Genomic DNA, 57,671 nt, shown 5'->3' with positions numbered 1-57,671 from the left:
TCGCAGGTGTCCGGCACTTAAAAAACTGGATGCGGGTGGTATTGGCAGCCATTCTGGTGCTGGCTGTTCTGCTGGGCGTTCTTGTCTGGAAATATTATATGCCAAAAACAAACGGGCAGTCATCTTCTGCTGGCTCGGCCGCGGCGCTGGCCGCACAAAGTACGGAAGTGCTGTCAGAACCGGACGACAGCTGGGCACTGACTGTTGTTTCGCAGGACCGGAAAATCAGCAGCAGCTTTTCACCGCAGCTAGTAAGTTTTGGGAATGTGCAGGTGGACCAGCGCATTGTGCCTTCTCTGCAGAAAATGCTGGACGATGCAAAGGCAGCCGGCTATACGTTGTCCGTCAAGCAGGGATATGTTGATGCAAAGATGCAGGAAAGCCAGTATCAGGCAAAAATTAAAACGCTGATGCAGCAGGGCAAGACATGTGCCATTGCGGAAAGCGATGCCGCGGCGCTGGTGCCGCCGGGCGGGTGCAGCGAGAACCAGACCGGTATGGCTGTAACGTTTCCGTCAGACCAGACGTTCCTTTCCAGTGACGGTTATCACTGGCTTTTGAACCACTGCGTGGAGTACGGCTTTGTGCGCCACTATACCGACAGCAAAGAGGGCCGCACTGGCCTCAAGGACGACCCGAGCCATTTTCGCTATGTAGGTACCCGCAATGCCAAGAATATGCGTCGGCTGGGTTTGTGCCTGGAAGAGTACGCGGTTTATGTGGAACGCCAGAGTTCCGGCAGCTGAACAAAGCGGTTTGATCCGCATAAAAAACTTGCAATTTGCCCGTACTTGTGGTAAAATGCAGATGTTTAGGGCCTGTCTGCGCCTTTTTGGGCATCGGGCCGATGCTACAGCTTTTGCTGAAAGAGGTGACAACTCCATGAAAAAAGGTATCCATCCTCAGTATAAGGACACTACCATCACATGTGCCTGCGGCAATGTGATCCATACGCGTTCCACAAAAGAGAATATCCGCGTTGAAATTTGCTCAAAGTGCCATCCGTTCTTCACTGGCAAACAGAAGCTGGTGGACAGCAGCGGCCGTGTCGATATGTTCAAAAAGCGTTACGGCATATCCAAATGATTCGCTTTTCTCTGGAATGTAAAGACTGCTGTACAGCAGGGACCTGAAAAGGGCCTGACTTGCGGCGGCCTTTTTTCTTACTCTTTTTTACAGCAGATGAGAGGGGGCCTGTGCCTGTGAAGCAGTACTTAACGCTGCGGACGGAGGGAACGGATTCTTTTACGGAAAAGAAGTCCCGCTTTCTGGGCTGCGCTGCGCCTGTGCAGACACAACAGCAGGCGCTGGAGTTTTTTGCCGCGCAGAAGAAAAAATACTGGGACGCCAAACACCATGTTTCAGCCTATGTTCTGCAAAACGGCCAGCAGCACTGCTCGGATGATGGAGAACCACAGGGAACCGCCGGTGTGCCGGTTTTAAACGTTTTGCTGAAAAACGGTATAACGGATGCCGCTGTTGTCGTAACACGTTATTTTGGCGGGGTACTGTTGGGAGCCGGTGGGCTGGTGCGGGCTTACTCGCACGGTGCATCGCTGGGCCTTGCTGCGGCAGGACTTTTGTGTATGAAACCGTGCCTGCAAATGCAGACAGCCTGCACATACAGCCAGTACGGAAAAGTGGCGGCGCTGTTGCCGGCCAGCGGTGCCGCTGTCGACAACACTTTCTTTACGGACAAGGTCCTCATTCATTTCCATATCACCGAGGAAAAATTGCCGCCGCTGACTACTGCGCTGGCAGACGCCACCGGCGGCAGTGTCTGCCCGGAAAAGCTGGACGAAGCTTATTATCCGCTTCCGGTCCATTCCACACAGGAAGCGCTTTCTCCGTGAAAAAATCGGATTCTTTTGCTGTCTTTGCAGGAGAAACCGTTTTTTTTGCGTATATATCTTCGAGTGGTTCCTTCATATGCTCTGACCATTGAAAGAGGGGAGCTTTGCATTGAATATTCGTGAACAGACCGAAGAAATCGAACGGAATATACTTTCCAGCACAGCAACCCATGCCTGTGATACTGCCGGTCGGCAATATCCGGAGGAAGAGGACGATTTGCGCACTGCTTTTCAGCGGGACCGTGACCGCATCATTCACTGCAAATCGTTTCGCCGCCTGAAACGAAAGACACAGGTTTTCCTTTCACCGGAAGGCGACCATTACCGCACACGGCTGACACATACGCTGGAGGTGGACCAGATTGCGCGGACGATTGCGCGCTGCCTGCGTCTGAATGAAGACCTGACGGAAGCCATTTCTCTAGGGCATGACCTCGGCCACACACCCTTTGGCCATGCGGGGGAGCGTGCCCTGAACGACATTTGTCAGGAACACCCGCTGGAGGACGGCAGCACCGCTTTTCACCACTATGAGCAAAGTGTGCGCATTGTGGAACGGCTGGAAAAAGAGGGCCGGGGCCTCAATCTGACGGCAGAGGTGCGGGACGGCATTCTGCACCACACCTGCGGGGAACAGGCACATACACCGGAAGGACACATTGTGCGGATGGCGGACCGGATTGCTTATATCAATCACGATATTGACGATTCGGAGCGTGCCGGCATTTTAAAGGAAAGCGACCTGCCGCAGGAGGTTACCGCGGTGTTGGGACATACAAAAAGTCAGCGCATTGATTGTTTGGTGCGCTCGGTTGTACGCTGCAGCGGTGACGGTATCATGCGTATGGAGCCACAGGTGGAAACGGCTTTCGATAAACTGAATGATTTTATGTATCGCTCCGTGTATGTGAACCCAAGTGCCAAGAGCGAAGAACGCAAAGTACCGATGGTGCTGGAAAAACTGTACGAATATGCGCTGGACAGCCGAAACCTGCCGGAGCATCTACAAAAAATAGCGGCACAGGACGGTCCCCGACGGGCGGCCGTGGATTACATAGCCGGTATGACGGACCCGTATGCGGTTGAGCTTTTCCAGCAGGTATATGTCCCCCACGCGTGGCGGCATATGTAATCGGTGTTTTGTACAAGGGAAGGAGGAAGTCCATGCCTCTACCGCAGGAATTCATTGAAGAACTCAAAGCCCGCAGCAGTATTGAAGACGTCGTTTCAAGCTATGTCAGCCTGAAACGACGCGGCCGGACGATGGTGGGACTGTGCCCGTTCCACAGCGAAAAGACGCCTTCCTTTACGGTGTATCCGGACAACGGTTCTTTCTACTGCTTTGGGTGTGGGGCCGGCGGAGATATCATTACATTTATAGAAAAAATAGAAAATTTAGATTATATGGAAGCGGTACGTTCACTGGCCCAGCGCGCCGGCATGGCGGTGCCGGAAAGCGAGGAAGACCGCGGTCTTGCGAAGTTGCGGATGCGCCTATATGCGCTGAACCGGGACGCGGCCCGCTTTTACCACCGGGTGCTGCTTTCCCCACAGGGCGCTGTCGGCATGGAGTATTTTTCCCGGCGTGCGCTTACCCGGCAGACCATTACACATTTTGGGCTTGGATATGCGCCGCCGTCCCGATTTGCGCTGGTCGATTATCTGCATCAAAAGGGCTACAGTGACCAGGAAATGATACAGGCAAACACCGCCTTTTCCAGCAGGAACGGCCACGCGGTGGACCGCTTCCACGATCGTGTCATGTTTCCCATTATTGACCTGCGCGGCAATGTCGTTGCGTTTGGCGGACGGGTGCTGGGACAGGGCGAGCCAAAGTACCTGAATACCAGTGATACCCCGATTTTCAGCAAAGGCAGAAATTTGTTTGCGCTGAACTTTGCAAAAGATACAGCGGCACAGGGGCTCATCCTATGCGAGGGATATATGGACGTTATTGCGCTGCATCAGGCGGGCTTTCAAAATGCGGTGGCCGGGTTGGGAACAGCACTGACACCGGAGCAGGCACGGCTGATTGCACATTATACCGGCGAAGTGATTGCATCGTATGACGCGGATACGGCTGGACAGCGGGCGGCTTCCCGCAGTATTCCGCTGCTGCGGCAGGCAGGCCTGAATGTGCGGATTTTGGTGGTGCCGGACGGCAAGGACCCGGACGAGTTTATCCGCTCGCACGGAGAAAACGGACATGCCCGTTTTCAGCAGCTTTTGGACAGCTGCGGCAACGATGTGGAGTACCGCCTGCAGAAGCTGAAAAAGGGAATTGACCTAAAGACGCCGGACGGAAAAATCCAGTACCTCAACGCAGCGGCGGAGGTACTGGCGGCGCTCGACAATGAGATTGAGCGGGAAGTATATGCCGGCCGTCTTGCGGAAGAAGCGGGCATTCAGCGTGCTGCACTGCTGCAGCAGGTCCAGTCCGTCCGCAAAAAGAAACAGCGGCGGCGGCAGAAAAAAGAATTTCGTACTTTTCGTCGCCAAAGTACCGGCGCACAGGACCGGTTGAATCCGGACAAGTACCAGAATCTGCGGGCGGCCCGTGCAGAAGAGGAGCTTTTGGGGGCCATTCTGGATTATCCGGAAAATGCAGCCTATGCAGCGGAAAAACTTTCGCCGGAAAAATGGATTACGGCTTTTAACCGCCGTGTATATACCTTAATCGTGGGTAAAATGAAAGATGGTAAGGCAGTAGGCCTTACAGACCTGGTGGACAGCCTTTCCCAAGACGAAATGGGGAAGGTGGCCGGGTACTGTGCCAGACATGCGGGCGTTCCGGCTGGCCGGCCGGAAGTGGATTCTTATATCCGCGTTCTTCTGGAGGAAAATGATAAGCAAAACGTGCGGGCCGGCAGTGACAGCGACATCAGCCGTTACCTGCAGGAACTGCGTGCGCAGAAAAAATAGGAGGTCACTCTATGGCAGTAGCGAAATCAACAAACGCGCCAAAATGTGCAGCAAAAACAGCAAAGGCATCGGGAACTGCAAAGACTGTGAAGGCTGCGGAGAATACACCAGACAGAAAGACTATTCTGCATGATTTAATAGAACAGGGAAAAGCAAAAGGCTTCCTTTCTACTAAAGATATTCTGGACGCAATCGGTGAACTGGACATTGAACCGGAAGAAATCGAAAAATTCTATGACCAACTGGAAAGTCAGGGAATCGAAATTGTTGATGACCTTGGAAATGACGATTCTATAAAGGAATTACAAACGGCCAGCACAAAACAAAACAGTGATGATGGTCTGGACGCCGGCGTCAACACGGACGGCGTTGCCATAGATGACCCGGTAAAGGTGTACCTGAAGGAAATTGGCCGGGTGCCGCTTCTCACACCGGAAGAGGAAATCGACCTTGCCGTACGGATTAAAGAGGGTGACGAGGAAGCAAAAAAACATTTGGCGGAGGCAAACCTGCGCTTAGTCGTCAGTATCGCAAAGCGTTACCTCGGGCGTGGAATGCAGTTCCTTGACCTGATTCAGGAAGGCAACCTTGGCCTGATTAAAGCAGTGGAAAAGTTCGACTATACCAAGGGCTTTAAGTTTTCCACCTACGCTACTTGGTGGATTCGGCAGGCAATTACACGCGCTATTGCGGACCAGGCACGTACCATTCGAATTCCCGTGCACATGGTAGAGACAATTAACAAAGTAAAAAAAGTTTCCAGCCAGCTGCTGCATACCAATGGCCATGAGCCGTCGGCAGAGGAAATCAGTGCGGAACTGAGTATGCCGGTGGAAAAAGTGCGTGAAATTCTGCGTGTCGCACAGGAACCAGTTTCCCTGGAAACGCCAATCGGCGAAGAAGAGGACAGCCATTTGGGCGACTTTATTCCCGACGATGACGCGCCGGCCCCGCAGGATGCGGCTTCCCACACGCTTCTGAAAGAGCAGCTTAACGAAGTACTGGATACACTGACGCCCCGTGAGGAAAAAGTGCTGCGCCTGCGTTTCGGTTTGGAGGACGGCCGTTCCCGCACCTTGGAAGAGGTCGGAAAGGAATTCAATGTTACACGTGAACGTATCCGCCAGATAGAGGCCAAAGCCCTGCGTAAGCTGCGTCACCCCAGCCGCAGCAAAAAGCTAAAAGACTTTTTGGATTAAGGGGCACGGTACCATGGTGATTACACTGGAAACAGACTATGCCGTGCGAATCATGGAAGTGCTGGCTACGGAGAACAGCAAAGTGGACGCCCGCACCATTGCGGAAAAGGCCATGGTAACACAGCGATTTACGCTGAAAATTCTGCACAAGCTGGTTACGGCCGGACTGGTGGTTTCTTTTAAAGGGGCCCACGGCGGCTATACATTGGCAAAGGCTTCTGAACAGATTACACTGCTGGAAGTCATTGAGGCAGTGGAGGGGCCGTATATGTTCAGCCGCTGCCAGCAGAAGGCGTACAGCTGTGACCACAGCGGCACCAGCAGCTGCCGTTTTCATGAGATATATAATGAAGTGACCGTTCTGGTGCGCGACAAACTGAGCTCCTATACATTTGCGGATGTCCTTCCGCAGGGCAGAGGTTCTGTCGGATCGAATGAGGAATCTGCCCCGAAAAACAGCGTAAAAGCATAAAAAACTGCCGTATCCCGGAAAAGCGCATTCCTGCGCCGGATACGGCAGCTTTTTTGTGCGGAACCATTATTTTTAGGCGGAAAAAGAAAAAAGCCAAAGCATTCTGGAAGGATTGCCTTGACAAACCGTGTAAAAAGGAATACAATATTAAACTGCATCATCATAGATTCGTGCGCCCTTTTTTACTTTCCTTATCATAGCACATTCTGTTTGAAAAGGCAATAGGGCGCCTGACAATATGACTGCTGAGAACGTTTGCGGATAGTCGGCTCTTAAATAAAGGATTGGAGTGATTGAGCCAATGGTGAATGTCAAACCGGTAAAGGTGGGCAAAAACACACGGATGAGCTTTTCTAAGATTGATGAGGTTCTGCCCATGCCAAACCTCATTGAAATCCAGAAGAACTCGTACGAGTGGTTTTTGAATGAAGGCCTGCAGGAGGTCTTTAAGGACGTCTCCGGTATTACCGACTACACAGGTAACCTGGTTCTGGATTTTGTTGACTATAAATTGGATGTGGAACATCCAAACTATACGGTCAAGGAATGTAAGGAACGTGACGCCACCTACGCGGCTCCGCTGCGCGTGAAGGCGCGTCTGCTCAATAAGGAAACCGGCGAAATTAAGGAATCTGACGTCTTTATGGGCGACTTCCCGCTGATGACGGAAAGCGGCACCTTTGTTATTAACGGTGCAGAACGTGTCATTGTTTCCCAGTTGGTGCGTTCCCCGGGCGTATACTATAAAATGGAATACGACAAGACCGGTAAGGAACTGTACAGCACTACCGTTATCCCAAACCGCGGTGCATGGTTGGAATACGAAAATGACGCCAACGATGTTTTTTATGTGCGTATTGATAAAAACCGCAAGCTGCCGGTTACCATTTTCATTCGTTCGCTGGGCCTTGGCACCGAGCAGGAAATTCGGGATTACTTTGGCTACAGCCCGTTGCTGGAAGCAACGCTGGAAAAGGACCCGTGCAAAAATACGGAAGAAGCTCTGTTTGAGGTATACAAAAAGCTGCGCCCAAGTGAGCCGCCGACTTTGGAAAGTGCCCAGTCCCATTTGAACAGCCTGTTCTTCGACTCCCGCCGTTATGATCTTTCCCGTGTTGGCCGTTATAAATACAATAAAAAACTGAACCTTGCCGGCCGCATTACCGGACAGGTCCTCAGCCGCCCGGTCATCAACCCCTCCACAGGGGAACTGATGGCAGAGGCTGGCAACGTCGTTTCACATGAGCAAGCCCGTCAGATGGATGATGCCGGTGTATCGGCTGTTTATGTGACAGTAAACGAACGTGAAGCAAAGGTTATTTCCAACGGCATGGTGGACATCAGCAAATTCGTGGATTTCGACGCTGAAAAAGAGTGCGGTATCCAGGAACGTGTGCGCTACTCTGTTTTGGCGGAGCTGGTGGAGCAGGCCGGCGGCGATGAAGATACCCTGAAAGACCTGCTGCGTACCCATGTGGAAGAGCTGGTTCCAAAGCATATTATTATTGATGATATTTTTGCTTCCATCAGCTATATGTGCAACCTACAGGAAGGTCTCGGTACCATAGATGATATTGACCATTTGGGCAACCGCCGCATTCGCTCTGTCGGTGAACTGCTGCAGAACCAGGTGCGTATCGGTTTCTCCCGCTTGGAGCGTGTGATTCGTGAACGCATGACGCTGCAGTCACAGGACCTGGAAGCACTGACGCCGCATTCCCTGATTAACATTCGTCCGGTTGTAGCGGCAATTAAGGAATTCTTCGGTTCTTCTCCGCTGTCCCAGTTTATGGACCAGACAAACCCGCTGGCAGAACTGACGCATAAGCGCCGTCTGTCCGCTTTGGGACCCGGCGGTCTGTCCCGTGACCGTGCAGGATTTGAGGTACGAGATGTGCATTACAGTCATTACGGCCGTATGTGCCCAATCGAAACGCCAGAAGGCCCGAACATCGGTCTGATTTCTTATTTGGCTACCTTTGCGCGCATCAATAAGTATGGCTTTATTGAGGCGCCGTACCGCCGAGTGGACAAGGAGACCGGTGTTGTTACCCGTGATGTGGTCTATATGACTGCGGACGTGGAAGACAATTACATTGTTGCCCAGGCGAACGAACCACTGGACGAAGAGGGACATTTCAAGAATGCCAAAGTCAACGGCCGTCACCGCGACCAGTTCGTAGTGGTGGAACGCGAGAAAGTGGACTATATGGATGTTTCTCCGAGAATGGTTGTTTCCGTTGCTACGGCTATGATTCCCTTCCTGGAAAATGATGATACTAACCGTGCACTGATGGGCTCCAACATGCAGCGGCAGGCTGTGCCGCTGATTAAGACAGATTCGCCAATTGTCGGCACCGGAATGGAATACAAGGCCGGCGTCGACTCTGGTGCCTGTGTACTGTGCAAGCGCGCCGGTGTGGTGCACAGTGTCAGCGCGGACGAGGTCCGTGTGGATGCCGACGAGGGCGGTACGGATGTGTATCCGATTATTAAATTCCTGCGTTCCAACTCTGGTACCTGCTTTAATCAGGTGCCGGTTGTGGAGCGCAATGACCGCGTCAATGTCGGTGATGTTATCGCTGACGGACCGGCAACCAAAGACGGCGAGATTTCACTGGGCAGAAACGTGCTCATTGGCTTTATGACATGGGAAGGCTACAACTACGAAGATGCTGTCCTTATCAGCGAAAAAGTTGTGCGTGACGATATGTTCACTTCCATTCATATTGAAGAGCATGAAACAGAAGCTCGTGACACGAAGCTCGGACCGGAGGAAATCACCCGCGATATTCCAAACGTCAGCGAGGAAATGCTGCGCGATTTGGATGACAATGGCATTATTCGTGTGGGTGCGGAAGTCCATGCGGACGATATCCTGGTCGGCAAGGTTACCCCGAAGGGCGAAACGGAACTAACCGCCGAGGACCGTCTGCTGCGTGCTATCTTCGGTGAAAAAGCGCGTGAAGTGCGTGATACCTCGCTGCGTGTGCCACACGGCGAATACGGCATTGTGGTGGACGTCAAGGTCTTTACCCGTGAAAACAGCCGCGATGAACTCAGCCCCGGCGTCAATAAAGTAGTGCGCTGCTATATTGCGCAGAAGCGTAAAATTTCTGTTGGTGATAAGATGGCCGGCCGTCACGGCAATAAGGGCGTTGTTTCCCGTATCTTGCCTGTAGAGGATATGCCGTACCTGCCGGATGGCACGCCGCTGGATATTGTGCTGAACCCGCTGGGTGTGCCGTCCCGTATGAATATCGGACAGGTACTGGAAGTGCATTTGGGCATGGCGGCAAAGGCACTGGGCTGGAAAGTAATGACGCCGGTCTTTGATGGTGCCCACGAAGAGGATATCCGCGAGCTGTTCCAGAAAGCCGGAATCGCAGAGGATGGCAAGTTCCAGCTGCGTGACGGCCGTACTGGTGAGCGCTTTGATAACCGTGTCACCGTTGGCATTATGTATTACCTGAAACTGCATCATCTGGTTGATGATAAGATGCACGCCCGTTCCACTGGCCCATATTCTCTGGTTACGCAGCAGCCTCTGGGCGGCAAAGCACAGTTTGGCGGCCAGCGTTTCGGTGAAATGGAAGTTTGGGCGCTGGAAGCATACGGCGCTGCTTATACCCTGCAGGAGATTTTGACGGTTAAGTCCGATGATGTTGTAGGCCGTGTAAAGACCTATGAAGCAATCGTCAAGGGACAGAATATTCCGAAACCAGGCATTCCGGAATCCTTTAAGGTCCTAATCAAAGAGCTGCAGAGCCTGTGCCTTGACATGAAGGTACTGGATAAAGACAATAATGAAATTGACCTGCGCCAGACCTTTGATGATGACGATGACGCCGGCTTTGCACCAAACGAGAGCAACTTTGATGAACCCAATGTTGCGGATAATCTGGAAGGCTACACCGTGGACGATGCCGACAAAGCCCTGTATGACGGCCCCGACAATTACGAAGCCAGTGCAGACACGGCAAATACGGATAATCCGGACACAGATGGACCGGACGGTTCACTGGATAATACCGATTCGGCAGACTGACAGGGGGATTGTGCTGCATGGAATTTAATACACTGGAATCAATTAAAATTGGCCTGGCTTCTCCTGAAAAAATCCGTGAGTGGTCCCACGGCGAAGTGAAGAAACCGGAAACCATTAACTACCGCACGCTGAAACCGGAACGCGATGGTCTGTTCTGCGAACGCATTTTTGGGCCGACAAAGGACTGGGAATGTCACTGCGGCAAATATAAGCGTATTCGTTATAAGGGCAAGATATGCGACCGCTGCGGCGTTGAAGTTACGCGCGCTAAGGTCCGCCGTGAACGAATGGGACACATTGAGCTGGCCGCGCCGGTATCTCATATCTGGTACTTTAAGGGAATTCCGTCCCGTATGGGACTGATGCTCGATATTTCTCCGCGTATGCTGGAAAAAGTTCTGTATTTTGCAAGTTACATTGTAACAGACTCCGGCAATGTGCGGGAGCTGCAGAAAAAGCAGCTGCTGACTGAAAAAGAATACCGTGACCTGCGTGAAAAGTACGACGATGATTTTCAGGCTGGCATGGGTGCCGAAGCAATTAAAACACTGCTGCAGGAAATCGATTTGGACAAAGAGTCCAAAGATTTGAAGGCAGAGCTTACCAACGCTTCCGGCCAGAAGCGTGTCCGTATTTTGAAACGTCTGGAAGTCGTTGAGGCATTCCGGAAGTCCGGCAACCGCCCGGAGTGGATGATTTTGGATGTCATTCCGGTCATTCCGCCGGATCTGCGTCCTATGGTTCAGCTGGACGGTGGCCGTTTCGCTACATCTGACCTGAATGACCTTTACCGCCGTGTCATTAACCGAAACAACCGTCTGTCCCGTCTGCTGGAACTGCATGCACCGGACATTATTGTCCGCAACGAAAAGCGGATGCTGCAGGAAGCTGTAGATGCCCTGATTGATAACGGCCGCCGCGGCCGCCCAGTCACGGGGCCGAACAACCGCCCGCTGAAATCCCTTTCTGATTTATTGAAGGGCAAACAGGGACGTTTCCGTCAGAACTTGCTGGGCAAACGTGTTGACTATTCCGGCCGTTCTGTTATTGCTGTTGGTCCGGAACTAAAAATGTATCAGTGCGGTCTGCCGAAGGAAATGGCCCTGGAGCTCTTTAAGCCTTTCGTCATGAAACGGCTGGTCGAAACCGGCGTGGAAGGCAATATCAAAGCTGCCCGTAAAGCAGTGGAACGCGCAAAACCGGAAGTTTGGGATGCGCTGGAAATTGTTATCCGCAATCACCCGGTTATGCTGAACCGCGCGCCTACTCTGCACCGTTTGGGTATTCAGGCATTTGAACCAGTGCTGGTTGAGGGCCGTGCCATGAAGCTGCATCCGCTGGCCTGCACCGCTTACAATGCCGACTTCGATGGTGACCAGATGGCTGTCCATGTGCCGCTTTCCAGTGAAGCACAGGCGGAGTCCCGCTTCCTAATGCTGGCCGCTGGCAACCTGCTGAAACCGTCTGACGGCAAGCCAGTCACGGTGCCGACACAGGATATGATTTTGGGTTCCTACTGGCTGACACTGGACCGCGATGGCGAAAAGGGCGAGGGCAAAGTCTTTAAAGATATTGACGAAGCAATTATGGCCTATGACGCCAAAGTCATTGAGCTGCACGCCAAGATTAAGGTCCGCCGCGAAAAAGTGATTAACGGCGAAAAGATCCATGCACTGGTGGATACAACTGTCGGTAAGATTATTTTCAACCGGCCGATTCCGCAGGACCTCGGTTTTATTGACCGAAGCAAACCGGAGAACCTCTTTAAGTTTGAAATTGATTTCCTGGTTGGCAAAAAACAACTGGGCAATATTATAGAAAGATGCATTAAAGTGCACGGTACGCCAAAGACCAGTGAAGTGCTGGACTGCATTAAGGCACAGGGCTATAAGTATTCCACCCTGTCCGGCATTACCGTAGCTGTATCCGATGCGACCATCCCACCGCAGAAGAAAGAAATTCTGGAAAAGGCTGATGAGAGAATCAACCTGATTTCCGATGAATATAAGAACGGATTTCTGTCTGATGCAGAACGTCATCAAGCCGTCATTTTTACATGGAACAAAGCAACCGATGATGTTTCCACTGCTCTGCAGAAGAACCTCGACCGCTATAACCCAATCTTTATGATGGCGGATTCCGGCGCCCGTGGTTCTATGAGCCAGATTCGTCAGCTGGCCGGTATGCGTGGACTAATTGCAAATACGTCCGGTGAAACTATTGAAGTTCCAATCCGTGCAAATTACCGTGAAGGTTTGAACATTCTGGAATACTTCATTTCTTCCCGTGGTGCCCGTAAAGGCCTGACCGATACCGCACTGCGTACCGCTGACTCTGGTTATCTGACACGCCGCCTGGTTGATGTATCGCAGGAAGTTATCATTCGTGAGGACGATTGCGATGCTACAGATGGTCTGGAAGTTTACGACATTAAGGAAGGCAATCAGGTTATCGAATCACTGCATGAACGTCTGGTTGGCCGTTATTTGGTTGACAATTTTGTGGATGATAAGACCGGTGAAGTGCTGGTCAGCAAACACAAGATGATGACAGACGACGATGCGGATATTATTGTGAACCATGGTGTGGAACGCATTAAGATTCGTTCTATTTTGGCATGCCATTCCAAGCACGGTGTGTGCAAGAAGTGCTATGGACTGAACTTGGCTACCGGCACAGAAGTATCCGTCGGTGAAGCGGTTGGCATTGTGGCTGCACAGTCTATTGGTGAACCTGGCACACAGCTGACCATGCGTAACTTCCATACCGGCGGTGTTGCAACAGCTGAAGATATTACGCAGGGCCTGCCGCGTGTCGAAGAACTGTTTGAGGCACGCAAACCGAAACATCTGGCTATCCTGAGCGAACTGGACGGTGTTGTCGGCTTTGAAGAAATCAAGAAAAACCACCATGTGGTAGTTACCAGCGACGACGGTCAGTCCAAGAGCTACTTGATTCCGTTCGGTTCCCGCGTAACCGTGCAGGAGGGACAGCGCATTACAGCGGGTACCCGCCTGACCGAGGGTTCTGTCAACCCGCATGATGTGCTGGCTATCAGCGGTGTGCAGGCTGTGCAGGATTATCTGATTGAAGAGGTACAGCGTGTATACCGGATGCAGGGCGTGGATATCAACGATAAGCACATCGAGGTCATTGTGCGCCAGATGATGAAGAAAGTGCGCATTGACGATGCCGGCGATACTGACTTCCTGCCAAGCTCTATGGTGGAAAAGACCGAATTTGAGGCGGCCAATCAGCAGATTTGCGACCGCATTGCCAACGGCGAAAAGACACTGCGGGAAGCAACCTGTAAGCCTACGCTGCTGGGTATTACAAAGGCGGCTTTGGCAACAGAATCTTTCCTGTCTGCCGCATCTTTCCAGGAGACAACCCGTGTACTGACCGATGCCGCTATCAAGGGCAAGGTTGACCCGCTGATGGGCCTGAAGGAAAACGTCATTATCGGCAAGCTGATTCCTGCCGGCACCGGCATGAAACATTATGCAAACGTGCAGCTGGAAAAAACAGCGTCGGACGAAAAAAAGGAAGACTTGACAAATACAGCGGTATAGCTGTATAATTACAAATTGTGATAGTCTGCGGCAGTCCGCCGCCGCTTTCACATAAAACCGCATACTTTTCCCACCTCTGCCCAGCTTTTGCGGGTGGGGTGGGATTCAGTATGTCTAACCCTGCTGTTAGGCGGCACTGCCGCATAACATAAATTCTATAAATTTGAGTTAGGAGGTGTATTATGCCCACATTTAACCAACTGGTTCACACAGGCCGTGAAGTTGCCGAAAAGAAGGCAAAGGCCCCGGCACTGCTGAAAGGCTGGAATGCCAAGAAGCGCGCTGCCATTGACCAGAACTCCCCGCAGAAGCGTGGTGTCTGCACCGCAGTAAAGACCGCTACCCCGAAAAAGCCAAACTCTGCTTTGCGTAAGATTGCACGTGTGCGTCTTTCCAACGGAATGGAAGTTACCGCTTATATCCCCGGCGTCGGCCATAACCTTCAGGAGCATTCTGTTGTCATGGTCCGCGGCGGTCGTGTAAAGGACCTGCCTGGTGTACGTTATCATATCATCCGCGGCACATTGGATGCCCAGGGCGTTGACAAGCGTATGCAGGCTCGCTCCAAGTACGGCGCAAAGCGCCCCAAGGCAGGAAAGGCTGCCAAGTAAGATAGGAACCGAGAATCTGACAAAAACCTTACGGCTGCAGCCCCCGCCGAAAAGTGGGGGCTTTTAGCGGCGTTTTTATAAACGCCTTTTGCTGGCCTGACGGGAAGTTTTATTTTCGAGTACCGATGATATCATTTTAATTGTGAAGGAGGGAAGTAAAGTGCCAAGAAGAGGCAATATTGCGAAGCGGGACGTTCTGCCCGATCCAATGTATAATTCCAAATTAGTCACACGCCTTGTCAATAATATCATGATCGACGGTAAGAAGGGCGTTGCCCAGAAGATCGTTTATGGCGCTTTCGATATTATTAAAGAAAAAACCGGCAAGGAACCCCTGGAAGTCTTTGAGGCTGCCATGGAGAATGTTATGCCTTCGCTGGAAGTAAAAGCCCGCCGTGTTGGCGGCGCTACCTACCAAGTGCCTATGGAAGTGCGTCCTGAGCGGCGCCAGACACTGGGCCTGCGCTGGTTGACAACGTATTCCCGCCAGCGTTCCGAGCGCACAATGAAGGAGCGGCTTGCAGCTGAAATTATGGATGCTGTAAACGGCACCGGCGGCGCAGCCAAGAAGCGTGACGATACGCATAAGATGGCTGAGGCTAACCGCGCATTTGCTCATTACAGATGGTAATGCGGCAAGTTTGTGCCGAACGAATGGAGGAAAAGTATGCCTAGGCAGGTACCACTTGAAAAAACCCGTAATATCGGTATCATGGCACACATCGATGCCGGTAAAACGACTACGACCGAGCGTATCCTGTACTACACCGGTATTAACCATAAAATTGGTGAGGTACATGACGGCGCGGCCACAATGGACTGGATGGCTGAGGAACAGGAACGTGGTATTACCATTACTTCTGCTGCTACCACCTGTTTCTGGACCCACAGCAAATATTTTAACGAACCTGAAAAGAACAAAGATTATCGTATCAATATTATTGATACTCCCGGCCATGTTGACTTTACGGTTGAGGTGGAACGTTCCCTGCGTGTGCTGGACGGCTCTGTAACCGTTTTCTGTGCAAAGGGCGGCGTTGAGCCTCAGTCCGAAACCGTGTGGCGCCAGGCAGAACAATTTGGCGTGCCGCGCATGGCTTATGTCAACAAGATGGATATCATGGGCGCTAACTTCTACAGAGTTATCGACATGATGAAGGACCGTCTGCACTGTCACCCGGTGCCGATTCAGCTGCCAATTGGCGCTGAGGATACTTTCCATGGCATTATCGACCTGGTCACCATGAAGGCAGATGTCTATTATGATGATATGGGCAATGATATGCGTGTGGAAGAAATCCCTGCGGATATGCTTGAAAAGGCAAAACAATACCACACCGAGCTGTTGGAAGCGGTCGCCGAGCAGGATGACGCACTGATGGAGAAATATCTCTCCGGTGAAGAACTGACCCACGATGAAATCGTTTCTACACTGCGTAAAGCAACCATTGCCAACAAGCTGGTTCCGGTCACCTGTGGTACTTCTTACCGCAATAAGGGCGTACAGAAACTGCTGGATGCTATTATTGACTATATGCCGGCACCAACTGATGTTCCGGCTATCCGCGGCACCAATCCGGATACTGGTGAGGAAGAGGACCGCCATGCTTCTGATGATGAGCCTTTCTCTGCACTGGCGTTTAAGATTGCAACTGACCCGTTTGTCGGCAAACTGTGCTACTTCCGCGTTTACTCCGGTAAGCTGAACGCAGGCCAGACCGTGTATAACTCCACCAAGGACTGTGACGAACGTATTGGCCGTATCCTGCAGATGCACGCAAACCACCGTCAGGATTTGGAAACCGTGTATGCAGGTGATATCGCCGCTGCTATCGGTGTGAAAAACACTACGACCGGCGATACTCTGTGTGATGAAAAGCATCCGGTCGTGCTGGAATCCATGGACTTCCCGGACCCGGTTATCCGTGTTGCCATTGAGCCAAAGACAAAGGCTGGTCAGGAAAAGATGACTGTCGCTTTGGCAAAACTGGCTGAAGAAGACCCGACCTTTAAGGCTTATACCGATGAGGAAACCGGCCAGACCATTATCGCTGGCATGGGCGAACTTCATCTAGAAATCATTGTTGACCGCTTGATGCGTGAATTCCACGTGGAAGCGAATGTTGGCAAGCCGCAGGTCGCTTATAAAGAGACCGTTCGCAAGCCAGCTGATGTGGACTGCAAGTATGTTCGCCAGTCCGGTGGTAAAGGCCAGTACGGCCACGTTAAGATTCGTATATTCCCGAACCCCGGCAAGGGATACGAATTTGACAACGTCACCGTCGGCGGCTCTATCCCGAAGGAATATATCCCGGCTGTTGATACCGGTATCCAGGGTGCTATGCAGAGCGGCGTTGTCGCCGGCTACAATGTAGTCGATGTCAAGGTTGAGCTGTATGATGGTTCTTATCATGAAGTTGACTCCTCCGAGATGGCATTTAAGATTGCCGGTTCCATGGCATTTAAAGATGCTATGCGCAAGGCTGACCCGGTCATCATGGAGCCTGTCATGAAAGTTACCGTTACGGTTCCGGATGAGTATATGGGCGATGTTATCGGTGACCTGAACTCTCGCCGCGGCATGATTGGTGGCATGGATGCTATTAATGGTGCACAGCAGATTCATGCAATGGTCCCGCTGGCAGAGATGTTTGGCTATGCGACGGATATGCGTTCCAAAACGCAGGGTCGTGGCCAGTTCACCATGGAACCCGACCATTATGCCGAGGTACCGAAGAACATTTCTGAAAAGATTGTTTCCACTCGTACCAAGAAGGGCGAGTAAACGTAAATACTGCTTGATTTTTCCCTGTATTCTTGCTAAAATAAATTTGCGTTAAATAGGGAAACTGAACTGAAAAATAAAGGAGGATACTTCCAATGGCGAAGGAAAAATTCGACAGATCTAAGGCACACGTGAACATTGGTACCATCGGCCATGTTGACCATGGTAAAACAACCCTGACTGCTGCGATTACCAAGGTGCTTGCACTGAAAGGTGAAGCAAGCTTCAAGGATTATGCCAGCATCGATTCCGCTCCTGAAGAGCGTGAGCGCGGCATTACCATTAACACGGCTCATGTTGAGTACACCACAGATAAGCGTCACTACGCTCATGTTGACTGCCCCGGCCATGCTGACTATGTCAAGAACATGATTACCGGTGCTGCACAGATGGATGGTGCTATTCTGGTTGTTTCCGCTGCTGATGGCCCGATGCCGCAGACCCGTGAGCATATCCTGCTTGCCCGTCAGGTTGGTGTGCCTTATATCGTTGTCTATATGAACAAATGCGACCAGGTTGATGACCCTGAGTTGCTGGACCTTGTTGAAATGGAAATTCGTGACCTGCTCAACGAGTACGGCTTCCCGGGAGACACTACTCCAATCGTACGCGGTTCTGCACTGAAAGCTCTGGAGTGCGATTCCAAAGATATCAATGCACCGGAGTACAAGAGCATTGTTGACCTGATGAACATTGTCGATGACTACATCCCGACTCCTGACCGTAAGTCTGATCAGCCGTTCCTGATGCCTGTTGAAGACGTATTCACCATCACCGGCCGTGGTACTGTTGCTACTGGCCGTGTTGAGCGTGGTATGGCTAAAATCGGCGATGAAGTTGAAATCATCGGTCTGACTGATGAGCGTAAGAAGAGCGTTATCACCGGTCTGGAAATGTTCCGCAAAACTCTGGATTACGCAGAGGCTGGCGATAACATCGGTGCTCTGCTGCGTGGTATTCAGCGTGAAGACATCGAACGTGGACAGGTTATTGCAAAGCCTGGCACTATTCATCCGCATACCAAGTTCAGAGGTCAGGTTTATGTTCTGACTAAGGATGAAGGCGGCCGCCATACTCCTTTCTTCAACAACTACCGTCCGCAGTTCTATTTCCGTACAACTGATGTCACCGGCGTTATCTCTCTGCCGGAAGGCACTGAGATGTGCATGCCTGGCGATAACGTTGAAATGTCCGTTGAACTGATTGCCCCAATCGCTATTGAAAAGGGCCTCCGCTTCTCCATTCGTGAAGGCGGTCATACCGTTGGTTCCGGCGTTGTTTCCGACATCTGTGACTAATTTGTCTTTTACGGGTCCTGCCCTTTTGGGCAGGACCTTTTTTATTGCTTATTTTTGTTTTTCTGCTATACTTAGATACAATACAGCAGGAAAACAGGAGGAATGTGTATGCAAAAAGATAATCATGGTACACCACATCCAAAACACCGTTCCAGACGGTATCGTATGATGCGTAACCGCATCATTATAGTAACGTCCAGCGTATTGGTAATCTGCCTGCTGACAATGGGATTGGCTGCCCTTCTGCAGAACCTGCACCCCAAGACAGCAGCATCTTCGGGCAGCGGTTCCTCTGTTAGTGCATCATCTGCGAAGGCAGAAACAAAATCGTCACAAATTACCATTCTCGGTACAGGCGATGACTTGATTCACAGTTCCATTTATAAATCCTGCGCTACTTCTAGCGGCGGATACGATTTCCGTCCGGTCTATAAGCAAATCAAATCAAATGTTTCAGCGGCAAATGTCGCTTTTGTCAATCAGGAAACAGTCATGGCACCATCTGTTGGGGCACTGTCCGGCTATCCGTGCTTTAATTCTCCCACACAAGTTGGCGACGCACTGGTAGATACCGGATTTGACGTTATCAGCCAAGGCAACAACCATATGCTGGATATGGGACAAAAGGGACTGCTGGCCACATTGGACTACTGGAAAAGTAAAAAAGGAATTCAGGTCGTTGGTGCCTATCGCAACCAGGCTGACCTTGACAATATCCGTATTGTGGAGAAAAACGGCATTAAAACAGCATGGATTGGTGTTGTGGAAATGACGAATGATATTTCGCTGCCGTCCGACAGCCCGATGAAGATTGTCTACACTTCCCAGCGCGATGAGATTAAAAAACTGATTACAAAGGCACGTTCTTTGGCAGATGTTGTTGTAGTTTCAGCCCATTGGGGGGAAGAAGACCAGTATACTCTTTCGGATACCGAGAAAAAGCTGGGACAAGATATGGTGGACTGGGGCGCGGACGTTATTTTAGGAAATCACCCGCATGTTTTGCAGCAGCTGACCACGCTGACACGCAAAAGTGACGGTGCGGTGTGTCCAGTCATGTACGCGTTCGGCAACCTGATTTCCACGCAGCGCAAATCCCAAAATCTGGTCAGCGGCCAGCTGACAGTAACCTATAAAAAAGATGAAAAGGGAAAAGTCACATTCTCCGGCATGAAATTTAAGCCTTCAGTTACGTACTACGAGGCGGGCGGACAAAATGTCCATGTTGTCATGCTGAAAGACTTTTCAAATGCCATGGCGCAGAAGAGCCGGACATGGGAAATCACCAGCGGTGAATTTACACCGAATTATGCGAAAAAGGTCGTTAATAAGAGTATTCCACAAAAATATCAGGATTGGACTTGACAATTCCTGCAAATATTCATATACTTAGTAATAGAATTGAATAATTCTTCGGGGCGGGGTGTGATTCCCCACCGGCGGTGATGCAGCAGATGCTGTTAGCCCGCGAGCGGTCGTCAAACCGCAAGATTCTGGTGAGATTCCGGAGCCGACGGTATAGTCCGGATGGTAGAAGATATGGAAAGAACTGCGCCCCTGTGCCGTTTTGTGCACTGGGGCGCTTTTTAAATCCATTCCATGTCTCAAAAGGAGAAATTATGGCGACACAAACGCAAGCTACTACCCTGAAAAAAACAGCAAAATTGACCAGCACACGCAGCATTGCCGTCATTGGCATTTTAGGGGCGCTGTCAGCCGTTGTTATGGCGTTCGAGTTCCCGCTGCCGTTCCTTCCGGCGTTTTACAAATTGGACTTCAGTGAAGTTCCGGTACTGTTGGGTGGTTTTGCACTTGGCCCCGCTGCTGCAGCCGTGATAGAAGCCATGAAAGTTATTCTGCATATGCTGATTGGCGGCGGCTCACAGACAGCCGGCATTGGTGAACTGGCGAACTTTATCATTGGATGCTCACTGGTCGTACCGGCAGCTCTCATTTACCGCTACCATAAAGCACGGAAAACAGCGGTTGTCGGCATGGGTGTCGGCACAGTGCTGATGGCAGTTGTCGGCGGACTGATGAACGCATTCCTGCTGCTGCCGATTTACGCAGCCGCTTTCCATATGCCGCTGAATGCTATTATCGGGATGGGCACAAAAATCAACGCGAGCATCAACAACATGACAACATTCGTTTTGTTCGCTACAACACCGCTGAACCTGATTAAGGCGGTATTGGTGTCCATTATTACATTTGCGCTGTACAAATATGTCAGCCCGGTGCTGCATGGCCGCAGGCGCTGAAATACAGAAAATTCTTTTTAGGTAAAAACAGGAGTTTGTCGCTTTTTTAGACAAATTCCTGTTTTTGTTTATTTACGCTGTCGGGCGGCTATGCTATACTAGCAGGCGTAAACAAAAACTACATATCACCCCTTATCAAGAGTGGCGGAGGGAACAGGCCCGATGATGTCCGGCAACCCGCGCAGCCCGTTTTGGCTGGGTAGGGTGCCAAATCCTGCGGTGAAGCCGATAGATGAGGTATCGAGAGATAAACGCTGTCCGCATTTCACCGGGCTGCGTTTTTTTGTTAGTCCGCCGCAGATAGGGGGAATTTACACAGGAGGCTTTTTTCTATGGCAAAGCATTTCTTTACATCTGAATCCGTTACCGAAGGGCACCCCGACAAGGTCTGTGACCAGATTGCAGATGCCATTCTGGATGATATTATTGCCAAAGACCCGCAGGCACATGTTGCCTGTGAAGTAACAGCCTGTACGGGTATTGTGCACGTTATGGGCGAAATTTCCACGGAGTGCTATGTGGACATTCCCGCTACCGTACGCCGTGTTGTTAACGAGATTGGTTACAACAATCCGGCTTATGGTTTTGACGGCGACACCTGCGGCGTGCTGACCTCCATTGATGCACAGTCCCCGGATATTGCAATGGGTGTTGACCAGTCCTATGAAGTAAAAAATGGCGCTTCCGATGCGGATGACCTCATTGGTGCGGGCGACCAAGGTATGATGTTTGGCTATGCCTGTGACGAAACGAAGGAAAAAATGCCGCTTGCCATTTCTTTGGCACACAAGCTGGCAAAGAAGCTGGCCGCTGTGCGTAAAGATGGCAGTATTTCATATCTGCGTCCAGATGGAAAAACACAGGTTACCGTTGAATATGACGGGGACACACCGGTGCGTGTGGATGCAGTGGTTCTTTCTACACAGCATGACCCGGATGTCACACTGGAACAGATTCGGAAAGATATGATTGAAAAGGTCATTAAGGCGACAATTCCAGCAAAATGGCTGGATGAAAATACAAAGTATTACGTCAATCCGACCGGCCGTTTTGTTATCGGCGGCCCGGTCGGCGACTCCGGACTGACTGGCCGCAAGATTATTGTGGATACCTACGGCGGATATGGCCGTCACGGCGGCGGTGCTTTCTCCGGCAAGGACCCGACGAAGGTTGACCGCTCAGCAGCATATGCTGCACGCTGGGTGGCAAAGAATATCGTTGCCGCCGGTCTGGCAAAGCGCTGCGAGGTACAGCTGGCCTACGCAATTGGTGTGGCGCATCCGGTATCTATCATGGTAGAAACATTCGGTACTTCTTCCTATACCAATGAGCAGCTGGCTGCGGCGGTCGAAAAAGTCTTTGACCTGCGTCCGGCAGCGATTATCCGTACACTGGACCTGCGTAAGCCGATTTACTGCAAGCTGGCAAGCTATGGCCAGATGGGCCGTGAGGACCTCGGCGTTTCGTGGGAAAAGACTAACCGTGCGGACGAGTTGAAGAAAGCGCTGGTCTAAAGGTTCCCATTCGTTAAAAATATTCTGCTGTGCCAAAATAAAGTGCGCAGTCCATCACCTCTTTGCATATTCTGTAAAGAGGTGATTTTTTATGGGCGCAGGTCAGGTAATTATTATTTTGTTGGCTGTTCTGGGCCTGTGTGCCCTGATGCAGCTGATGTTGCATATGCTGTACCGCTCTGGCAAAGATTTTGGCACACTGGTACTGGTACTGCATCTTTCTGGGCACAGGGAAGATATTGAGTATGAGCTGCGCTGTGCCCGCGACCGCCTGCGTGAAACGGAAGGATTTGAGCAGAAGCGCCTGCTGTTGGTGGACGACGGCATGGACAGCGAGACACGGGAACTGTGCCGGTGCTTTCTGTACAAAACGCCGGGCGTATCCTACTGCAGCAGGGAGGAATTTGCAAATATGCAGGCATTGCAGTATACTGAAATAGATTAAGGAATGTCAATCCGGGGCCGGAGGTAGAAAGAGAAATGGAAGCGCAGACGCTGCTGGAAATGACGGGTACGGTTGAACATATTACGTTTCGCAATGAGTGCAACGGGTACACCGTACTGGAACTGAACAACGGGGAAGAGCTGGTGACAGTGGTCGGTTCCATGCCTACAGCGGAGCCGGGAGATGAGCTTCATGTAGTGGGACAGTGGACGGAGCACCCCTCCTTTGGCAGGCAGTTCAGTGCCAGCATTTATGAGCGAATGCCGCCCGCGACAACCGAGTCCATTCTGCTGTACCTTTCGTCCGGTGCGGTACGCGGAATTGGGCGGGCGATGGCAAAAAAAATTGTCAGCATCTTTGGCAGTCAGTCCCTGCAGATTATGGAACGGGAACCGCTGCGGCTGGCTGAAATCAGTGGCATTTCGCAGCGAAAGGCGGAACAAATCGGGCAGGAGTACCGAAAAAAGCTTGGCATTCGTGAGGTGATTCTGGGCCTGAAAGAATTTGGCATGAAACCGGAGGAATCTGTACGGATTTACCGCACGTTCGGTCCAGATTCTGTTTCTCAGGTACGCAGTGACCCGTACTGCCTGTGTGAAGACGACGTGGGCCTCAGCTTTCAGCGTGCGGATGGCATTGCTGAAACGCTGGAGCATCCAGCTGACGACCCATGTCGTGTGCGCGCAGGCATTTTGTATGTTCTGCAGCATAATGTAAACAATGGACATACCTGTCTGCCAAAAGAAAAACTGCTGCCGACCGCCGCGCGTATGCTTGGCCTGCCGCAGGAGCTGCTGGATGAGGTCTTTTCACAAATGGTACAGGAGGGCAGCGTCATTATCTGTACCATACAGGACCGTACTGCCGCTTATCTGCCGCGGTTGTACCGGGCGGAAGTGTTTGCGGCACAGCGGCTGCAGATGATGATGGATTACCCCTCACAGCCGATTCCCGATGCACAGCAGGCAGTGGAGGAGTTCGAAAGCAAAATCGGCATTTCCTATGCAGATGAACAGAAAGAAGCTATTATTACCGCTTTGACGCACGGTATGCTGGTCTTGACCGGCGGGCCGGGCACAGGCAAAACGACCACCCTGAATGCAATTATTCGTATTCTGCAGGCAAAAGGGGAAAAGGTCCTGCTGGCGGCACCGACCGGCCGTGCGGCTAAGCGAATGAGCGAGCTGACAGGAGAAGAGGCCAAAACACTGCACCGTTTGCTGCAGGTGGAGTGGGACGAAACAGACAGCCCGACTTTTGCCCGCAATGAACAGAAACCGCTGGAGTGCGATGCACTGATTGTTGACGAACTTTCTATGGTGGATATTTCCTTGTTCGAGGCATTGCTGCGGGCGCTGCCCATGGGCTGCCGGCTGGTGCTGGTAGGCGACTGTGACCAGCTGCCCAGTGTCGGGCCAGGCAATGTATTGGGGGATCTGATTGCTTCCGGAATGCTGCCGGTGGTGCAGCTGCAGCGCATCTTCCGTCAATCCATGCAAAGTTTAATTGTAACCAACGCACACCGCATTTTGGCCGGTGAAATGCCGGTACTTAATGATTGTACCCACGACTTTTTCTTTATGCAGCGCTCCCAGCCGGAACAGATTGCGCAGACCATTCGGGACTTGTGTGCGGTGCGTCTGCCGGCAAGCTATGATTTGTCGCCAATGACGGATATTCAGGTACTTTCGCCGACAAGGAAAACCCAGCTGGGCACAGTACAGCTCAATACGCTGCTGCAAAATGCCCTCAATCCGCGCGAACACGGAAAGAAAGAAATCAAGATAAACGGCCGTCTGTTCCGCGAGGGCGATAAAGTTATGCAGACGAGAAACAACTATACACTGACATGGGAAAAAGAGGACGGCTCCGAGGGGGAAGGCGTCTTTAATGGAGACATTGGTATTTTAAGGCAAGTTGACCGCGGCGGTTCCACAATCACTGTGGATATGGACGGCCGCATTGTTTCTTATGAATTGGAAACGGCGACAGATTTGGAGCTTGCTTATGCACTGACGGTCCATAAAAGTCAGGGCAGTGAGTTCCCGGCAGTCATCATGCCCATGTACCCCGGCCCGCGGCCGCTGTATTACCGCAACTTATTTTATACAGCGATTACCCGTGCACGCAAACTGTTGATTTTGGTTGGCACCCAGCGCACAGTGCAGATGATGGTGAGCAACGACCGCCGTATGCGCCGCTACTCTGGTCTGCGCGATTTCCTGACGGGAGAGGCTGTTCCCAATGATGCATCCTGAGTGGTCCTTTTTGGCGGACCTCTTTTTTCCACCGTGCTGTCCATTTTGTGGAAAGGTTATTCGTCATGGAGAAGGAACCTGTCCGTCTTGTGCGGACCTTCAGCCGAAACTGATGAAAAAGGCACTGCCGTTGAAAAATGGCGGTGCACCGTTTTGCTATGCAATTTATGTATATCAGGGAAGAGTACGGGACGCTATCCTGCGGATGAAGTTTGCAGATGAACCGTCTGTGGCGCCCTTTTTTGGGCGGAAATTGGCACAGCAGCTGCCGACAGAAGTTCAGCCGGACGTTGTTACAGCGGTGCCAATGTCCCGCCTGCATAAAAGGAAGCGCGGCTATAATCAAAGCGAGCGTATAGCCCGGGCGGCGGCCGCGGAATTGGGGCTGCCGTATCGGACACTGCTGTATAAGGCAAAGAAAAACCGTACCCAGCATCGGCTGTCGGCGGTGGAACGGTTCCGCAATGTGCAGGGCGTTTTTGCGGCAAAACCAGCTGCGAAGCAGAAACGAATTTTACTGATAGATGATATTGCCACTACGGGTGCTACCTTGGCTGAATGTACGCGTGTACTGCTGCGGGAGGGTGCACAGAGTGTACTGTGTGCGGCAGTTGCCCTTGCACCAGAACCCGACAGATAAAGCATTGAAAAAAGCACGGGTTTATATTATAATGAACTGTACAAGGATAAAAGAATACATATTATTCCATATTTACCTGCAAATTTCTAAAGCAAAATAGGCTCGATTTTAAATTAGAGAAATGGATGTGGTCATGTGCTTGGTATCGATATTGCAGTCGACCTTGGTACATACGCGATTAAAATTTTTGTAGCCGGTAAAGGCATTGTCGTAAATGAACCTTCTGTTGTAGCAGTTAATCGGGAAACAGAAGAAGTGATGGCGGTCGGCAGTAAGGCATTTGCCATGCTGGGTCGTACCAGTGACAACGTAAAGGTTGTTCGGCCGCTGGTGAAAGGCGTTATTTCCGATTTCCGGTGGGCCAGCTATTTGGTGGACTATTATTTTCAGCAGCTTGGCAGCGGCCGGTTCCTGCATTCCCGTGTTATGCCGCGTGTGGTGGAAAGTGTGCCCTGCCAGATTACCGGTGTGGAGCGGCTGGCAGTCAACAAATCCATTATCAGTGCCCGTGTGCGCCGGCTGTATTCTATTGATGAACCGGTTGCAGCGGCAATGGGCGCGGGTGTTGATGTTGCGAATCCGCACGGTGCACTGATTATTGATGTTGGTGCCGGCGCCACGGATATGGGCGTTATTTCGCTGGGTGGGCTGTCGATTGCACGCTCTATTAAAGTGGCAGGTTTTGCCTTCGACCAGGCAATTATTCATTATGTACGCAATAAATACGACCTGATTATTGGGGAACGTATGGCGGAAAGCTGTAAGATTGCGGTTGGCGGCGTTGCGCAGCGGCCGGAACCGCTGACCTGCCGGATTAAAGGCCGAGATGCCAACACAGGCCTGCCCGCATGGGTGGATATCACTAGTGAAGAGCTGGTTGCGCCAATGCTGGACCCCGCAACGGAGATTGCGCGTGTCCTGCAGGAAATGCTGGAGAAAACACCTCCGGAACTTTTGGGGGATATCTATATGGATGGCATTGTTATGACCGGCGGTACTTCACAATTGTATGGCCTGAGTGATTTGATTGCAGATAAGGTAAAAATGCCGGTTCATGTTGCGTCGGACCCAGCCACCTGTGTGGCGATTGGCGCGGGACAGGCAATTGAGTTTATCGATGCTGCCGAACATAAAGTATATGGTGTGATTAACCCTTTGACAATCGTTTACTAAAAGAAAAGGCCGGCAGGAAATATTATTTCCTGCCGGCCTTTTCTTTTCTTTTATTTTTCTGCAGCTGTCTGGCGGGATTTATAGCGGTCCACAATCAAATTTGCACACTGATAGACATTCCCGCCGCCCATAGTGAGAATCAGGTCGCCGGACTTTGCGTGTTCCATCACATAGTCGGCGATTTCCGGGAATGTTTTACGGTAGACAGCGCCCGGTACCTTTTTCACAAGGTCTTCCGCATAGATGTTGTATGTGTTGGTTTCACGTACAGCCAGAATTTCGGAAATAATCACATGGTCAGGAATGGTCAGTGCCTTGGCAAAGTCGTCCAACAACAGCGCCGTGCGGCTGTAGGTGTGCGGCTGAAAAACCGCCCATACATTGTGGAAGCCCATGTGCATAGCAGCAGTCAGCGTAGCGGTCAGTTCTGTGGGATGATGGGCGAAATCGTCCGCAACGGTGACACCTTCATATGTACCCAGCATCTCGAACCGGCGGTGCACACCGGTAAAGGCTTTCAGGCTCTTTTGCAGCTGTTCAGCCGGAATGCCCATTAGGTCACACACGGCGTAGGCAGCCAGTGCGTTATAAATGTTGTGCTTGCCGGGAATGGAGAGCGTAATTTCATTGATGATTTTTCCGTCCTTCATGACATCAAAACGTTCCCGTGCGGCTTTGGTGTCCTGAATATTGACGGCGCGATAGTCGCAGTGTTCCCCCTTGCCAAAAGTGATGATTTTGGCATGCGTCAGGCCTTCGACTGCCTTGCGTGTGTTGGCGTCATCACCGTTGACAACCAGTACATCGGAGGTTTGCTTTGCAAACTGACGGAAAGAGTGGATAATGTTGTCAACCGTCTTAAAGTAATCTAGATGGTCATTGTCAATATTCAGGATAACTGCAAGGTAGGGGTGCAGCTGCAGAAAAGTGTTGACATACTCGCAGGACTCGACAACAATTTTATCAGAGGAACCGGCACGGCCATTGGTGCCGGTTTTCGGCAGATTGCCGCCAATGACAGCGGATGGGTCCGCTCCTGCATCCAGCAGAACAGAGGTAATCAGTCCCGTGGTGGTCGTTTTGCCGTGTGTGCCGGACACACAGATGCTTTTAGGGTAGCGGCTGGTTACCATGCCCAGCAGAACGCTGCGCTCAATGCAGGGAATGTTCAGCTTGCGGGCAGCGGCCAGTTCCGGATTATCCGACTTGATAGCTGCCGAATAGACGACCAATTCTTTTCCCTGCACATTTTCCGCTTTTTGTCCCATATATACCGGAATGCCATAAGAGCGAATGCGCTGCAGGGTATCGGATTCCGCGTTGTCAGAACCGGAAACTTCATAACCGCGGTGAATGAGAATTTCTGCCAACGGGCACATGCCGCTGCCGCCGATGCCGACAAAATGGACTTTTTTAACCTGAGAAAGTATATCGTGAATCTCCTTCATGGGAATGAACAACTCCTTTAAATATGTAAGCGGGAAACATGGATTGCGAACATGGTCAAAAACCTTTCTTATCATAACCATTTTCCACCCTTTTTGCAAGCTACAATCTGCAGGAAAATGCGGTTTTCCTATTTCCGCTGGGCACAATCCTTCTGCTGTTTCCATACTATGGTACATGAATCTGGAGGGAATCCGTTATGAGAATTAATAGTAGCAGTTTTGGTATCCTGGGCGGCGACCGGCGGCAGCTTGCTCTGGCGGAATCCATCGCTGGCGATGGATTCACGGTTGTGACCTGCGGATTTGAGAATGCAGAATTTTTAGATACAGATATCAAAAAGGCAGACCTGCGCCGTACAGCAGCCATGTGCGGTACACTGCTGCTGCCCCTGCCGGTCACGATTGACGGCAAGAATGTAAAAGCCGAATACGCTGAGTATCCGATTCCACTGGACGAAACTTTTGTGGAAGCACTGGAAGGACACCGGGTGTATGGAGGAATGCTGGGGCGCGCACTGGCCGCCTGCCCACAGTTGGAGGACGTTCCTATGGAGGACTACTATGCAAGGGAGGACTTTGCCCTGCGCAACGCGGCCGTTACGGCTGAGGGTGCGCTGGAGTTTGCTATGCGGGAATATCCAGGCACGCTTTGCGGCAGCCGCTGTCTGGTGGCCGGTTTTGGGCGCATCGGCAGCCAACTGGCACCGCGCCTGCGGGCGCTGGGAGCCACGGTTTCCGTGACGGTTCGCCGGTCAGAAACAGCCGCGCTGGTGGAGGCCGCCGGCTGCCGTCCTGTGCCGATTGAAAAGCTGGAGGACGGCGGTAGCTATGACATTGTATTCAATACGGTTCCGGCACTGATTTTTACCCGCCATGTGCTTTCGGCTTTTCCACACGGTATGCTTCTGATTGATTTGTCTTCGTCGCCGGGCGGTGTTGATATGCCGGCAGCACAAAAATTAGGGTTGCGCGCGCTCCATGCGTTCTCCCTGCCGGCAAAGGTGGCACCGCGTGCCGCAGGAGAGATTATCAAACAGACGGTTTATCAGATGATGAGGGAGTGAGAGGAGTGGGGAAGACTGTTTTAGGGTTCGCCATGTGCGGCTCTTTCTGCACATTCAGCCGTGCTTTGGAACAGATGCGTGTTTTAAAGGAATTGGGATATGAAATTCTGCCCATTATGAGTGAAACAGCAGCCGGCACGGACACCCGCTTTGGAAAAGCCACTGACTTTTTGCAGCAGGTAAAGGACATTACCGGAAGGGAACCGATTCGCACGATTCCGGCTGCGGAACCAATTGGGCCGAAAAAGATGGCGGACCTTTTGGTTATAGCACCATGTACAGGAAATACGCTGGCGAAGCTGGCAAACGGAATTACCGACACAGCGGTTACCATGGCAGCAAAGTCTAATCTGCGGGTGCACCGTCCGGTTTTGTTGACCATTGCAACCAATGACGCGCTGGCGGCCTCCGCACAAAATATCGGTCGTCTGCTGAACGTAAAATATGTGTATTTTACACCTTTCCGGCAGGATGACCACGAGAAAAAACCATCTTCCGTGGTGGCGGATTTTACACTGCTGCCGCGGGCGGTGGAAGCGGCACTGCACGGCCGCCAAATGGAGCCGATTCTGCTGGCACCAGTCAAAGATGGATGTACAACCTAAACAAAGAGAGCATGACAGGGGGCGGCGGACAGTATCTTTTGTCGCTGTCCTTTTTTCTATTTGCATGGTGGAATCAAACACACATTTTTCTTGTATTTTTTGCCGGATTCTGTTATACTATATTTTGTCTGCGAATGCAGAAAAATTTTTTTAATTCGCACGCTGTACGCTGTGTGGAGCGGTGTCTGCCGGTCGGCAGATACTCTGCACGAAAAGCGCAGCGGAGGAATAACCAAGGAGGAAACAAATTATGTCAGTCGTATCTATGAAACAACTGCTCGAAGCCGGTGTCCATTTCGGCCATCAGACCCGTCGTTGGAACCCAAAGATGAAGCCTTACATCTTCACCGAGCGCAATGGTATCTACATTATTGACCTGCAGAAAACCGTTCGCAAGCTGGAAGAAGCTTACAACTTTGTCCGTGAGCTTTCCGCACAGGGCAAGAGTGTGCTGTTTGTCGGCACAAAGAAACAGGCACAGGACTCTATCCGCGAGGAAGCAGAGCGTGCCGGCGCTTTCTATGTGAATGCCCGTTGGCTGGGCGGCATGCTTACGAACTTCCGTACCATTCGCCGCCGCATTGACCGTTTGAATCAGCTGCAGGCTATGAAGGAAGACGGTACTTTCGACCTGCTGCCGAAGAAGGAAGTTGCCAAGCTGACACTGGAAATCGCTAAACTGGAAAAGTTTATGGGCGGTATTAAAGATATGAAGACTCTGCCGGGTGCCCTGTTTATTGTTGACCCGCGCAAAGAGCATATTGCTGTTACAGAAGCACGCAAGCTGCATATCCCGATTATCGCTATTGTTGATACCAACTGTGACCCGGACGAAATTGACTATGTTATCCCGGGCAACGATGATGCTATCCGTGCGGTTCGTTTGATTTCCGCGACGATGGCCAACGCCATTCTGGAAGGCCACGAGGGCCAGCAGGGCAAGGACGGAGAAGACAAGGATACGGCTGCACAGGCCTCCAAGGCTGCTGAAAAGTAAAATTCCTTTTTGGAACCGTTTATTTTCTCAATAATCAATCGGAGGATGAATCAATATGGCTTTTACAGCAAAGGACGTAAAAGAACTGCGTGATAAAACCGGCTGCGGCATGATGGACTGCAAAAAGGCACTGACCGCTTCCGACGGAGATATGGAAAAAGCGCTGGATTTCCTGCGTGAAAAAGGACTGGCAACTGCAAGCAAAAAAGCGGACCGTGTTGCTGCTGAAGGCATGGCTTTTGCCAAGGCCAGTGCAGACGGCAAAACCGGTGTCGCTGTTGAAGTAAATGCAGAAACCGACTTTGTGGCTAAGAACGCTTCTTTCCAGGAGTTTGTCAATATCTGCGCGGATACCATTCTGAAGGAGAATCCGGCAGATGTGGATGCTCTGATGAAGTGCAAGGCTGCTGGCAGCGACCAGACAGTCGATGAAATCCTGAAAGAAAAGATTTTGACTATCGGCGAAAACATCAAGGTCCGCCGCTTTGTCCGCATGGAGGGACACGTTGCTTCCTATATTCATGCAGGCGGTAAGATTTGTGTTCTTGTCAACTTTGACACGACAGATGAAATTGCTGCTAAGCCGGAATTCGCCGAAATGGGCAAGAACATCGGTATGCAGATTGCTGCTATGAATCCGCAGTTCCTGGACGACGCCCATGTTCCACAGAGCGTTCTGGACCGTGAAGCAAAGATTGCCCGTGAGCAGGCTGCTGAATCTGGTAAACCGGACAATGTCATTGAAAAAATGATTACCGGCAAGGTGAAGAAGGCTCTCAAGGAAATCTGCCTGGTTGACCAGGAATATGTCAAGGAGAGCAAAACCTCTGTCAGCAAGTATGTTGCTTCCGTTGGCAAGACTTTGGGCGGCAAGATTGCAATCAGTGATTTCGCCCGCTTTGTAACAGGTGAAGGCATTGAAAAGCGCAAAGATGACCTTGCAGCAGAAGTTGCAAGCATGGTAAAATAAATTTTTGTCTCTTGTGCAGAATAAAAAGGGTACCCGGTGCTGCCGTTACGGCAGCTGGGTGCCCTTTTTTGTTGGGTGAAAACGGGGAACAGCAGTTTTGCACCAAAAATGGTGACATAGTTAAAAAGCTGCTGTCAAAATTTTAAAGCAAACAAATCATCTCATCAGCGGTGAAGCAATTTCAGCAAAAAACGACGCAGCGGCGGCAGCCGGCGACAGTCAATATAGCTGACCAGCCACTCCGGCTTTATTTTTTCCAAAATCGCCTGCGGCACCTGATAATTGGAGGGACTGCGCTGCGTTTTCAGCTGTATTTGCAGGTCATGAAACTGACGTGCTGTAAACTCTTCATTTGGAAGCAAGTGCGTGTAATTCTGGGAGGCATAGTGCAGAACACAATACATATAGTCGGCCCAGACACTGTATTCGGTCAGCCATACGCAGTCGGCCGGTACTTTCAGTGTCAGCAGGATACTGCCGCTGATTTTCCCGTTTGTACAGCCTTTGTGCCCCCTTAGATAGCCGAACACCGGTGCTTCGCAGTGCAGACCCAGCAGGTGAATCAGTCCCTGATAGGCGGCCTGAAGCCGCAGGTTCCTATGCGCGTGGTAGGTGCGGCCCTGCTGCAGTATTTTGAGGACTGCCTCAGATTGATAGGTTTTAATAATCAAGATGTTTGGTCCTCCTTTGGGCCACCGGGCAGGGCGGCAACTGCCCAGTGATACAGGAATGTGTCAATCTGTCCGTCTCGCCCGGGTTTCAGCAGGTATTGGCGCAGCAGGCGGCTGTCATCAAAGCCGGTTGTGCCATAGTAGGCTTCTGCTATGCCGCCCGCAATACAGCCAACGGTGTCCGTATCACACAGGCAGCTGAATACATTCCGAATGCAGCTTTCATAGTTGGTGCTTTCCAAAAAGCAGGTAAAAGCCAGCGGCATGGTGGCTTGGCAGGTAAGACGAATGCGGCTGAACGGCCGGTGTACAGCCAGCGGAATGGATAGGCAGTAGCCGTATCGCTTTTGAATCGTGCGGCGAATCTCCGATTTTTGAAATCCTTTTCGTGCGAGAAAAACACCGACGGCAGCGGCTTCAGCGCCCTTAATGCCTTCCGGGTGGTTATGGGTGCAGGCGGCGCTTTCGGCGGCCTTGGCCTCTGCTTCTTCCAGAGTATCGTAAAATTCACCGATAACACCGGCACGCATGGCGGAGCCATTGCCGCAGCTTAGGTAGGGACGCCGTGCGGCGGAAGTGAGCCAGTCCTGGAACATAGCGCCGTAACCGGCGTGCGGATACCGTTTTCCGAAGGTGTGGTATGCGCTGGAAAAGCTGCAGCCGTTTAAAATTGCGTATTTGCTGGCAACGGTCATAACGGTGTCGTCTGTATAGCGACACTCCGGAACGAACAGTTTTTCCGTGCGCCAGTTAAAGCCGGAGGGACGGCTGAACTCAAAGCGGGAGCCGGCAATATCCCCCAGAATAGAACCAACCATTTCTTTTTCCCCTTTGCAGGACGGACTTCGTCTGCTGTTTCTTCTTAGTATACTGGATTTTTGTAAAAAAGAAAAGAGGGATTGCTTTTGTAGTGCTTTGCTGGAAAAAACACAAAAAAACGGCGGAAAGCTTTTCGCCTTCCGCCGTAAATGGTGTCGACCTTACAGAGGCTGAACGTTAGCAGCGCGGGACTTGCTGCTGTTCTTCGGATCAGGCTCGATGTCATAAGAAACCTTCTGGCCTTCGGTCAAAGTTTTGAATCCTTCGCCGAGGATAGCGGAGAAATGTACGAATACATCGCCGCTGCCGTCGTCGTTAGAAATGAAACCATAGCCCTTAGCTTCGTTAAACCATTTTACTGTACCAGTGTTTGCACCCATTATTGAGGTACCTCCTTGACAAAATTGACTAGTTAATTAGCGTCTGTATTTCTCTGCAAAGAAAAAAACACATGGACCGTAAATCAAAAACGAACGTTGATTTACAATACCATGTGAATCAAATCGTGCTTTAAAATACTGGATTTACTATACCACGTGTTTTAACATTTGTAAAGCCTTTTTCATAAAATTTGTAAAAAGAATTTGCGACAAAAATTTTCAAAAAAATAGTTGACAATACAAAAAGCCTGTGATATTATATATAAGTCGTCGGCACGAAGGGCGAATAAGATGCGAGAGTGGCGGAATTGGCAGACGCGCATGGTTCAGGTCCATGTGAAAGCAATTTCATGAGGGTTCAAGTCCCTCCCCTCGCACCAAGATAGAAAGTGCGGTTTCATGGGATTTTCCCGTGAGGCCGCATTTTTTCTGCCTTTTTGAGTACAGAATGCTGTACTTTAGTACTCGCATCAATACCACGAATACACCGTTTTAAACATCAAATGCAACTCGAATTCTGTTCTGACACCGCCGGGGAGGTCGGGACAGGGTTTTTTTGAAAAAATACATAAAAAATGCCCTCAGTGGACGGCTTGAAAACAGTTGCCTGCTGGGGGTTACTTTGTATTACCTCTAATGTGAATATTCACCACATATTTTTATCTTGTGTGGACGGGGCCTCATAACTTAGAGCCCGCGAAAAAATCCCACCGGAATATTTCCGATGGGCTACCCGTATTCGTTTGTGCCGAAGCGTGCGATGGTGAAGTCTTTGCCCCAACGTTTTATGGCCTGTGCCAGCGTATAAGCGCTTTATGTCAGCATGGTATGTCCACCCTCCTTTGACAATATAGGAAGCGGTAGGGCGCACCATAGCCGCCAGCCGCAGCCAATAGCGTGAAGTATCGGGGATAATCATGCCGGACAGCTGCACAGCATTCTAAGTTGCCCAAGCAGGGTCATGTCAACCATAATATGCCACCTTATTTCTTGAACTTTGCGAGGATAACACGGTTTTGGTCGGAGAGCGCCGCCGCAACCGCGCTCTCCCTTTGCTGACGCGCCGGATGTACCAGTGCATTTTTTTGCTTAGTGAGCATAATAGCGTGCTTAAGCATCATGCTGCCGATTCCCTGCCTTGAATAATCAACATTGACTCCAAGGCGATCAAGATATAATGCTTTGCTATGGGTGTTTTCCCATTTCACATAACCTTCTCCGGCATTTGATTCACACAATGCGAACGCTGCAACTATAATGTCATGCTCCTCGACCAATAGATAAAGGCGATTATTTTCAATATCATCGCTAAAAAACTCGCATGGATAGATATCGTCCCAAATTGATATGTTGTTTCTGTTCATATTATCAATTATGTTTCCATACACAGCTTTGAGTTTCGGTAAATCGCTAATATTAGCCAATCTCAAATTCAAATTAATTCACCTTCTCGTCCATAAACGGAAAACCGTAATATGAAATATTTTAACATACCGACTTATTCAAAACAAGCCGGTATGCTATCGTGTCCATGACCATGGCGGCAAACCGCGCATCCGCCGTCGCATCCGGGGGAATGTCGTACTCCGTGGGTTTCTTGACGGTGGATGCGTTCGGATAGACCAACGAAGGGAACAGGTCGGGCCGGTTGCAGAGCGTGGACATGTACATCGAGTACACGCCGACCTGATCTTCGTTCATAATGGAAATGGGAAGATGGGACAAATCTTCCTCAAGTTTCAGGTGCATCGTGACCTTGCCGCTGGGTCAACAGCGTGTCGCTTGAAAACAGTCTTTTTCGGGATTTTCACCTGTGTGCGATCAGCTTTTACCGCCTCTTTTTGCACTCTGCAGATAGACTCTTTTAATACAGGGTCGGCACGTCCCTCCTTTTGGGCATGAAAAAACCCGCCACAATAGGCGGGTCAAATCTGAAATTATGTGATTTTTAAAGAGAAATATAGCGTACTGCCAACGAGCATGACGGAAACGACCGGGATTATAAAGCAGAAAATGTAAGCGAGTACCTTTGAAAAATCTCCTTTTTTATAATATTGGTTGGCTCCGAGATTAAACAGCACATTGAAAAGGAGCATAGCTGCCGAAACTCGAAACAGATAGGGAGCTTTTGCATTCCACGAATCGGGAACCCAGGTGCTTGACCAATGGGTCGGTAAAGGGTCGGGGAGCTGATTCCAAAGAAATAGGCTTAAAATCAAAGGAATGACACAAAGAATGGATGTAACGATAAGCAGCGCTTTCCAATGCTTCAATTCTGGATATGGCATAAAAACACCTCGCAGTGATTTTTTCCATTATATCACTCTCGCATGAAAAACAGAATACACGGATAGACTATTTTGTTACTTCCTGCGGCTTGGCGGTCATGACGCGGTGCAGCTCCGTGTCCTTCTGGAAAAGGTCCACAAGCTTGGAGGATCATGTCTGCAACTTTTACAATAGGGAAAGTATCCCACCAAACCTGTGCTTTTTGTTTGACAAGACATACTCTTATATTTGCCATGTCCTGAGTGATTTTCGTCTCTTACTGCTTAATTTGTTTTTTGAACTTGGCATTTTAGAGCTTCCGCAAGAGCCGGAAGAATAGTTATATCCGGAAAGCCTTCACCGATTTCCTCTGTTTGTCCCTGACTGTCCGCGGAAAGTGGAATTTTCCTTTCAACTGCATTATTTATGCGTTTGTGCCAGATAGTTGGTATGCCTTGTTTCCAGAATTTTGACTAGAACATATAGGGCGGCGATTAGTATTAACGGATAAATAACATTGACTGTGCATAAAAGCATTTTACCCATAAAAATTCTGATGAGCAGGATAGCGGCAAAGGAGAACCCCACAAGGCAGCCAAATAGAATCTTATATTTCCATAAGTTCATATCAAACGAGTTTCTGCTGATAAAGTAGAAAATCATGAACGCGGCAGGCACGCAGCAGGCGGTAGATAATGCAAAGCCCCATGATACAGGCATTTCCAAAGTAAGATTGTTCCATCCTGTTTTTATTCCTACCAGTATTCCAGCAGAAATAAATTCATACAGGAACAGGATACCAATACCGGAAACTAAAATATATGACCATTCTAACGCTTTTTCGTATTTTGTTTTTTGCCGTCCACTTTTCATGAGTTCATCACAAAATGTTTTGTAATTCTCCCCGACAACATTTCTTAAATCGTCATTTCGCACCTGTGCCTCCAAGGCCATTCCAAGTAGCTCTTTGCGAATGATTTCAATGTCGTATTCGCATAGATTTCCCGAATGGAGATAAACAATAATATCTGTTAATAATCTGTCGTTCTCCTTCGTCAGTAGCTTATCTTTTTTGTTATTTTCTTTTCTAAGCTCTTTTTCCAGATTCATATTACATTGCCTCCCAATTCAATATTTTATTGACTGATATAGAAACGCGACCCCAATATTTTTCAAAGTCATGCAAATAATGAACGCCTTCCGATGTAATGGAATAATATTTTCTGTTTGGCCCCAGCGGAGATGACCGAAATTCAGATGTAATATAGCTTTTGTTTTCCAATCGGATGAGTAAAGGATATATTGTACCTTCCTTTATTTCATCAAAACCAAAAGAACGTAAATTCTCCATTATCTCATATCCGTATGTCGCTTTGAGGCTGGTAATCTTTAAGATACAGCCCTCCAATGTTCCCCGCATAAGCTGTGATTTGTCAAACACTTTACCACCTGCTTTCAACTACATTGCACTGCATAGTAGGATAGCTTATTGTAGTGCGGATGTCAAGTCCTTTTAGCCTCGTTTCCTGACCATTACCACTCTGTTGACTGTCTGTCTTTAGACTATTACTTGTTTCCCTATAGAACTTGCCCATTATATTACCTCTTTTTTTAAGTTGCATATATGAAAAAGCCGCTATTCTGCGGCTTTCAGGTGCCCGGAGAGGTCAACGGAATACGTGTTGAACACATCGTCCGGTTTCGGTTTTTAATTGGGTGGACAGAAACTTTTCGATAGGAAAAGCATTGTGGGGATCATAGTCGGACAGGTACTTGTAGTTCGGATGCTTTGTGATGTCGTACTTGTCCGAAAGGAAGAGCCGGACGCCGCGAAGCTGGAGAATGCACGTACCGCTGAGGAAGATGGTACTGTCGCAGTTTCCAATGATCGTGTCGGCGTTGTCTTTGTACAGGGCCTTGAGCTGGCTCTGCGCCTGCAAAACAAGGCAGGACGAGATTTCACGATTGCGGATGGTGGCAGTCAGATTTTCAAACTTGGGGATCTGCCCAATGTTGGCAAATTCGTCGAGCAGGCACTGGACATGGACGGGCAAGCGCCCGCCGTACACGCCGTCCACCTTTTCGCATAACAGGTTGAAAAGCTGTGTATAGGCCATCAAAACTAAAAAATTAAAGGTGTCATCGTTATCTCAGATAATGATGAACAGGGTGGTCTTGCGGTCGCCCAGCGTGTCCAGATCCGACTCGTTATAAGCCGCCAGGTCACGCAACTCCTGAATGTCGAACGGGGCTATTCTTGCGCCGCTTTACTGTCTTGCCAGAGACGAATTGTCAAGGACTTTTTTATCAAAATATAAAGCCCTGCAACGGCATAAAAGCATTGCCGTTACAGAGCTTTGTATTTGTGTATTTTTATTTGTAGACCTAGCCAAACCTATAGACAGTTAAAAACTCAGCAGCAACAGGGTATAGGCATAATGAACAATCAAGCTTATCTCCGAAATGTTCAGTTTGCCCATAGCACTAAACCGCTATTTTGCAAAGCGTTCCTTGATCTTTGCATATTTCCGAAGCGCTACGATTGCATTAACCGCCTGCTCAGCAGTTGGATAAGCAGGAATTCCGTTATCTCTCAGTTTTATAATAGATTTGCTGCATTCTTCGCCGCCCTGACACTCCATGATAAGTGGCTTGCCCAAATGCTTATACTGTTTGTAAATATCGATATAAATATCCGTCACGGCGTCGACGTCCGTTACAGCGGTAGGGCAGATGGAGCCGTATACGCAACTGACATTCGGGTCGCAAATTGCCTGCGTGATAGCGCCCTTATACTGCTTTGGAGAAGCGGTTCCTGAGATATCGACAGGGTTGAGCGGTGAGCCAAACATCGGCATATAAGCCCGGATACGGTCCACAAGCATGGGTGAGATGTCCTTCAGCTCCCGCATCGGCATGCCGCATCTTTCAAAGTGGTCGCAGGAAAGCAGGCCGGAACCGCCTCCGTTTGTAATCATCACGACGTTATCGCTTGTTAGCGCAGGTTGTAATCCGAGAGCCAGCGAAATATCAAGATATTCCTGCCATGTTGTCGCCCGAATGGCACCTGCCTTTTCAAAGATTTTATCATAGTATTCGTCATTTGTACCCTCATTTTCAGATGCCGTATGAGCAAACGCAGCCTTGACACCAATCTTTGATCCACCGACTTTTATCGCGACGACAGGTTTGTATGGTACGACCTCGTTGCAGGCCTTGATGTAAGCCTCAGGGGAATCAAGCCCTTCAATATATGTTGCCAGGCATTTTGTCTGCTTGTCATCCTTGGCATACATGATAAATTCGGAGAAATCGACATCCGCTTTGTTCCCAAGGCCTACGAAAAAGCTCATTCCGTAATGAAGCATCTGGGATGTACCCAACGCCGCCAGCAGGTTGGCTCCCGACTGTGAAATCATTGCCACCGGGCCCTTCACCGGAAGATAAGGAATAAAGCCGCAGTTAAAGTGCAGATACGGACTCCCCATGCCGACGAGATTAGGACCTATCATCGGAAGCTTATTAGTGCGGCAGTATTCGGTGAGGTTATTCTGCATATCACCTCTTCCAATTTCCTTGAATGCACTGGTAGCAATAACTACCATTTTCGCTTTTTTAGCAACTGTTTGCTCAAGGATCATTTTGACAAGATGCGCCGGCACTGCGACAAATACCAAGTCCACCGGCTCGGGAATGTCGGAAACGGTCGGATACGCCTTCAATCCCGCTATGTAGTTGGCCCTGGGATTGACGGGAAAGATTTTTCCTTTGTATCCCCATTTCTGAAGGCCTTCAATCACTTTATAACCGACCTTGCCTGTATGCCTTGAGGCACCGACAACCGCAATAGAGGAAGGGTTCAACGCATATTTCAAGTTGTCAACAACATATTTGCGCGCATTCTCGATTTTCATTTACTTTTCCTCCTCTTTGCTTAGAAAGCGGCAGGCACAATTATTATTTTTAACTGTCCTGTCTTCAAGAAAATCATCGGTGAAAACGCACTCTTCCCAAAGGTCGTCTTTATTATCCAGCCTGCAGACCCATCTTCTGAATTGCCTGTCGCTGTCGGCTTCCAATACGGTTTCAATCTCGCTGTAAGAATACAGCTTTTCTCGGAGTGCCTTGATATCGGATATCTCGTTATAGGCCCAAACGGATATATCATAGAACGAATCCGTAAATTCAAGCACCGTATTGAATTCCTTAATCTTCGACAGTTCGTCCGCTATTTCGGCCTTGCGGACGCACGGGAGATTCTGGAACGTACGAATTACAAACATATGATTTGTAAGCCCGAGGTTGGCATAATCCAGATAGAACAGAGGAAGAACAGTACGTTTGTCCTCGACAATCGATTTGATGCCGGTGAGCATATCTTTAGGATCAAGCCCGGAAATCTCCGACAGTACATTGAAATCATAGACCTGCTCCATTGGTCTCTTGGCATTCAACGCCGCCACTATTTTGAGATCGGTAAGATCCATTTTATTCTGGATTTTCGCTAACTTTTCGAGCTGCCCGTCTCCGAATACGCACTCACGGTAATCGTCATCCGGTGCATCCCACATGTTGATATGACTTTCTCTCAAGTCTCTTCTGACCGGACAAAGATGCACGTACTCGACTTCGGGATTATGCCTCCACGGCTCAATAACATCGGAAAGCAGATTGTCCAATACCCTCATATGATTGCCGTTGAAGAAATCAAAGTCGCCTTTTGTCTGATACCCTGTGCAGATATCATCTTTATTCTGAAACCAGTTGGCCAATTTTTCTTTTGTTTCCGGAGAAGTGCCATCGTGCAGCTTTACGATCCAATAATACAAGCCCCAACCGCTGACCTGAACAGCCGGATTCATCACGAACATAATCAGGCGATCCTGATACATTCGCTTCATCCGTTTGATGATTTCGTCCTTACTAATTGAAAGGGTTTTAGATAGGTATTCCATGTTGAAAACCTCAGGATGAATCTGATAGGACGATTTGGCAATGTTGTAGGCACTTAGCGCTGCACTGTCCAATGCATCCAAACCGGGTTCAAGGAAGCCGATACCTCTTGGATTGAAAAAATACTTTTTCATCCATTGCTGTGACTCGTCCGTGCCAAGCAGATACTTTTTGCTTTTTTCGGGACTATTCATAAATTTGACCTCCTTTAAAAGGATCTATTATGGTAATCCAGATTTGCGGCATTTATCAGTGTGCCACATTTTCAGGAGTACACCCGATTTAAATTAAATAATTTTTGGCTTGATTTTAGGGAAAATGCCTATTTAATTATGGAAGATTAACATAATTATAGTATTATCGCTCAAAGAAATCAATAGTAAGCTAAGCATGTTTTTTGCATAATTTTATATGTTCCAGCTCTACTAATAGCCTTTCCGCTCTTCAGCCGTAATTCCACGTCTATGAATGATGTCGTTTTATTAAACGGCAGATTTGTGGAAAGGAATATGCTCCTTTACATGATATATTCAACTTGCCCAGCGAAAAATTACCATATACCGTCGCTGTGGTCCAGAGAATAGTAGGCTTTGTGCCGATATGTCCTTTGGTGGTAATCGTTTTCCTGACGAGTAGCTTAAAAGAAAGGCTTCGGTAACTTCGTCGCTGACCTCAACGAAACAGTCCTCATTGAGAAACGGATAATGCTTGCGCGGATTGATGGTGGGCATACGGCAAACCTCCAGACAGCTTAAAACTGTCTGCCTCGTTTGTTTATGTGATAGGGCAAATGTCCTTCACTTGGTTAGCCCTAAAACTTATGTTCTGTGGAGCCGTGTTTTCAAAAAAAATCTTTACACTTCTTTCGTACCGCTTCCCAATATCAGAATAGCTTAGTCCGTCCAGAGTAAAAAGTGGAAAACGTTGGCATTGAATTTCCATGCATGGCTTCTTTCCGATAGAACCAATCCTCCGGTGTTTCGTAGTAGCTCTGGCTGCACTCATAGGCGGCAATGTATTCGTCAAACTCGCGTCCGTCCCAATGGCGGCGCTGTTTGTGCTTGGCTTGGTCAAGATATTCATAGACCTTAACGGATACTTCTACGGACAGAACTTATCCGTCAATTTTTATGGTTATCTCCATAACCGTTCCTCCATTCGGATTTTTGGGTCTGAATGGGGGAACGGCAACGAGGGTCTATATATGTAGCTATGCCCGACTGAAATTCATTAAATCTCAATCGGGCATAGCTGTATTTTTGTATTTGGCCGTAACAAAAAGTTACCGCATTACAGGCAAATTGTGATAATATAGTCCTTTTTCAATTGGACAGTTTTTGAAAGCATTGAAAACATGGCAATCCTTCTACGAAAAAGAGCCGACAACCACGAGTATCATTCTCATTGGTTATCGGCTCTGTGTCTGTGCGTCTGGCTCTTGGATAACTGACATATCATCTACGTTCATGGCACACCTCCAGATTGATTCCTATCTTTTAAACATAAAAAGAATGATTGTTACAAGGCAAAACACAAGTGTTCCAATCGAAAGTAACCCATGAAAACTTGCGTCTTTTTCGCCAGGACCGAATTTCATCCAAAGTCCACATAGCATTGCACACGCAATCAAAAGAATTGAAATAATACCCATACTTTTCATAATAATTAGTTCTCCTTAAAGACCGAAAATGTTGATAAGTGAATGAAACAAAGCATCTCTTTGTACTTTATCCATAATGTCGATGCCGGTATATTTCTTAAAATCAGTTGACCGATAAAAAACCACTTGAGAAAATGACGTTAGTTGATAAGCAATAATTCTGCACTCTGTTTCTGATTTCCTGTCACCAAAGCAATCCTTAATCATCGGAAGAATATAGTATGGTTCCTCAATCTCACGTTTCAACAAAGTATAAGGAATCGTTGCCTTGGTAAATTGTGAATACTCAATGGTTATATCAGACAATTTTATTAAGAAATCAATTAGTTTTTGCTTGGATGGGGTATCGCCGTTCATAATCTCCTTTAACTGAATTCCTCTTTCTTCTATCAGACGATTGACTGCGGTATGCACAAGTGCATCTTTAGAGGTGAAGTAATAGTTTATCATTCCTAAATTTGCTTTGGACTCTGATGCAATTTGCCGTGCCGTTATTTTGCTTGCATCATTTGTTTCAAGCAGCAACTTGACAGTTGCTTGAATAAGCTGTTCTTTTACGCTCTCGTTTTCCACAAAAAGCTCCCTCCATACTAAACACGTTTAATACGCGTTTAGTATATCGCAAATAAACATCTATGTCAATGGGGGAGTATAAAATTTACATTTACTTTGAAGCATTTTAATTACAAAGAACGTGCAGGGTGGCGGCATGGGGGGTGATTTGCGGCTATTTGTGGTTCCCTAAGGCAGGCTACCAACAGGGATAAATTCCCCTTTTGCCGTATCCTCGGCGCGTAGAACGGCCTTTTTCACCGCCTTGATTTTGGTCCTCATATCGTTTTTGTGCTCCGTTGGCCTTGCGTTTTCTGCATAGCCTTAATAAACTCGGGCTGGTCATTTTTGGAGTAGTCCGCGATAGCGCGGAGCGTATCGGAAATGAGGGTTGTCACAACCTAGGCGTTAATGCGGTGCTGGGTGGGGCAGCGCGTACCAACGGAGGTTTTGCTGTACGCTCCGCAAGTGTACTGCGGAATATGCTTACCATTGCTGGTGCGGTGGACGTACATTTTACCGCCGCCGCCTTTTTGAATAAACGCCATAAGGACACTCACATCAAGGCAAAGGCTGTACAGCAGAACGTGTTTCTGTGTACGGCCTTTCTTTGTATCTGCCGCTGATTGCAACCAATATAAAATAAAAGGAGCTGCCCACAAAAGGCAGCTCCTTTTATTGCTTTTGATAATCGCCGCGGGAAACAACAGTTTGATAACCGATGGATGAAAACCGTCTGCCAAGGCAGAAACGGCACTGTCCGCTGCCCTCATCGGTACAGATTTTATTGTTGTAAAGCATATATTGCTTCCGCACAGAAGTGGGAGAGAGGTTCGGCATAATGACGTTGGCACCGGAGAGAATGCCAAGTTCTCGACCCTGTGGGTGAATGGTGCCAAGCGCTGTTGTGGCGGGCAGCAGGACGTCCGGCAGCATCAGACGAGTAAGGCTCAGCAAAAACAGGCACAAGTCCAGCCGGCCCGCCGGATAGTCACGGAACGGCGTGTCCTTGTGAGGAATGAACGGTCCCATACCCACCATTTCCGGCTGAAAGTCATAAAGAAATGCCATATCCTCCGCAAGGTCTTCTGCAGTTTGGTATGGAGAGCCAATCATCATGCCGCAGCCGGTTTGGTAGCCAATTTCTTTGAGTTCCCGCAGGCACTGCATTCGGTGGTCAAAGGACATCTGTGCAGGGTGCAGCTTGCCGTAGTGGGCTTTATTGGCCGTTTCATGGCGCAGCAGATAGCGGTCGGCACCCGCGTCAAAAAGCTTCTGGTAGCTTTCACGGCTGCGTTCTCCCAGCGAAAGCGTAATGGCACAGTCAGGGTAAGCACTATGAATGCTGCTGACAATATCTGTCATACGGTCGTCATTAAAGTAGACGTCCTCGCCGCCCTGCAGGACAAAGGTGCGGTACCCATATTCGTACCCCGCCGCACAGCAGGCGAGAATGTCCTCTTTGGTCAGGCGGTAGCGGGAAACGGCCGTGTTGGAGCGCCGGATGCCACAGTAAATGCAGTCATTTTTACAGATATTTGTGAATTCGATAATGCCGCGGTAAAAAATCTGTTTCCCAAATTTTTGGACGGCAAGTGTCTGGGCAAGCGTGCGCGCATATTCCTGGTCTTCCGCCGTAAAGGTGGACAGAAGTGTGACCCATGCTGTCCGCGGCAGTGCTTTTTTTTGGTTTAGATTATCAATTCGCTCCCGATTTGTCATGTCCTGTCGTACTCCTTGTTTTAACAATAGCCATATCCTCCAGTGTGCAGGATATGGCTATCGTTCCGAGTAGCAATGCCCTGCTTTCGCCTCAATTTTGTTTTGGCGTCAGAAACGGCTTTTTATTTTATTTACATACTACAGTACAATAAAATCATAGCATGGATTGCAGGAAAACACAAGCAGGAGCAGCGAAAAGACCTTCTTTAAAATCGGTGAATTTATACAGGAATTTGTGATCTGTTCTGTAAATTTTATTGACAAAACCGCAACAAAATGCTATACTCGCAGATAGCTGAAAGAATCAGCTGCAAATGGCAGAAGCCGTTTCCATGGAAAAGAAAGAATTGCTTTTTCATCACGTGTGTAACCAGGAAGGTTGCCATATCCGCAGAAACGGGTATGGTTTTTTTGCTTTATGCGGCCGCGGAATACGAAAAAGCAGCTCTTTGCATCCGCTGAATCACTGCAAAAAAGAAAGGCGGAGTTACAAATGATTGACGAGCAAACAAAGACGGAACAAGACGGAAGCAGGAAACTGCAGCAGTTCTTCAAGGAACATCCCAAGTGCGCGCTGGCCTATTCCGGGGGAACCGATTCTTCCTATCTGCTGTACGCGGCCGTGCAGGCGGGTGCGGAAGTACACCCATATTTTATAAAAACGGCATTTCAGCCCCAGTTTGAGGTGGACGATGCTGAGCGGCTGGCACAGCAGCTGAACGTACCGCTTACGGTGCTGCATTTGGACCTGCTTTCCCGGTCGGAGGTAACGGACAATCCGAAGAACCGCTGTTATTACTGTAAGAAGTCTTTGTTTACAGTGCTGAAAGAGCGGGCAAAAGCGGACGGCTGCCCGCTGCTGATAGACGGCACAAACGCTTCGGATCAGGTAGCGGACCGTCCGGGCATGAAGGCACTGCAGGAACTTTCCGTTTGTTCCCCGCTGCGGGCGTGTGGACTGACGAAGCCGGAGATTCGGGAGCTTTCTAGGGAAGCGGGACTTTTCACTTGGAACAAGCCGGCATATGCATGCATGGCAACTCGCTTTCCGGCCGGCCGGCAGATTACAGCCGAACTGCTGCGGCGCGTGGAGGGGGCTGAAAATGCGCTGTTTAAACTTGGCTTTACAGATTTTCGTGTCCGTCTGTATGCGGACGCTGCCCGCCTGCAGTTCCCGCAGGACCAGATGACGCGTGCGGTACAGAAGCGAGCGGATATTCGCCGGCAGCTGAATCCATATTTTCAGACTGTCCTGCTGGACCTCGCGGGAAGGTGAGACTTTTGGACAAAGAAAAGATACAAAGCATTTTACATGATGTCCAAAACTGCAGCATGAGTGTGGATGAAGCCATGCTGCAGTTGAAAATGGAACCGTTTGAGGACTTGGGATTTGCCAAGTTGGACCATCACCGCGGTCTGCGGCAGGGAATCGCAGAAGTCATTTACGGGGCCGGAAAGACAACGGAGCAGATTGCCGGCATTTCTGAGGCAATGCTGAAAGCGGGGCAGAAAAACATTCTGATTACCCGCCTAGACAAAGAAAAAGCGGAAATTTTAAGCCAGACGCTTCCTCTGCATTATGACGAAATGAGCCGTATCGGCTACCTTGGGGAACTACCGGAACCAGACGGAACGGGCACCGTGCTTGTGGCAACTGGTGGGACCAGCGATATGCCGGTTGCAGAAGAAGCGGCTCTGACAGCTGAGGTCCTTGGAAACCATGTTGACCGTTTATATGATGTCGGCGTTGCCGGACTGCACAGACTGCTGGCACATTTGGATGAAATTATGAGCGCGTATGTCATTGTCGCTGTTGCCGGTATGGAGGGGGCACTGGCAAGCGTGATTGGCGGTCTTGCGGATTGCCCAGTTATTGCCGTGCCTACCAGTGTTGGCTACGGGGCGTCTTTTGGCGGACTTTCTGCACTGCTGTCTATGCTGAACTCCTGTGCAAGCGGTGTCAGTGTTGTCAATATTGACAACGGTTTTGGTGCAGGCTATCTTGCCAGTATGATAAATCATATGGGAGGACACAAATGAAAACACTGTATTTGGAGTGCACAATGGGTGCGGCGGGAGATATGCTTGTGGCTTCTTTGCTGGAACTGCTGCCGGAGCCGCGGAAGTTTCTGGACAAGATGAACAGCCTGCGGCTGCCCGGTGTACATGTGGAAGCTGTTCCAGCCGAAAAGTGCGGGATTACCGGCACTCATATGCGGGTAACCATTCATGGTGAAGAGGAAAAAACAGAAGATGTTCCGGCAGGCAGTACACCGGCCACACACTGCTCACAGGAAGAACATCATCATCATACCAGGCTGCAGGAAATTCAGGAAATGATAAATGGGCTGAACCTGCCGGCGGCGGTTAAAAAAGACGTGCTGGCAGTATATGACCTGCTGGCAGAGGCGGAAAGCCATGCGCATGGTCAGCCGGTTAGTGAGATCCATTTCCATGAGGTTGGCATGATGGACGCGGTAGCGGACATTACAGGCGTCTGTCTGCTGATGCATATGCTGGCGCCGGACCATGTTACAGCGTCACCAGTGCACGTTGGCAGTGGGGAGGTACACTGTGCACACGGCATTCTGCCGGTCCCGGCACCGGCAACCGCGTTTTTGCTGCGTGGCATTCCGATATACGGAGGCAGTGTACAAGGGGAACTGTGTACTCCAACTGGAGCAGCCCTGCTGAAATACTTCGTCAACGATTTTGGCGATATGCCAGTTATGCAGGTCAGTAAAATTGGCTGCGGCATGGGCACAAAAGACTTTTCACAGGCAAACTGTGTGCGTGCCATGCTGGGTGAAGCGGCGGACAGCAAGGAAGAAGTGCTGGAGCTTCGCTGCAATTTAGATGATATGACACCGGAAGCACTCGGTTTTGCCCAGGAACGTCTGCTGGCAGGCGGTGCGCTTGACGTCTATACAACAGCCATCGGAATGAAGAAAAACCGCTCTGCGGTGCTGCTGACCTGCCTGTGCCGTCCGGAAATGCGCAGCGAAATGATACATTTGCTGTTTGAATATACGACAACGCTGGGGGTGAGGGAAACACTGTGCCGCCGCTGTACGCTGTCTCGTACGGAGCGGGCCGCCAATACTGTGTATGGTCCTGTGCACGTGAAAGCGGCAACGGGCTGGGGCGTCCATCGCCAAAAAGTAGAGTACGAGGATTTGGCACGCATTGCGCGGGAACATGGCTGTTCCCTGACCGAGGCAAGCAAGCTGGTACAAAACAATTTGGAATAAAATAAATAATTTTCCGCACAGCAGACAGCAGAAACGGCCGGAGTTTGTCGGCTGTTTCTGCTGTCTGCTACTTGCGGAAAGATAGAATTTTATCCACTCTTCTTTATTTTCTAAGGTAACAAAACGGCACCGCCTTCAATAATATGGTATAATACTTATTATGGAAGGAGGGAAGCCTATGCAAGGGTCCTGGCGGCAAACAAAAAGGGCCTGTTACTCCGGGTATCTTACCCAGGGGATTATTAACAGCCTTACGCCGCTGCTTTTCACCGTGTTTCAAGACAGTTATCACCTGAATTTTGCGCAGCTTAGTCAGTTGATTGTTCTGAATTTTGGGACACAGCTATGTATGGATATTTTTTCTGTCTTTTTTGTCGACCGAATTGGTATGCGCCGCTGCCTGACGGGTTCGCACCTGCTGGCGGCGGGCGGTTTGGTCCTGATGGGTATTTTACCGCGTGTGGTTTCTCCGTTTGGCGGAATCGCCTTTTCTGTGGTCTGCTGCGGCATGGGCAGCGGCCTGATAGAGGACCTGGTCAGTCCGATTTTGGATTCGCTGCCAGGTGAGCACAAGTCTTCCTCTATGAGTATGCTGCATTCTTTTTACTGTTGGGGGCAGGTCGCAGTGATTGCCGGTACGACACTGGCACTGCATTTTCTGGGAAGCAGCCAGTGGTACCTGCTGCCCATCTGTTGGGCAGTGATTCCAGCGGTCAATTTGATTCGCTTTCTGCGGGTGCCGCTGGCACCGGCACTTCCGCCGGAAGAGAAAACGCCCATCAGCAGTCTGCTGCATTCCCGGCTGTACCTATTGTGTTTGGTGCTGATGCTGTGTGCCGGCGCGGCGGAACTTTCTATGAGCCAGTGGTCTTCTCTGTTCGCTGAGCGTGGGCTTGGTGTGCCAAAAATGACAGGCGACCTGCTTGGGCCCTGCCTGTTTGCCCTGCTGGAGGGAATGGGACGTCTGCTGTATGGCCTGTACGGGGATAAATGGAACCTGCATCAGGTGCTGCTGTGGTGTAGTGTTTCCTGTGCTGGCTGTTATGTGTTGATGGCGCTGGCACGGCTGCCGCTGCTGTCACTGATGGGCTGTGCGCTGTGCGGCTTTACTGTGTCACTAATGTGGCCGGGAATGTATTCACTTTCTTCTCATTCGTTTCCGCACGGCGGAACTTCTATGTTCGGACTTTTGGCGGTATTCGGCGATATTGGCTGTTCCGCGGGCCCATGGCTGACCGGCCTGTTTGGTTCCGGTGAGTTTGGCCTGCGGCAGGGCCTGCTTGCTGCGACGGCTTTTCCGGCTGTCATGGTGGTAGGAATGCTTTGCTTTTGTTATAAAGCCGTACGCCAGCAGGAGAAAACGCCGAATGAAGATTGACCATCGGCGGGAAAGATGATTGACAAATATGAAAATCCTGTATAATATATTAACCGTAGTGAAATAGTAATATATAGAGGGGAGGAGTCGTATGCGCATTTCTGCAAAAGGACGCTATGCCATTGCGGCGCTTCTGCGTATGGCACAGGCCGGAAGCGACACCATCGTAAATGTTACACGGTTGTCCGCAGACCTTGGAATTTCTCACATTTATTTGGAGCAGGTATTTTCACTTCTGAAGCGTTCTCAGCTGGTCGTTTCTATCAAAGGAGCGCAGGGCGGCTACCGCCTGAGCTGCCGGCCAGAGCAGATACGGGTGCTGGACATTCTGCGGGCAACGGACAGCGCCCTGTTTGAGCGGCCCGGAAAAACACTGGGGCCGGATGCACAGGACGCGGAAGCGGCGCTGGATTTGGTCGCTGCTCGTCTGCAAAAAGCAGTGGAAGAAGTGCTGGCTGGCATTACGCTTGTGGACCTGCAGGAAGAAGCGGCCCGCAGTCAAGGCAATTATATGTTTTTCATCTGACCGAAGAAAAAACTTTGGTGCTGCCCGTTGGGCAGCAATTTTTTATGTCCAAAATGGACCGTTCCTCTGCTGCACACATATTTTGGAAAGTTTTGCAAACAATCCTTAACAAAGGCCGTATCTTTGCGTAGGGGACGGCCGACAGGAGGAAATAATATGCGTTTTACACTTCCCAGAGATATTTATTACGGCCATGGGGCGCTGGAGGAACTGAAGAAACTTTCCGGCAAAAAGGCCGCTGTTGTTATCGGGGGCGGCTCCATGAAGCGCTTCGGTTTTTTGGACCGCGTTTTGCAGAACCTGAAAGAAGCCGATATTGAAACGTGTTTAATTGAGGGCGTGGAGCCGGACCCGTCCGTGGAAACGGTGCTGCGCGGTGTGAAAACCATGCAGGACTTTCAGCCGGACTGGATTGTGGCAATGGGCGGCGGTTCCCCTATTGATGCGGCAAAGGCGATGTGGGTGTTTTATGAATATCCCGAAACAAAGTTTGAAGATTTATTGCAGCCGTTCAGCTTTCCGACTCTGCGCCGAAAGGCCCACTTTTTGGCGATTCCATCCACTTCCGGAACAGCTACTGAAGTGACCGCCTTTTCGGTTATTACCGATTATCAGAAGGGCATTAAATATCCGCTGGCAGATTTTAATATCACGCCGGATGTGGCAATTATTGACCCGGAGCTGGCGGAAACTATGCCGCCGAAGCTAACCGCTTATACAGGCATGGACGCACTGACACACGCAGTGGAAGCCTATGTTTCCACCCTGCATTCACCGTTTACGGACCCGCTGGCTTTACAGGCGATTCAAATGGTTTTTGAGTATTTGCCGTCCTCCTGCAAGGGTGACAAGACAGCTCGTGAGCAAATGCACTATGCACAGTGCCTTGCCGGCATGGCCTTTTCTAATGCTCTGCTGGGAATTGTCCACTCTATGGCGCATAAGACCGGCGCAGCCTATCGGAACGGCCATGTTGTGCACGGCTGTGCCAACGCCATGTACCTGCCGAAGGTGATTCAGTACAATGCAAAAGTGCCGGAAGCACGGGAACGCTATGCGACGATTGCCCGCACAGCGGGACTTACCGGCAGCGGAGAGGGCCTTGTGCAGGCACTGTGCAGAAAAATTGACAGTTATAATGAATTGCTGCACATTCCGCACGCCCTGAAAGACTATGAAAATGGCATGGTGCCGGAGGATGAGTTCCAGGAAAAGCTGCATCATGTGGCGGAGCTTGCCATCAGCGACGCCTGCACCGGCACCAATCCCCGCCAGCCAAGTCAGGAGGACATGGAAAAGCTATTGACAGCCTGCTATTATGGTTCGCCCGTCGATTTTTAAAAGCAAATATAAAGCAGAGGAGGCCTTCTCAAAAGAGAGGGCCTCCTAGGTTATCGAAGAAAAGGCAAAAGCGTTTTGCATGTTTACACATTTTCCTGATTGCGTTATACTAAAAAGTATAATTAGGAAGCAGCTTTCAGCTGCGACAGGGGGAAAGAATATGTATCAAGACTGGCAACAGCTGGAGGAGGCCTGCCGCGGCTGTGAACGCTGCGCGCTGGGCAAAACGCGTACCAATTTGGTCTTTGGGGAAGGAAATCCGCAGGCAAAGGTCCTATTTATCGGCGAGGGCCCTGGTGAGCAGGAGGACCTGCAGGGGAAACCTTTTGTTGGGCGCAGCGGTCAGCTGCTGGACAAATATCTGGATGCCATTGATTTGGACCGGCATAAAAATATTTATATTGCCAATATAATAAAGTGCCGTCCACCAAAGAACCGTGACCCGCTGCCGGAGGAGCAGGAACAGTGCATTGGCTGGCTGCGGGAGCAGACACGCCTGCTGCGGCCGAAGATTATCGTTTGCCTGGGACGCATTGCCGCTATGCGGATTATGGACCCCAAAATAAAAATTACCCGACAGCACGGCCAGTGGATACAAAAAGGCGGCATTTGGATGATGGCCACGCTGCATCCGGCGGCACTGCTGCGTGACCCGCGCAAAAAAGAGGACGCCTTTTCGGATTTTCTCGGTCTGCGCGACAAAATAAAAGAACTGGGTCTGTCGCTGGAACTTTGATGTGATAGACAATAAGAGGTGCTTTCCTCCGTAACAGGGGAAAGCACCTTTTTGTATGCGTTAGCGATTATTCTTTGAGAGAGGCAGTAAGGCTGTCAGCCAGTGTATCCAGTTCCGGCAGGTCCTGCTCATGCAGAGACGAAGCCATTACGACGCCGTCTTCCAGTACTCGCATATGCTTCATTTCGGACAGGCAGGTGCGCATCAGGCTGCCGCAGCGGCAGGCCCAGGAGCCGTTTTCTATGATAGCACAGGTGCGGTTCTGCAGGTTCAGGGCCTTCATGTCCATTAGAAAGTTGTGCATGGGTGGAAAGATCCCCAGATTGTAGGTAACGCTTGCCAGTACCAAATGACTGTATTTAAATAGGTCAGAGATAAGATAGGAAACGTGTGTGCTGGAAACGTCGTATAGGCGCGTGTTCGTCACACCGCGCTCGGCAAGCTTGGCGGCCAAAATCTCCGCAGCGGTTCCTGTATTGCCATACATAGAGGCATAAACAATCATCACGCCTTTTTCTTCCGGCTCATAGGTGCTCCAGTGCATATATTTATCCAGAAAATATCCAATGTCTTTGCGCCAGACCAGACCGTGCAGCGGGCAAATCATCTTAATGTCTAGTGTGTCGGCTTTTTTCAGCAGTGACTGTACCTGTGGACCGTATTTTCCGACAATATTTGTGTAATAGCGGCGTGCTTCATCCAGCCATTCATGGTCAAAATCCACCTCATCGGCAAACAGCTTGCCGTCCAATGCATGGAAGGAACCAAAGGCATCGGCAGAGAACAGAACACCGTTGGTTTGGTCATAGGTCACCATCACTTCCGGCCAGTGCACCATGGGTGCGTTGACAAACGTGACGGTGTGCTTTCCGAAACAGCGGGTGTCGCCTTCCTTTACCTGCTCCACAGAACAGCCGTCAATCGGGCAGCCAAACTGATGCAGAAGCAGCACAGCCTTGGGGGATGTAATAATCTTTACGTTTGGCCAGCGAAGCAGAACTTCCTCAATCGACGCAGCATGGTCCGGTTCCACATGATTGATAACCAGATAGTCCAGTGGCCTGTTGCGCAGGACAGCACGGACATTTTCCATAAACTGACGGCCAACGGCCCAGTCCACGGTATCAAACAGGACCGTTTTTTCGTCCAGCAGCAGGTAGGAGTTATAGGAAATGCCGTGGTACAGTGGGTGGATATTTTCAAACAGGGCAAGACGATGGTCATCTGCACCGACCCAATACAGGTCGTCTGTCACTTTTCGAAAGCAATACATCGTGGAAAGACCTCCTTATATCGTATCCAATTAAACGACTGTTTCAATGAATTCTTCTTTTGTGGCTCCGCAGTAGGGGCAGGTCCAGCCGGCGGGCAGGTCCTCAAACGGCGTGCCGGGCAGGATACCGCTCTCCGGGTCCCCCTTGGCGGGGTCGTATTCGTAACCGCAGCCGCTGCAGACGTAAATCTTGCGGGGAGCGGGTGCCGGTGCGGGCGCCGCCTTCGGCAAAGGAGCTTCTGGCTTTTTGGGTGCGCCGGTATCCAGTGCTTTGGTCAGCAGAGGCAGGATTTCTTTTATGTCGCCTACAATACCATAGTCACAGTTTTTAAAGATATTGGCGTCTTCATCTGTATTGATGGCAACTACAAGAGTGGCGTCCTGAATGCCCTTTAAATGTTGACCGGCACCGGAAATACCGCAGGCAATATACAAACTGCCGTGGAATTTTTGACCGGAAATGCCGATAAAACGGTCAATCGGTACATATTTCAGCGACTCGGCAACAGGGCGAGAAGAACCAACGGCGGCACCAGCTGCTTTGGCCAAATCTTCGATTAGCTTCATATTTTCCCGAGCACCAATGCCCAAACCGGCACTGACCACACGGTCGGCTTTTGCTATCGGTGTATCTATTGGCATTCCAACGGTGAAGTCAATGCCTTCCTGCTGCAGATTTTTTACCAGCGAATCCACACGTTCTTCTGCGGTGCCTTTTTTCAGGAGAATGCACTTGCGGGTGCCAGCTGTCTGCACAGGCTGTGCATATTTCGCGGCGCGGGCAAGCAGCCGCTGGGCAGCAGTCAGCTTCTTTTCCGCCGGAGGTTCTTTCTTTGCCGTACTAAGAATATGGGAAGCAATGACCATACGCTGAATTTCATTGGTGCCTTCATATATGGAGGTGATTTTCGCGTCACGGTAGAACCGCTCGACGTCCATACCTTTTAAGTAACCGCTGCCGCCGAAAATTTGCAGTGCGTCATTGGTGATTTCCAGTGCCGCGTCAGAGGCAAACTGCTTTGCCATGGCTGCCTCTTTACTGTAGTCAGCGTGGCTTTGTTTCAGCTCAGCAGCACTGTAGACAAGCAGACGGGACGCACGGAGCTTGGTGGCCATATCCGCCAGCTTAAATGCAATGGACTGCTGCTGACAAATTGGTTTGCCGAACTGTACCCGCTCTTTTGCGTAGTCCAGTGCCGCTTCGTATGCACCTTGAGCAATGCCCAATGCCTGTGCGGCAATGCCGATGCGACCGCCGTCCAGTGTCTTCATGGCAATGGAAAAGCCTTCGCCTTCCTTGCCCAGCAGATTTTCCTTCGGCACTTTTACATTTTGAAAGTGCAGTTCACAGGTAGCGGAGGAGCGAATGCCCATTTTGTCATAATGCTCTCCGAATGTAAGGCCTTCCCAGCCTTTTTCTACAATAAAAGCGGAAATGCCGTGCACACCGTTTCCGGGCTGTGTGACGGCAAAGACAACGTAAGTATCGGCTTCACCGCCGTTGGTAATAAAAATTTTACTGCCATTTAGGATATAATAGTCGCCGTGCCGTACAGCGGTCATTTCCATTCCAGCCGCATCGCTGCCGGCGTTTTGTTCTGTCAGCCCAAAAGCGCCCAATTTGTCACCGCGGCACAGCGGAACCAAATACTTTTGTTTCTGTGATTCTGTGCCAAAGGCGTCAATGGGCCAGGTTCCCAGGGAGGTGTGCGCAGAAAGAATAATACCGACACCGCCATCCACGCGGGAAAGTTCTTCCACAGCAATGGCATAGCAGACCATGTCCAGTCCAGCGCCACCGAAGCGGGTGTCATAGGGCAGTCCCATCAAGCCAAGCTCGGCCATTTTTTTAACTGTTTCTTTTGGAAAAGTATTCCCTTTGTCTAGCAGAAAAGCCTGCGGCTTGATGTCACTTTCGGCAAAAGACCGTACCTTTGTGCGCAGTGCTTCCTGCTCGTTTGTTGTCTGATAGAACATATAGGAAACCTCCTTTTTGCAAATGAAATTTCGGATGATTTCATACTGTATAGTTTTTTGCATCCGCCTGTTTTCATGCGGCACGCGCAACCTATACCGTTTATGTTCAGTATAATAAGTATGGGCAACATTGTCAATTGCTTTATATAATGTTATATGTTTTCGTGTAAAGTAAACATCTAAATCATAAAAGTATGAAAAGTATAACTGATTAAAAACGTTACACTACAAGTGCACCATGCGAGTCAAGAGAAAATGAAAATTTTTCTTGGCCGTATTCGGACTGTTATAGCAGAAAAGAACCCTTGTGTGCCGTCTCCAAAAGCGGTAGAATGAAGGAAATGACAGAAAGAAGGGCCGAAAATGGATTCAGTGAAAGCATTGCAGGAAATGCTGGACAAAAGCAGCCGGGTTGTCTTTTTTGGCGGAGCAGGTGTCTCTACTGAAAGCGGTATTCCGGACTTTCGCAGTACGGACGGATTGTACCAGCAGAAATACAAATATCCGCCGGAAACCATGCTGAGCCATACTTTTTTTGAACGGCATCCGGAAGAATTCTTTGATTTTTATCGCGATAAAATGCTGTACCCGAATGCACAGCCGAACGCGGCACACAAAAAGCTGGCCGAGCTGGAAAGGGCAGGAAAGCTTTCTGCGGTCGTTACACAAAATATCGATGGTCTGCATCAGGCTGCCGGCAGCAAAAACGTTTTTGAACTGCATGGAAGCGTGCTGCGCAACTACTGTCAGCGCTGCCATAAAGGCTGTTCGGTTGAAACGATGCTGCACAGCAGCGGTGTACCACACTGCTCCTGCGGCGGTGTCATTAAACCGGATGTGGTTTTGTATGAGGAATCTTTAAATGAAGCAGTCATTGAGGGTGCTGTACAGGCCATTATGCAGGCGGATATGCTGATTATTGCCGGCACTTCTCTGGTTGTGTATCCAGCGGCGGGACTTATCCGTTATTATAGGGGCGACCGGCTGGTGCTTATCAATAAATCCAAAACAGATGCGGATAAGGCAGCCAATTTGGTCATTCACGCGTCTGTGGGAAAGGTCCTATCCCAGCTGCACGCGTAAAATATCATTTTACGGCAATAAAAAAAGACGGTTCGCCCTATACGGAAAGCACAGGAAGAACCGCCTTTTTGAAGGATTGTTCGGCTTATTTCATTTTGAAAGTTTTGCACTCTGTATCAGATTTGCAGGTTGTCTGGCTGTCGCAGCTGCTGACATCTACATTCTCAGCAGAGCAGTCACCGTGCTGGTTGTAAACGCACTTTTCAGCTTCACAGCGAACGTGCATCTGAGGGTTGGGGATAGAGCAGCCGCGGCTGTTCTGCGCACTGCCGGAGCTGTCCTTCTTTTCAAAATCGGCACAGCTGGTTTGTTCGTGGCCGCAGGCACATTTGCCGCTGACCATGATGTCAGGGCGGCAGCAGCAGTTATCACTGTTGTTGCTGCAGTCGCAGACAGAGCATTGCAGTTTTGTCATTGTCACACACCTCTTTTATTTTGGGTATGGCAATAGTCTGTACGGGAAAGCTGCTTTTATGTGCAGCGCATTTGCAGAAGAGTGGACCAGATTCTGCCGGCCGTTTCATATTTGCTCAAAAGCGGCAGCTCTTCTGTAAATTCGCGGGTAATGAGTGTCATTACATTGGTGTCAGTGCCAAAACCGGCGCCGGAAACCTTTAAATTATTTGCGGCAATTAAGTCCGCATGCTTTTTGTCGAGCTTTTTGCGGGAATTTTCCACCAAATCACGCGTTTCCATGGAAAACCCGCACAGAAGCTGACCGGGCCGACGATGCACACCGACATACTGCAGAATATCCTGTGTGGCGCACAGCGGCAGAGAAGTCAGGTCGCTGCCATTTTTTTTAATTTTATCAGCAGCTGTTTTTGCGGGCCGATAGTCTGCGACCGCCGCGGCAAACGCCAGCATATCCTGCCGCGGGGCGGCGGCTGTCACGGCATCAAACATTTCCGCAGCAGAGCGCACCGAAACCGTTTTGACAAACGGC

General features: G+C 49.9%; 52 protein-coding genes, 1 tRNA gene, 1 pseudogene and 2 riboswitches (2 of these 56 running past the window's edge). Of the genes and pseudogenes, 34 read left to right on the top strand and 20 right to left on the bottom strand.

Translation table 11 applies throughout. From position 1 onward, the window contains the following. The 20 genes from GJQ69_RS08125 to mreB form a co-directional block, all read left to right on the top strand. Positions 1-746, top strand: partial view of a M15 family metallopeptidase gene (locus tag GJQ69_RS08125; RefSeq protein ID WP_157658892.1) — the 3' portion only. The gene continues 55 nt to the left of window position 1, outside the view; the window shows 746 of its 801 coding nt (coding positions 56-801); its start codon lies off the left edge, out of view; it ends in the stop codon at positions 744-746. A gap of 136 nt (positions 747-882) precedes the next feature. Then, positions 883-1,086, top strand: a complete 204-nt coding sequence (gene rpmE / locus GJQ69_RS08120; protein ID WP_086035232.1) for a 50S ribosomal protein L31 — start codon at positions 883-885, stop codon at positions 1,084-1,086. A gap of 116 nt (positions 1,087-1,202) precedes the next feature. Next, positions 1,203-1,853, top strand: coding sequence for an IMPACT family protein (locus tag GJQ69_RS08115; RefSeq protein ID WP_086035233.1), 651 nt, complete (start codon positions 1,203-1,205; stop codon positions 1,851-1,853). A 109-nt stretch (positions 1,854-1,962) separates the two neighbouring features. Beyond that, positions 1,963-2,985: a deoxyguanosinetriphosphate triphosphohydrolase gene (locus GJQ69_RS08110; RefSeq protein WP_086035234.1), complete on the top strand. Its 1,023-nt coding sequence runs from the start codon at positions 1,963-1,965 to the stop codon at positions 2,983-2,985. Between the two features lie 32 nt (positions 2,986-3,017). Next, the gene (gene dnaG / locus GJQ69_RS08105; protein WP_086035235.1) at positions 3,018-4,775 is read left to right on the top strand and encodes a DNA primase; all 1,758 of its coding nucleotides are present in this window, start codon (positions 3,018-3,020) and stop codon (positions 4,773-4,775) included. Positions 4,776-4,786: 11 nt separating this feature from the next. Then, positions 4,787-5,974, top strand: a complete 1,188-nt coding sequence (rpoD, locus tag GJQ69_RS08100) for an RNA polymerase sigma factor RpoD (RefSeq protein WP_086035236.1) — start codon at positions 4,787-4,789, stop codon at positions 5,972-5,974. Positions 5,975-5,987: 13 nt separating this feature from the next. After that, on the top strand, positions 5,988-6,446 hold the full coding sequence (locus GJQ69_RS08095) for an RrF2 family transcriptional regulator (RefSeq protein ID WP_086035237.1): 459 nt from the start codon (positions 5,988-5,990) through the stop codon (positions 6,444-6,446). A gap of 301 nt (positions 6,447-6,747) precedes the next feature. Next, the gene (rpoB, locus tag GJQ69_RS08090; RefSeq protein WP_174193481.1) at positions 6,748-10,494 is read left to right on the top strand and encodes a DNA-directed RNA polymerase subunit beta; all 3,747 of its coding nucleotides are present in this window, start codon (positions 6,748-6,750) and stop codon (positions 10,492-10,494) included. A gap of 17 nt (positions 10,495-10,511) precedes the next feature. Next, positions 10,512-14,066 (top strand): DNA-directed RNA polymerase subunit beta', encoded by a 3,555-nt coding sequence (rpoC, locus tag GJQ69_RS08085; RefSeq protein WP_086035239.1) that lies wholly within the window; start codon positions 10,512-10,514, stop codon positions 14,064-14,066. A 182-nt stretch (positions 14,067-14,248) separates the two neighbouring features. Next, positions 14,249-14,677, top strand: a complete 429-nt coding sequence (gene rpsL / locus GJQ69_RS08080; RefSeq protein ID WP_174193479.1) for a 30S ribosomal protein S12 — start codon at positions 14,249-14,251, stop codon at positions 14,675-14,677. A gap of 160 nt (positions 14,678-14,837) precedes the next feature. Further along, positions 14,838-15,308 (top strand): 30S ribosomal protein S7, encoded by a 471-nt coding sequence (rpsG, locus tag GJQ69_RS08075; protein WP_086035241.1) that lies wholly within the window; start codon positions 14,838-14,840, stop codon positions 15,306-15,308. A 36-nt stretch (positions 15,309-15,344) separates the two neighbouring features. Then, positions 15,345-17,462, top strand: coding sequence for an elongation factor G (gene fusA / locus GJQ69_RS08070; RefSeq protein ID WP_174193477.1), 2,118 nt, complete (start codon positions 15,345-15,347; stop codon positions 17,460-17,462). Positions 17,463-17,557: 95 nt separating this feature from the next. Continuing rightward, positions 17,558-18,760, top strand: coding sequence for an elongation factor Tu (tuf, locus tag GJQ69_RS08065; RefSeq protein ID WP_174193475.1), 1,203 nt, complete (start codon positions 17,558-17,560; stop codon positions 18,758-18,760). Between the two features lie 108 nt (positions 18,761-18,868). Then, on the top strand, positions 18,869-20,125 hold the full coding sequence (locus tag GJQ69_RS08060; protein WP_157658893.1) for a CapA family protein: 1,257 nt from the start codon (positions 18,869-18,871) through the stop codon (positions 20,123-20,125). A gap of 40 nt (positions 20,126-20,165) precedes the next feature. After that, positions 20,166-20,303: riboswitch (FMN riboswitch) on the top strand. A 76-nt stretch (positions 20,304-20,379) separates the two neighbouring features. After that, positions 20,380-21,021, top strand: coding sequence for an ECF transporter S component (locus GJQ69_RS08055; protein ID WP_086035245.1), 642 nt, complete (start codon positions 20,380-20,382; stop codon positions 21,019-21,021). Positions 21,022-21,150: 129 nt separating this feature from the next. Next, positions 21,151-21,260: riboswitch (SAM riboswitch) on the top strand. A gap of 93 nt (positions 21,261-21,353) precedes the next feature. Next, entirely contained in the window at positions 21,354-22,535 is a 1,182-nt protein-coding gene (gene metK, locus GJQ69_RS08050; protein WP_086035246.1) for a methionine adenosyltransferase, read from the top strand. A gap of 91 nt (positions 22,536-22,626) precedes the next feature. Beyond that, positions 22,627-22,980, top strand: coding sequence for a hypothetical protein (locus GJQ69_RS08045; RefSeq protein ID WP_086035247.1), 354 nt, complete (start codon positions 22,627-22,629; stop codon positions 22,978-22,980). A 35-nt stretch (positions 22,981-23,015) separates the two neighbouring features. Further along, positions 23,016-25,238, top strand: a complete 2,223-nt coding sequence (gene recD2 / locus GJQ69_RS08040; protein WP_086035248.1) for an SF1B family DNA helicase RecD2 — start codon at positions 23,016-23,018, stop codon at positions 25,236-25,238. Then, positions 25,225-25,878, top strand: a complete 654-nt coding sequence (locus GJQ69_RS08035; RefSeq protein WP_174193473.1) for a ComF family protein — start codon at positions 25,225-25,227, stop codon at positions 25,876-25,878. The genes recD2 and GJQ69_RS08035 overlap by 14 nt, the downstream gene beginning before the upstream one ends. Before the next feature lie 135 nt (positions 25,879-26,013). Beyond that, a complete protein-coding gene (gene mreB / locus GJQ69_RS08030; protein WP_086035250.1) occupies positions 26,014-27,051 on the top strand; it encodes a rod shape-determining protein in 1,038 nt (345 codons plus the stop codon). A gap of 50 nt (positions 27,052-27,101) precedes the next feature. On the opposite strand, the gene murC is transcribed toward mreB, so the two are convergent. Continuing rightward, the gene (gene murC / locus GJQ69_RS08025) at positions 27,102-28,499 is read right to left on the bottom strand and encodes a UDP-N-acetylmuramate--L-alanine ligase (RefSeq protein WP_086035251.1); all 1,398 of its coding nucleotides are present in this window, start codon (positions 28,497-28,499) and stop codon (positions 27,102-27,104) included. 197 nt (positions 28,500-28,696) lie between these two features. Here murC and GJQ69_RS08020 point away from each other — a divergent pair, with 197 nt between their 5' ends. From GJQ69_RS08020 to tsf, 4 genes are all read left to right on the top strand, one after another. Further along, complete coding sequence (locus tag GJQ69_RS08020; RefSeq protein ID WP_236849673.1) at positions 28,697-29,563, top strand: dipicolinate synthase subunit DpsA; 867 nt, start codon at positions 28,697-28,699, stop codon at positions 29,561-29,563. A gap of 5 nt (positions 29,564-29,568) precedes the next feature. Beyond that, a complete protein-coding gene (locus GJQ69_RS08015; RefSeq protein WP_274379838.1) occupies positions 29,569-30,168 on the top strand; it encodes a dipicolinate synthase subunit B in 600 nt (199 codons plus the stop codon). A 250-nt stretch (positions 30,169-30,418) separates the two neighbouring features. Then, positions 30,419-31,165 (top strand): 30S ribosomal protein S2, encoded by a 747-nt coding sequence (gene rpsB, locus GJQ69_RS08010; protein WP_086035253.1) that lies wholly within the window; start codon positions 30,419-30,421, stop codon positions 31,163-31,165. Positions 31,166-31,220: 55 nt separating this feature from the next. Beyond that, positions 31,221-32,135: a translation elongation factor Ts gene (gene tsf, locus GJQ69_RS08005; RefSeq protein ID WP_174193471.1), complete on the top strand. Its 915-nt coding sequence runs from the start codon at positions 31,221-31,223 to the stop codon at positions 32,133-32,135. Positions 32,136-32,299: 164 nt separating this feature from the next. Here tsf and GJQ69_RS08000 read toward each other — a convergent pair whose 3' ends face one another. The 3 genes from GJQ69_RS08000 to GJQ69_RS07990 all read right to left on the bottom strand — a co-directional run bounded on the left by GJQ69_RS08000 (position 32,300) and on the right by GJQ69_RS07990 (position 34,005). Next, positions 32,300-32,806 (bottom strand): hypothetical protein, encoded by a 507-nt coding sequence (locus tag GJQ69_RS08000; RefSeq protein ID WP_174193469.1) that lies wholly within the window; start codon positions 32,804-32,806, stop codon positions 32,300-32,302. Next, complete coding sequence (locus GJQ69_RS07995; RefSeq protein ID WP_174193466.1) at positions 32,803-33,624, bottom strand: ADP-ribosylglycohydrolase family protein; 822 nt, start codon at positions 33,622-33,624, stop codon at positions 32,803-32,805. Before GJQ69_RS07995 ends, GJQ69_RS08000 begins: the two co-directional genes overlap by 4 nt. Positions 33,625-33,786: 162 nt before the next feature. Next, positions 33,787-34,005: a cold-shock protein gene (locus GJQ69_RS07990; RefSeq protein WP_086035256.1), complete on the bottom strand. Its 219-nt coding sequence runs from the start codon at positions 34,003-34,005 to the stop codon at positions 33,787-33,789. A 293-nt stretch (positions 34,006-34,298) separates the two neighbouring features. Here GJQ69_RS07990 and GJQ69_RS07985 point away from each other — a divergent pair. Then, positions 34,299-34,385: transfer RNA gene (locus GJQ69_RS07985), tRNA-Leu, on the top strand. Positions 34,386-34,988: 603 nt separating this feature from the next. Here GJQ69_RS07985 and GJQ69_RS07980 read toward each other — a convergent pair. The 11 genes and pseudogenes from GJQ69_RS07980 to GJQ69_RS07930 form a co-directional block, all read right to left on the bottom strand. Beyond that, on the bottom strand, positions 34,989-35,441 hold the full coding sequence (locus GJQ69_RS07980) for a GNAT family N-acetyltransferase (protein ID WP_086035257.1): 453 nt from the start codon (positions 35,439-35,441) through the stop codon (positions 34,989-34,991). Positions 35,442-35,490: 49 nt separating this feature from the next. Further along, positions 35,491-35,754, bottom strand: a complete 264-nt coding sequence (locus GJQ69_RS07975) for a hypothetical protein (RefSeq protein WP_174193457.1) — start codon at positions 35,752-35,754, stop codon at positions 35,491-35,493. A 188-nt stretch (positions 35,755-35,942) separates the two neighbouring features. Further along, complete coding sequence (locus GJQ69_RS07970) at positions 35,943-36,293, bottom strand: DUF1648 domain-containing protein (RefSeq protein ID WP_086035258.1); 351 nt, start codon at positions 36,291-36,293, stop codon at positions 35,943-35,945. 400 nt (positions 36,294-36,693) lie between these two features. Beyond that, on the bottom strand, positions 36,694-37,383 hold the full coding sequence (locus GJQ69_RS07965) for a hypothetical protein (RefSeq protein WP_086035260.1): 690 nt from the start codon (positions 37,381-37,383) through the stop codon (positions 36,694-36,696). Position 37,384: 1 nt separating this feature from the next. After that, positions 37,385-37,714, bottom strand: coding sequence for a PadR family transcriptional regulator (locus tag GJQ69_RS07960; RefSeq protein WP_086035261.1), 330 nt, complete (start codon positions 37,712-37,714; stop codon positions 37,385-37,387). A 195-nt stretch (positions 37,715-37,909) separates the two neighbouring features. Continuing rightward, positions 37,910-38,537, bottom strand: a pseudogene (locus GJQ69_RS07955) (type IV secretory system conjugative DNA transfer family protein); the annotation flags it as partial. Between the two features lie 228 nt (positions 38,538-38,765). Next, complete coding sequence (locus GJQ69_RS07950; RefSeq protein ID WP_086035262.1) at positions 38,766-40,187, bottom strand: acetate--CoA ligase family protein; 1,422 nt, start codon at positions 40,185-40,187, stop codon at positions 38,766-38,768. After that, positions 40,188-41,420, bottom strand: a complete 1,233-nt coding sequence (locus GJQ69_RS07945; RefSeq protein ID WP_086035263.1) for an AsnC family transcriptional regulator — start codon at positions 41,418-41,420, stop codon at positions 40,188-40,190. A 336-nt stretch (positions 41,421-41,756) separates the two neighbouring features. Next, positions 41,757-41,957 (bottom strand): hypothetical protein, encoded by a 201-nt coding sequence (locus GJQ69_RS07940; RefSeq protein WP_174193455.1) that lies wholly within the window; start codon positions 41,955-41,957, stop codon positions 41,757-41,759. Positions 41,958-42,715: 758 nt separating this feature from the next. Beyond that, positions 42,716-42,886, bottom strand: coding sequence for a hypothetical protein (locus GJQ69_RS07935; protein ID WP_157658894.1), 171 nt, complete (start codon positions 42,884-42,886; stop codon positions 42,716-42,718). 15 nt (positions 42,887-42,901) lie between these two features. Then, on the bottom strand, positions 42,902-43,459 hold the full coding sequence (locus GJQ69_RS07930) for a TetR/AcrR family transcriptional regulator (RefSeq protein WP_086035265.1): 558 nt from the start codon (positions 43,457-43,459) through the stop codon (positions 42,902-42,904). Positions 43,460-43,743: 284 nt separating this feature from the next. On the opposite strand from GJQ69_RS07930, the gene GJQ69_RS09965 reads away from it, so the two are divergent. Continuing rightward, positions 43,744-44,064: a hypothetical protein gene (locus tag GJQ69_RS09965; RefSeq protein ID WP_174193453.1), complete on the top strand. Its 321-nt coding sequence runs from the start codon at positions 43,744-43,746 to the stop codon at positions 44,062-44,064. A gap of 49 nt (positions 44,065-44,113) precedes the next feature. Here the strand turns inward: GJQ69_RS09965 and hydE are convergent, their stop codons facing one another. Then, on the bottom strand, positions 44,114-45,160 hold the full coding sequence (gene hydE, locus GJQ69_RS07920; RefSeq protein ID WP_086035266.1) for a [FeFe] hydrogenase H-cluster radical SAM maturase HydE: 1,047 nt from the start codon (positions 45,158-45,160) through the stop codon (positions 44,114-44,116). Positions 45,161-45,653: 493 nt separating this feature from the next. On the opposite strand from hydE, the gene larE reads away from it, so the two are divergent. The 7 genes from larE to GJQ69_RS07885 all read left to right on the top strand — a co-directional run bounded on the left by larE (position 45,654) and on the right by GJQ69_RS07885 (position 52,392). Then, positions 45,654-46,436, top strand: coding sequence for an ATP-dependent sacrificial sulfur transferase LarE (gene larE, locus GJQ69_RS07915; RefSeq protein WP_086035268.1), 783 nt, complete (start codon positions 45,654-45,656; stop codon positions 46,434-46,436). A gap of 56 nt (positions 46,437-46,492) precedes the next feature. Further along, positions 46,493-47,200, top strand: a complete 708-nt coding sequence (gene larB, locus GJQ69_RS07910; protein WP_404352878.1) for a nickel pincer cofactor biosynthesis protein LarB — start codon at positions 46,493-46,495, stop codon at positions 47,198-47,200. Then, on the top strand, positions 47,197-48,411 hold the full coding sequence (gene larC, locus GJQ69_RS07905; RefSeq protein WP_174193451.1) for a nickel pincer cofactor biosynthesis protein LarC: 1,215 nt from the start codon (positions 47,197-47,199) through the stop codon (positions 48,409-48,411). The genes larB and larC overlap by 4 nt, the downstream gene beginning before the upstream one ends. A 160-nt stretch (positions 48,412-48,571) precedes the next feature. Then, the gene (locus tag GJQ69_RS07900) at positions 48,572-49,789 is read left to right on the top strand and encodes an MFS transporter (protein ID WP_338031344.1); all 1,218 of its coding nucleotides are present in this window, start codon (positions 48,572-48,574) and stop codon (positions 49,787-49,789) included. A gap of 91 nt (positions 49,790-49,880) precedes the next feature. After that, the gene (locus tag GJQ69_RS07895) at positions 49,881-50,315 is read left to right on the top strand and encodes an RrF2 family transcriptional regulator (protein WP_086035272.1); all 435 of its coding nucleotides are present in this window, start codon (positions 49,881-49,883) and stop codon (positions 50,313-50,315) included. Positions 50,316-50,471: 156 nt separating this feature from the next. Next, a complete protein-coding gene (locus GJQ69_RS07890; RefSeq protein ID WP_086035273.1) occupies positions 50,472-51,656 on the top strand; it encodes an iron-containing alcohol dehydrogenase in 1,185 nt (394 codons plus the stop codon). Between the two features lie 160 nt (positions 51,657-51,816). Then, a complete protein-coding gene (locus GJQ69_RS07885) occupies positions 51,817-52,392 on the top strand; it encodes a uracil-DNA glycosylase (protein WP_086035274.1) in 576 nt (191 codons plus the stop codon). A 67-nt stretch (positions 52,393-52,459) separates the two neighbouring features. On the opposite strand, the gene GJQ69_RS07880 is transcribed toward GJQ69_RS07885, so the two are convergent. After that, positions 52,460-53,665, bottom strand: a complete 1,206-nt coding sequence (locus GJQ69_RS07880) for an FprA family A-type flavoprotein (RefSeq protein ID WP_174193442.1) — start codon at positions 53,663-53,665, stop codon at positions 52,460-52,462. Between the two features lie 30 nt (positions 53,666-53,695). Continuing rightward, the gene (locus tag GJQ69_RS07875; protein ID WP_174193440.1) at positions 53,696-55,642 is read right to left on the bottom strand and encodes an acyl-CoA dehydrogenase family protein; all 1,947 of its coding nucleotides are present in this window, start codon (positions 55,640-55,642) and stop codon (positions 53,696-53,698) included. Positions 55,643-56,005: 363 nt separating this feature from the next. Between GJQ69_RS07875 and GJQ69_RS07870 the strand changes: the two genes are divergently transcribed. Further along, a complete protein-coding gene (locus tag GJQ69_RS07870; protein ID WP_086035276.1) occupies positions 56,006-56,725 on the top strand; it encodes an NAD-dependent protein deacylase in 720 nt (239 codons plus the stop codon). Positions 56,726-56,810: 85 nt separating this feature from the next. Here the strand turns inward: GJQ69_RS07870 and GJQ69_RS07865 are convergent, their stop codons facing one another. Together GJQ69_RS07865 and coaBC are read right to left on the bottom strand one after the other, a co-directional pair. Continuing rightward, entirely contained in the window at positions 56,811-57,140 is a 330-nt protein-coding gene (locus GJQ69_RS07865; protein WP_086035277.1) for a DUF1540 domain-containing protein, read from the bottom strand. A 56-nt stretch (positions 57,141-57,196) separates the two neighbouring features. Beyond that, a protein-coding gene (gene coaBC, locus GJQ69_RS07860; protein WP_086036807.1) for a bifunctional phosphopantothenoylcysteine decarboxylase/phosphopantothenate--cysteine ligase CoaBC crosses the window boundary here: on the bottom strand, positions 57,197-57,671 show its 3' end. The gene runs 725 nt beyond the window's last position; only the last 475 of its 1,200 coding nucleotides appear in the window; its start codon lies off the right edge, out of view — the gene reads right to left on this strand; its stop codon occupies positions 57,197-57,199.

The organism is Caproicibacterium lactatifermentans (assembly GCF_013315815.1).
Taxonomy (GTDB): Bacteria; Bacillota; Clostridia; order Oscillospirales; family Acutalibacteraceae; genus Caproicibacterium; species Caproicibacterium lactatifermentans.
This window is presented reverse-complemented; position numbering and strand designations above follow the sequence as displayed.

What these genes read in the sequence shown, in the direction of transcription:
- GJQ69_RS07890 (WP_086035273.1), top strand. Translation starts at nt 50,472, where the DNA reads ATGCGTTTTACACTTCCCAGAGATATTTATTACGGCCATGGGGCGCTG.
- murC (WP_086035251.1), bottom strand. Translation starts at nt 28,499, where the DNA reads ATGAAGGAGATTCACGATATACTTTCTCAGGTTAAAAAAGTCCATTTT.
- rpoD (WP_086035236.1), top strand. Translation starts at nt 4,787, where the DNA reads ATGGCAGTAGCGAAATCAACAAACGCGCCAAAATGTGCAGCAAAAACA.
- GJQ69_RS07900 (WP_338031344.1), top strand. Translation starts at nt 48,572, where the DNA reads ATGGAAGGAGGGAAGCCTATGCAAGGGTCCTGGCGGCAAACAAAAAGG.
- GJQ69_RS07975 (WP_174193457.1), bottom strand. Translation starts at nt 35,754, where the DNA reads ATGCACCTGAAACTTGAGGAAGATTTGTCCCATCTTCCCATTTCCATT.
- tsf (WP_174193471.1), top strand. Translation starts at nt 31,221, where the DNA reads ATGGCTTTTACAGCAAAGGACGTAAAAGAACTGCGTGATAAAACCGGC.
- rpsB (WP_086035253.1), top strand. Translation starts at nt 30,419, where the DNA reads ATGTCAGTCGTATCTATGAAACAACTGCTCGAAGCCGGTGTCCATTTC.
- GJQ69_RS07935 (WP_157658894.1), bottom strand. Translation starts at nt 42,886, where the DNA reads ATGAAAAGTATGGGTATTATTTCAATTCTTTTGATTGCGTGTGCAATG.
- GJQ69_RS07875 (WP_174193440.1), bottom strand. Translation starts at nt 55,642, where the DNA reads ATGTTCTATCAGACAACAAACGAGCAGGAAGCACTGCGCACAAAGGTA.
- GJQ69_RS08035 (WP_174193473.1), top strand. Translation starts at nt 25,225, where the DNA reads ATGATGCATCCTGAGTGGTCCTTTTTGGCGGACCTCTTTTTTCCACCG.
- GJQ69_RS07970 (WP_086035258.1), bottom strand. Translation starts at nt 36,293, where the DNA reads ATGCCATATCCAGAATTGAAGCATTGGAAAGCGCTGCTTATCGTTACA.
- rpsL (WP_174193479.1), top strand. Translation starts at nt 14,249, where the DNA reads ATGCCCACATTTAACCAACTGGTTCACACAGGCCGTGAAGTTGCCGAA.
- rpoB (WP_174193481.1), top strand. Translation starts at nt 6,748, where the DNA reads ATGGTGAATGTCAAACCGGTAAAGGTGGGCAAAAACACACGGATGAGC.
- tuf (WP_174193475.1), top strand. Translation starts at nt 17,558, where the DNA reads ATGGCGAAGGAAAAATTCGACAGATCTAAGGCACACGTGAACATTGGT.
- GJQ69_RS07880 (WP_174193442.1), bottom strand. Translation starts at nt 53,665, where the DNA reads ATGTATTGCTTTCGAAAAGTGACAGACGACCTGTATTGGGTCGGTGCA.
- GJQ69_RS07950 (WP_086035262.1), bottom strand. Translation starts at nt 40,187, where the DNA reads ATGAAAATCGAGAATGCGCGCAAATATGTTGTTGACAACTTGAAATAT.
- GJQ69_RS07940 (WP_174193455.1), bottom strand. Translation starts at nt 41,957, where the DNA reads ATGCCCACCATCAATCCGCGCAAGCATTATCCGTTTCTCAATGAGGAC.
- GJQ69_RS08020 (WP_236849673.1), top strand. Translation starts at nt 28,697, where the DNA reads ATGAGAATTAATAGTAGCAGTTTTGGTATCCTGGGCGGCGACCGGCGG.
- GJQ69_RS07885 (WP_086035274.1), top strand. Translation starts at nt 51,817, where the DNA reads ATGTATCAAGACTGGCAACAGCTGGAGGAGGCCTGCCGCGGCTGTGAA.
- GJQ69_RS07895 (WP_086035272.1), top strand. Translation starts at nt 49,881, where the DNA reads ATGCGCATTTCTGCAAAAGGACGCTATGCCATTGCGGCGCTTCTGCGT.
- GJQ69_RS08055 (WP_086035245.1), top strand. Translation starts at nt 20,380, where the DNA reads ATGGCGACACAAACGCAAGCTACTACCCTGAAAAAAACAGCAAAATTG.
- larB (WP_404352878.1), top strand. Translation starts at nt 46,493, where the DNA reads ATGAGTGTGGATGAAGCCATGCTGCAGTTGAAAATGGAACCGTTTGAG.
- dnaG (WP_086035235.1), top strand. Translation starts at nt 3,018, where the DNA reads ATGCCTCTACCGCAGGAATTCATTGAAGAACTCAAAGCCCGCAGCAGT.
- GJQ69_RS07995 (WP_174193466.1), bottom strand. Translation starts at nt 33,624, where the DNA reads ATGGTTGGTTCTATTCTGGGGGATATTGCCGGCTCCCGCTTTGAGTTC.
- fusA (WP_174193477.1), top strand. Translation starts at nt 15,345, where the DNA reads ATGCCTAGGCAGGTACCACTTGAAAAAACCCGTAATATCGGTATCATG.
- hydE (WP_086035266.1), bottom strand. Translation starts at nt 45,160, where the DNA reads ATGACAAATCGGGAGCGAATTGATAATCTAAACCAAAAAAAAGCACTG.
- metK (WP_086035246.1), top strand. Translation starts at nt 21,354, where the DNA reads ATGGCAAAGCATTTCTTTACATCTGAATCCGTTACCGAAGGGCACCCC.
- GJQ69_RS07965 (WP_086035260.1), bottom strand. Translation starts at nt 37,383, where the DNA reads ATGAATCTGGAAAAAGAGCTTAGAAAAGAAAATAACAAAAAAGATAAG.
- GJQ69_RS07870 (WP_086035276.1), top strand. Translation starts at nt 56,006, where the DNA reads ATGGATTCAGTGAAAGCATTGCAGGAAATGCTGGACAAAAGCAGCCGG.
- rpoC (WP_086035239.1), top strand. Translation starts at nt 10,512, where the DNA reads ATGGAATTTAATACACTGGAATCAATTAAAATTGGCCTGGCTTCTCCT.
- GJQ69_RS08060 (WP_157658893.1), top strand. Translation starts at nt 18,869, where the DNA reads ATGCAAAAAGATAATCATGGTACACCACATCCAAAACACCGTTCCAGA.
- recD2 (WP_086035248.1), top strand. Translation starts at nt 23,016, where the DNA reads ATGGAAGCGCAGACGCTGCTGGAAATGACGGGTACGGTTGAACATATT.
- rpmE (WP_086035232.1), top strand. Translation starts at nt 883, where the DNA reads ATGAAAAAAGGTATCCATCCTCAGTATAAGGACACTACCATCACATGT.
- GJQ69_RS07990 (WP_086035256.1), bottom strand. Translation starts at nt 34,005, where the DNA reads ATGGGTGCAAACACTGGTACAGTAAAATGGTTTAACGAAGCTAAGGGC.
- GJQ69_RS08045 (WP_086035247.1), top strand. Translation starts at nt 22,627, where the DNA reads ATGGGCGCAGGTCAGGTAATTATTATTTTGTTGGCTGTTCTGGGCCTG.
- GJQ69_RS08095 (WP_086035237.1), top strand. Translation starts at nt 5,988, where the DNA reads ATGGTGATTACACTGGAAACAGACTATGCCGTGCGAATCATGGAAGTG.
- larE (WP_086035268.1), top strand. Translation starts at nt 45,654, where the DNA reads ATGATTGACGAGCAAACAAAGACGGAACAAGACGGAAGCAGGAAACTG.
- GJQ69_RS07945 (WP_086035263.1), bottom strand. Translation starts at nt 41,420, where the DNA reads ATGAATAGTCCCGAAAAAAGCAAAAAGTATCTGCTTGGCACGGACGAG.
- GJQ69_RS07865 (WP_086035277.1), bottom strand. Translation starts at nt 57,140, where the DNA reads ATGACAAAACTGCAATGCTCTGTCTGCGACTGCAGCAACAACAGTGAT.
- larC (WP_174193451.1), top strand. Translation starts at nt 47,197, where the DNA reads ATGAAAACACTGTATTTGGAGTGCACAATGGGTGCGGCGGGAGATATG.